This is a genomic window from Streptomyces incanus (assembly GCF_042656345.1).
GTDB lineage: Bacteria > Actinomycetota > Actinomycetes > Streptomycetales > Streptomycetaceae > Streptomyces > Streptomyces incanus.
On the sequence record NZ_JBHSPC010000028.1, the window covers coordinates 1 to 43,248 of the forward strand.

The following is a 43,248-nucleotide window of genomic DNA, read 5'->3' on the forward strand; positions in this document are numbered from 1 at the left end:
CATACCTTCGACACCACCATGGCAACCCACCCCGTACTGACCGGGATGACCCGCCATGATCTCGACCAACTCACCACTGGTGTAAGCAGGTTGATCGACCAGCTCCCCACCGGTCAGCGCCCCAGGCACCGCAAACTCGCCGTGGAAAACATGATCTGGGCCACCCTCCTTGATCAGCGCGGGCTTCCCTGCTCGCTGACCGCCCATCTGTTCCGGGTCGGCGAGAACCAGATCCGCGCCCTGATCAAGCAGGTCCGCCCCCTGCTTCAGCAGCACGGCCACCGCGCAGAACCACTACCCGTCCGGCTCATCGACCCCAGCCAACTCGCCACGTACGTCATGCACGCAACATCAACGCCAGGATGACGCGACACGCCTCATTAATTAATCGACGCCCCCTAAACGCCCTCTCAGAGGGCGTTTAGGGATGGATTGTGGCGCTAAGTCGCTCCTGCGGCCAGCAGTCTTCGGGTTGATTCGCACCTTACGCGCGCCTTCACGGCTTTCCGGGTGCCGGCTTGTGTGCCCGTTTGATCAGCTTATCGGAGCTGGATTCCGTCTGGTTTAGCAATGGGGCGGAAGGTTCTCACCAGTGCGGAACTTCCAGGCATTTCAGGCTGTGCGCGGTGCCGATTAATACGGCAAAGCGGGTCAAAATACCTATCGCGAATCAACATCAAACGCCCTCTCAAGGCAGCAGGCGCTGTCTGTGGCACAGTTGGCCGCCTACGGAGCCGATCAGGCGGCACGTCAACTGTGTCACCGGGCCATGGGCGGGCTGTCAGGGTGTTGGTTGATCCAGGCCAGGCCGGTGGGGTCGAGGTGGTGGCGGGCGCGGGTGACGGCCACGTAAGCCAGGCGGGCTTCAGCTTCGTCGATCGGGCCCGGTACGGGGTGGCCCGAGGCATCGACCTCGTCTGTGTCGGGGGGAGGCGTGAAGTCGGGGGCAATGCGCACGCGGGCCCATTCCCGGCCTTTGGCTTTATGGGCAGTGGAAACGGTGACCTGGGCGTGGGCTTCGGGAGCAAGGCGGTTCACGGCGTGGAGGATGGCGTCGGGGCCATGCTCGTCGACGAGATTGGCGAAGGGTTGCAGGTCGCTTCCGGCTGGGTCGCGCTCGGCGTAGTCGCGCAGGGCCGCCCAGGTGGTGAACAGGACGAGTTCGGGGTGATGGGTGCGGCGGCCCTGGATGAGGTCGCTGGCGGCCTGGGCCAGGGCACGCAGTGCGTCACCGCCACCGGCCAGGGCCGTTTTGGTGCCGGTTTCGAGAAGGGCGAGGATTTCGGTGATGGCCCCGATGTTGGTGCGGCACAGGACCGCGTCCGGATGGCCTGAGTGCGGGCCGATGGTGGTGGGGATGCAGGGTGTTCCGGTGAGTTGGATCGGGGCCTTGCTGAGGGTGAGCCACCGGTTGGCTTCAGCGGCGAGCGCGGGGCCGAAGCGGAAGGAGCGGGTGAGGGTGAGGTGGCGGCCGGTGAAGCGGGTCATCACGTCGCGGGCGCCGCGCCAGCCGTAGATGGCCTGGGCGGAGTCGCCGACCATGACGATCTGGGTCCGCTCTCTTTGGGCCAGGACGATCTGCTCGAGCACGGGGTTGGTGTCCTGCGCCTCATCCAGCAGTAGAAAGTCGCCGTGCAGAACGGGGTCGGTCAAGGCCCACATCTTCAGGTAGTGGTCGTGCTCGAAGCGCACCATACCTGCATGGGGATCCTGCAGGTCAGCCCACGCCTTGCGGGCGTACGGCAGGAGCAGGTCGGCGAGTTCCGTGTGTGCTTCGTCCTCGTCGAGGCGCCGCAGGTGCGGGACGTGATGGTGGGCCAGTTCTGTGTCGGCGGACTGGCAGAAGCGGGTCACCGTCCGCAGTACCGCGTTGGACAGCGTCGCGGGCATGAGGTCGATCTCGCTGATACGTACGGGGGTGTTGATCCCCAGGTCCTGGCCGATTCTCCAGCCGGGCTTGCGGGGGCCGTTGAGGCGGCTGCGGTAGCGGTGACCGAGGGCAGCGTAGGCCAGGGAGTGGGCGGTTCTGCACTGCACGGTGGCGGGAAAGCGGGCGGCTGCATCCAGGGCGATGGCCCGGTTGAAGGCGAGGTAGCGCCCGCGGCGGCCGGGCATCTGCTCGCCGAGGAAGGCAAGCGTGGAGGTTTTACCCGTCCCGGCGCCGGCCTGGATGGCCAGATGGTCGCCGCTTTGGAATGTCTCGAGGGCCGCAGCCTGTTCGTCGGTGGGGATGAAGGGCATCAAGGGACCTCTCCGGAAGCCGTGACGGCCCGCGCGGAACAGCGGGCACACAGAATCGACCTGCCCGTGGCGCAGGTGCCGGAGCCAAACGTGCCAACGGACACGCCCAGCGCCCGTGCACGCGCCGCCCGAACCCTTCGATGTGGTGACAAGAATGAGACGTACACCCGGTTCAAGGGCAGTTATTCGAGACGGGCTTCTCCTTCGGGTGACCTGCGGATGCCTCGCTCAACGCCCGGAACTCGGAGGTTCGTGGCCGGCGCAAAGCGGGTCGAGGAGCTCACCCAGCGGGATGGTGAAGGCATGGGCGAGGGCGTGCCAGGTGGCCAGTGTGCCGATGGTGCGGCCCTGTTCGATCTCGATGAGGGTGCGACGGGACAGGCCGCTGCGGGCGGCGAGTTCGTCGTAGCTCCAGCCGCGGGAGGCGCGCAGGCGGGCGAGGGATTGCCGCAGTGCCGTCGGGTCGGGTTCCGGCGGCAGGGAGATCGTCACCGGTCTATCCGACGGTGCAGACCCCTGCCCTGACAGTGCAGACCTCTGCCCTATTTTGCGGGGTAAGACCCCAAGTCGCCAGGGCAGAGGTCTGCACTACGGTGGCCGCGCCCGGAGCCGCCCCGCGAGGAGGACCGGGGACACTCGCATACCGGCTTGGAGGGACCGATGACCATCACCCAGTCCTCACGCGCCTGGACCGTCACGATCAGCAGTCCGTCCGGGCAGCCCATGCTGAGCTGCAGCGCTTGCCCCTTGCCCACGCTGGCGGCGGGTGTCGTGGTCCGGGAGATCCGCCGACACCTTGCTCGCCATCTCATGGAGTCCCGGTTGCCGCCGCACCTGCGTACCTGCCAGTGCCGCGACAAATCCTGTGCATGGCACCGGCGTCAAGGTCCCTGCGCCGGCCAGCTGCGGCTTCTGCTCATCCGGGCGGACCGAGGGCGGACCTGGCACCTTGCTGACACCTGCGACGCGTGCGCTGCTGCCATCCCTGACGCCGCCACCGTCCCTGAACCCCCAGTGCGGGCCGCTGTCGACTCCGACGCGCAGGCCCCCAGGGGCGGGGACCTTCCAGAGGAGCCCCCAGAGTGGGGCGAAGCTCAGTGGTGAATGCCCACCTCTGTCAGAGTCAAGCTACCGGTGATTTGTTAAACCGGGGAGTAGAGGCTCACGGTGTGCCCGGTGGTGACCGCGTCGATCAGGCTCTGGAGCTCGGTCGGCGGGGGCGCCGTGGACCAGGCCCGCCACCAGCGCTGCAGCGCGACCGCGGGGGTCAGCCAGCCGCGGACGGCGCGGATCGCCTTCGGCCAGCACGGCGGGACCGATATGTTCCCCCCTCTCTCCGGCGTCGGTGTCCGATGCCGGTGCCGACGTTGCCTCAGGTTCCGGGTCGGTGAGCCAGGTCTCCCAGCAGAAGGTGAACGCGCAGTTGACCAGGGTCTGGTGACGACGGATCGCGGCATCGGAGCGGACCTGGAAGTCGGCCCAGCCCAATTCGTCCTTGACCTGCTTGTAGCCCTGCTCGATCCAGGTGCGGATGCCGTAGATCCGTACGATCTCGGCCAGGTCCGCGGGCGGGTGGGGGGACTCGGCGGCGCGGGGCGAGCCGGGCCGGGGCAGGTCGGTGGCCAGGTACCAGGTGGCCTTCTCCGGCAGGGTGGCCGGGTCGGTGGTGGCCACCACCAGCCGCGTCAGGCCGTCCGGTCCCCAGAAGCCCAAGGTGGCATCGGCGGCCCACCAGATGGCGGTGTGCCCGTCGCGGAAGGTGCGCACCACGGGCGTCCAGTCCCCGGGCTCCCCGGGGCCGTCCCAGGCCAGCTCGCGGGCGGCGTCCACCGGGGTGCGGGCCTGGTCACCGTAGGCCCAGATGCCGCGGCGGCGTTTGACTGCCATGACGAACGGCACGCCTACGGCGTGCAGTTCGCAGCGGAAGTCGTCCAGGTCGCCGTAGGCGCCGTCGGCCACCGCCGCCCGGAAGGGGAATCCGGCGGCCCGGGCCCGGCCGGCCAGCTCCGCGGCGATCTTCCACTTGGTGCGGAAGGCCGGGTCGCTGCGGCCCCGTTCGAAGTGGTGGGCCGGGGTGTAGGGCACCGCGTGCAGCGGATAGTACAGGCGCTCGTCCGCCCACAGCGTGGTCACCGTGACCACACCGTTGTCGGTCTTGCCGTACCGGCCCAGCCACTGCCGCCCGACGTGCGCGGTCGTGGTGCCATCCTTGCGGTCCCCGGAGTCGTCGATGACCAGCACCCCATCGGCGTGCGGGACCGTCGCCGGATCGGCCCGCAGCAGCTCCAGCCGCCGCGCGTTGACCCGCTCGGGGTCCCAGCGCGACTCGGAGAGGAAGAACTGCAGCCGCTGCACCCCCGAGTGCTGGGCCCCCACGATCGGCTCCGCTCCGGCCAGGCAGGTCAGCGTCTTGTTCCGATCCCGCGGCAGCAGCAGCCCGGCCAGGTACTCCCGGAACCCACGCCGCTGCGCCAGCGAGGAGAAGAGGTCGTCGAACCGGGTCGCATAGCCCTCCAGCGGTCCCGGCGCCGGCGGGCACGGACGCCTCGCGGTCACCATCGCGACCACCTCCGGCCTGCGGAAATCCCCCACCTACCGGCCTACCGCGGACCCTGCCCCAAGTCAACAAATCACCGGTAGTGGGCCTCGGCATCAGAACGGGCATAGGTCCTGGTGATCATGAAATTGCGACCGTGTGTCGCCTGCGCGGTTCGGCATGCGAGTCAGCCATTCGGCAGTGGAAGCCCGCGGTGAGTAAAGACAATGTCTCTCACGCGTTCCACCGCAGCTGGGGCGAGGCGAGCCAGAACGGGCAAGGCGCAGTGCCAACCGTCGCCCGCGAGCGCGCTGGCCGTGAGCTGCCGCGCATTCCGAGCCATTTCCGTCGTGTCGGGGGGAATCTGCATCTGGGCAAGCGTTCGAAACGTCTCGGTGAAGGCGGTGCTGGTGGACGCCGAGACGGCCCGGATGCCTGCCGGTGTCCGGGTGAGATAGCCGGCCACAGCCGCGAATGCCTCGGCACGGTCGTACGGAACGTTGTGGCGGCTTGCACGATGCCGCGCAGCCTCAAAGTCGCCGAGTGCCGCGTGAGCGATAGCTATGGCCCCTACCGGCAGCCCCCACGGGGCGCTGCCGGTCGACCTCTGCTCCCACGACGTCAGCGTGCTGTGGGCGTCGTCGCGTTCTTCTCGGGCATGCAGGAGGAGCACCGTAAGAAGGTCCTCCGTATCCAGCCAGGTCTCTGATTCCTTGAGTTTTTGCGCCACGTGTTCGGCGGCCTGGTTAAGGCGGTCAGCGCATTCGGCGTCTGCATCGGCGATGGCGGCGAAGAGCTCACTGAGCTCGGCCATACGACCGCTCCAACCACGCGGTGAGGCGTCCGCGGTCAGGAGGCGTTCTCGTTGGCGGTCGATGAGGTCCACGGCGGTGGCCGCGTCATAGGAGCGCAGCCCGGCCGCGACGGCCACGAGCCCGCGATGCCTTCTGTTGTGATCCGCCGGGCCGGTCTCCTCGGCGAGTGCCAAGGCACGGTCACGTTCGCCGACGTGGGCCAGGGCCTGTGCGGCGGCGCCTTTCGCGTCAGCTACCTCCCGGCCCGGAGCACCGTCGAAGAAGGAAAAGTTGCCGGTGCCTTTCAGCGTCTGGGCACGGTCGGCGGCCTCATACGCCAGTCGTCGCGCATCCTCGAGATGCCCGGTCCGTGAGGCTGAGGCGGCTGCCGCGGCAGCAAGCGCCTGCACTTGATCGACCGGGTCCCACAGACTCCGAGCCAACTGCGCGCCGTCACCTTGTCGGCCGATGGCCGAAAGCGCGGCGCACAACGAGATGAGCCAGGTCTCCCGTGGCGGGGTGCGTCGATTTCCTCGGTCTTGGGGAGATCCGAGTGCTTCCAGCGCCTGAGACAAGCGCTGGCTCGCCTCGTTGAACTCGTCGCGGTCCGCGAGCCGGTATGCCTGCTGGGCCAGCGTCTCTGCTGACGGCTCCTCTCCTGGGTCGTCGAGGCCATCGGCGAGCACGGCTCGGGCCCCGGCGAGCATGTCCATCCCCATTAGTCCCGTATGCCTCTCCTCCGGCACACAGGCCACGAGGTCGCGTGCACGGTCCACCGACCCGGTGTCTACCAGGGCCCGTACGACGGTGGTCAGTATGGGAGCGAGGAGCATGGTCAGATCGCCTCCGTCGTCGTCCGGCAAGGCTTCGGGGCCGCTCAGCGCAGCTTCTAGGCGCCGCGCCGCCTGCTCAGCCAGGGTGTTCGCCTGGTCCGGACGGACGGCGGCCAGAGCCGAGGCCGCGGAAGCATCGACGGCGCAGGCGGTCAGACGTGAGGGGAAGGCCCGGGCGTACTGGCTGATCCGTTCGTACATCCAGTCGACTCGCGCGCCTTCGGCAGCCACGGCGATGGCGGCCCATGCCGACACCGGCGCGCTCGGATCGGCCGGAGAGCCAGCGGCCAGCTCGTCGGCATACCGCTCGGCCTGGTCCAGCAATTCTTCCGCTAGAGCGGGGTTGTGGGAACGGGCGGCGAAGGCGGCCCGTGCCACCACGGTGGACCCAGACTCGTCGCCAGCTGCTGCCGACGCCCCGAGCTTTCCAAGCAGTTCGCGGCCTTGGCGCAGCTCACCGACGACCATCAGTGCTACGGCCGCCTCCCCGGTGGCCTCCTCCGCCTCCTGTTCGTCACCGCTGGGCGGCGCGCTCTCCTGTCGGGCCCGGTCGGCCCATCGTGCGGCCTCCGCTGCGGCCTCAGCGGCGAGCTGGTCGCCAACTTCGGCCAGCACACGGGCCACCTTCGCCAGCCGGACAGCCTTCTCTGCCGGATAGGGTGCGACGAGCGCAAGATCCATGGCACGCCGAGCGTGTCTCAGACGGGCGAACGCCATCGGGACACCTGGGGGCAGGGCCCTGGCTCGCTCGGCGAGGATGGCCGAAGACGCCGCGAGTGCCGCCAACTCCACCAAGTCGTCGGGGCATTGGCGTCGGACCGTCTCGGCGGTCAGCTCGATATGGGAGAACGCGGTATCCAGCGAGGCGCGCTCCAGCAGGGCACGTTGACGATGTGGGTCGAGGGCGATCGTGGTCAGCCGCTCCAGATCGCCGACGCTGTGCAGCATGCGCGGGTAGTCGTAGAGCAGGTAGGACGGAGTGTCGGACGGCCATTCCCGGGCGCGATAGCCATCCGCCCACGCGTGCAACTGCCTCTCGAACCCGGTCACATCGCCCAAGGAGGTCAGGGCCTCCTGACGAAGCTCCTCGTGGCCCAGCGCATGAACGTGCAGGGCGGTCGGAGAATCGGGCACACCTACCTGGCCGTGGTTGCCGGGGATGAAACTACGGCCGGTGATTCCCCGCAGGAGCCGGTCAACCCTGAACGGGCGCACCCCGACAAGGGTCGCCAGGTCGGCGGCCGTGAGGCCACCGCGGGCCGCCACCAGCAAACCGAGCAGCGGGACTCCGACCTCCTCGTCGTCCAACAGCCGACGCAGCTCACGCCGTGCGAAGGTGCTGATGCCTGTGGCGTGAGACCACGGAACAAGTGTGCGGATGACGTCCCGGGCGCGTAGGGGGTGGTCGGGGGGAACGTCGTCCGGAACGGGTGGGCTGGGCCGGCCGGTGACCACTACACGCATACCGGCCGGCGGGACCCTCGGCAGCAGGGCGGCAATGCTCAGCCCGCCGGACACCGCTCCCTGGTCCTCGTCCAAGCCGTCCACGATCAGCACCAGGCGCCGACCCCTGCCCTGGCACGCCTCCGCCGCGGCCCGGCACAGACTAGGGAAGTCCTCGGGACGGCTTCCCACGGCTCCAGCGTCCCGCCGGGCGACCAGCGCCAGTTGCCGCATCACCGTCTCGAGGAATGTCTGCCTGTCGTTGCGGCCCAGGCGATCGGTGATGAAGCAGGACACCACCTCCACGCCGTCCGGCCGGTGCCGGACCGCGAAATCAGAAACCAGGGCTGACTTACCTGCCCAGGGAGGCGCCTGCCACCACATGTACGCGGATGCGCCAGGGAGATCCGGTCCGGAACAGAACGCGGTCAGTTCCCGTAGCTCGTCGTCCCTCTCCAGCAACTGCGCCGACAGGATGTGCTCCTCGATCCAGGCGGTGTAGCTCTCGTCCCCACGCTGTCGTGCCCTCGCGGGCGGGAGAGGCGAGCGGGGAGGCTGGGCTCGTTCCAGGAGCGTGCGCCACCAGCCCTCGTGACACGGCTCACCAGCCCATGCGCTCCACTGCCGGACCACGGCGATCAGGTGATCGCTGCTGCTCGGATCTGGGGTCTTCGCCCTGTCCCACTCGGGGTGCAGCCACTCCGCCAGGCGCCGGTCCATCGTCGAATCCCGGCCACCGACCGCACGGGCGAGAGCACGACGCGAATGCCTGTGCCCGGTCTCCCTGCTGTACCCGGCGATGGCTCTGACCTCCAGGGCCCGCAGCGCGTCGTACAACTCACGAGCCTTGGACGACTTCCCCACCCACGCCACCTTCCCCATGTGCCCGCCTGCCCCCGCTGCCCGCATCGGGGCACGACGGGCACGCCGATGACCAGGAGCGTAGAGGCAGTTCTCCCGCCTTGCCCGCTCTTTCGGACACCCACCACCCACACGCGGCACGGTCATCCATGTCCGGCCCCACCGGCCGGCGACCACCGAGGAGAGGAACACATGAACATGACCACGCCCATCGCCCGCAAGCTGGGCCGTGCCGCGCTCTTCAGCCTGGTCCGCGGCGCGTGCTGGGCACTGGGCTCAGCACTCGTTGCGGGCATCCTGTGGTGGGCCCAGCACCAGTAGCCGAACGAAAGGTACGCCTGGGTCCCGACCCCGGCCCAGGCGTATCCGGGGTGAGCGAGTCGGCCACGCTCTCACTCGCCGGTACGTGGTGCGGGGGCCGGGCTGTCGCCATGCCTCGGGGACCAGTCGGCCAGGGCAGCAGCGGCTCGAGTCGTTATTCATGATCCACGGCCGAGTATTCACACCGTCCCGAACGGCTGAATCATCACACCAACTACCATCGACCAGGGCATCCCACCAAGATCCTTTATGAGCTCTAAGGTCGTCCGGAGCCGCTGGGAGACAGAGCACTCCTCGCCGACGCCGTACTCTTCCTGCCTACCAGCGCGCGGCACCCAAGCCAGCCAGGTTCACTTCTAGGCCGCCGCCGGCACGCTGGCGGTGGCCCGGAAGGTGCGGGGCTCTCCTCAGCCCCGGAGGGCGCCACTCAGAGGCCTCACCGAGGCTCTGAACCTTGCCGCTGACGAAGCCACCAGCCTGTTCAACAGGCTCAGGCCGCCGGACACAGAAGCGTCCGGCAGGAATGTCGGGCCGAGTCAGACACTCTCACCTGGAGCCGACGGGACTGAAGAGGCTGAGCAATTCTGAGCCGAGGGCATCCAGGAGCACGACTGGGTTTTCTTCCTTCAACGGTCGATCAGCACACGAAGGAAACCTGGCCGCTTCACCTGCCCGAACAAACCGGACGACAGCGGCCTCCTACAGAGGCAACTGGCGACGAGGGCTCAGCCTGAACACATTGACTTGACAGGGAAGACGACCGCTGCCCTGACCCGGTCGCGGCTCTCCGTCAGGCTCTTGTCCGGCAGCCCCACCAGTGTGAACGCCGCCACTCCCGGTTCCAGGTCGGCCTGGACCTCCACGACCACGCCCTCGACGCCGACCAGCGCCACCGAACACGTACGGGCGAACCCCATCTCAGGCCACCCCCCGGACATGCTCGACCCGGGGCGCGCCCCGCTCCGGCAGCAGGACGCCGACCAGGTCGATGCGGACGCCGCCGGGCGGTGCTCCCCCATGCTCCTGGAGCCAGCGTTGCGCCAGGCCACGCAGGCGGTCCGCCTTGGCGGGGGTGACCGCTTCCATGGGGTGCTGGAAGGACACGGCCCTGCGGGTCTTCACCTCGCAGACGACGAGGACGTCGCCGTCCCTGGCCACGATGTCGATCTCGCCGGTCCTGCCGCAGCGCCAGTTGCGCTCCAGGACCGTCATTCCGGCCTGCGCCAGCCGCCGCGCGGCCAGCGCCTCGCCGTACCTGCCGAGTGCGCTGCGTGCCTGCTGTTGTGGGTTCACGTCGGCACCACCTCCGGCGCCAACCGTCACGCAGCCGGCCATCCGGAGTGGATCTTGGTGGACAACCCGGCGGTTGTGGAAAACTCCGTCATCCGCCGGGGTGCATCATGTCCCCGCCGGGGCCCCCAGGTCACCCGCCCGGGAGCTCCAGGTCGCTCTTGTTGAGCTCCTCGATGTTCACGTCCTTGAATGTCAGGACGCGCACCTGCTTCACGAACCTGGCCGGCCGATACATGTCCCAGACCCAGGCATCCGCCATGGACACCTCGAAGAACACCTCGCCCTGGACCGAGTGCACCTGCATCTCGTAGTCGTTGGTCAGATAGAAGCGGCGCTCGGTCTCGATCACGTATTTGAACAGACCGACGACGTCGCGGTACTCCCGGTAGAGCTTCAGCTCCATCTCGGTCTCGTACTTCTCGAGGTCCTCGGCGCTCATGGCATGTTCCCCTTCACCTGTGCGATCCCACCATTGTGCGCCAGTCCCAGGGGTCGCCGTCCCCGAACCGGGCCGACCCGCCGGACGGCCCCCGGGGCCTGCGGCTAGACGATCTCGGTGTCCAGGGTCACGGGTCCGGCCGGGGGACCCTCGTCGAGCAGGGTGCGCAGCAACTCGGCGAGTCTCGTCGGGTACACCGTCTCACGGGCCCGAGCCAGTTCCGGGCATGTCCACCAGCGTGCTCCGGTGACACTGCGCCGCTCCAGCTCGGTCAGTGCCGTGGCCCCGGTGGCCGTCCTGGTGGTGCGGGCGAGGTAGTACCACTCGTCCTGGTCCCAGCGGCGGCCCGCGAACGGGAAGGAGCACGTCCGCCGCCACAGCACGGGCCCCAGCTCCACCTCCGTGATGCCGGTCTCCTCCGCGAGCTCCCGCAGCGCCGCCTGCTCACGGGTCTCGTCACCCTCCACGCCACCGCCGGGTGTGAACCACCAGTCGTCGGCGGGGTCGTCCGGCTCATGGCCGTGCAGCAGCAGGATGCGGTCCCTCGGGTCCAGCAGGACGACGCGGGCGACCCTGCGCAGCCCGCCCCCGCCCGCGCCCGCGCCCGCGCCCTGACCCTCGTAGGAATCGCCGGTGGCGTGGGACGTCTCAGCGGGCACCGGCCGCCCTCGCTCCCGCGTCCGCACGACGGGCTCGGGAGGCGCCGGCCCGCTGGGCGAGCGGACCGTACGCGGCCCCGCCGAGGATGAGCACGGCACCGCCGATGACCATGGCAGCGACCGTCGGCAGCGGCCCCGGCGCGGAGAGTTCGCCGAGCTTCTCGAAGCCTGTCGGGGCCTCCAGCATGCCGTCCATCGGCCAGATCACCGCATCGACCCGGGCCTCGACCGCCTCGCGGGAGACGGTGCCGTTCGCGGTGTCGGTGAGGTGCGAGGTCGAGTCCAGGGAGCCGCTTCGCTCGTCACCGAGCAGGAACAGCCGGCCCTTCGGCACGGCCACCTCCGGGAAGGCGCCCAGCCCGGTCGCCTCGTCCTCGAAGAGATACGGCTCGTCGATCTCCGTACCGTTGACCTTCAGCGTGCCGTCCTGCCCGGTGGAGACGGTGTCCCCGCCGACGGCGACCACCCGCTTGACGACCGGTACGTTTGCCCAGTTGTCGTCCCTGAAGACCACGACGTCGCCGCGGCGGACGTCGCCGCCGTCGACGCGCTGGGCCAGCACCCGGTCACCGGGATCGATCGTCGGCGCCATCGAGGGGGTGGGCACGGTGTACGGCAGGTACACCAGCGCTCCCCAGACGAACCCGCCGAGGAACAGCACCAGACCCAGCGCCACGGCCAGTGAGGACAGTCGCTGCCCGGTCCGACTGCCCGCCGGGCCCCGGCCCGCACCGGCGCCCCGCGAAGCCGTACGTGTCGTGCTCTGACCAGTCATGGGCGGCACCCTACCCGGCAGTACCGAACCGGGTCAGCCCCTCCTTCGGGCGACCACCTCGGCGGCCGCCCGCGGCGCTCAGGCCTTGGACCCGTCCTCGCGCCGGCCGTCCCACCTGCGCCGCCACAGCACCAGCGGCACCGCACCCACGAGCGCGATCCCCTGGGGTGCCACCGTCAGCGCCCCGGATACCGATGCCTGCGTGCCCAGCGCCGGCTGGTCGAAGGTGCCCGGGACCTCGAGCATGCCCCAGCGGCCGACCGGCCAGGCGATGACGACGGCACGGCCGACGACGTCGCTCACCGGGACCATGCCGTGGTTCTTGTCGGCCTGGTTGTAGCGGGAGTCCCGGGAGTTCTGCCGGTGGTCGCCCATGACCCAGATCTTGCCCTCGGGGACCTCGACCTTGAACTGGCCGCCCTGGTCGTCCTGGCTGCACGGGGTGTTGCCCGGGTAGACGTAGTCCGCCTCGTTCAGGGCGACGCCGTTGACCGTCAGCGGGCCGGTGCCCTTGCACTCGACGACGTCGCCGCCGACCCCGACGACCCGCTTGATCAGGTCCTTCTCCTCCGCGGACGGCATCAGACCGATCCAGCTGAGGACCTTCTGCAGCGGGTTGGCTGCGGGCGTGGGTTCGCCCGCCAGCCATGCGTCCGGGTCGTGGAAGACCACGACCTCGCCGCGCTCGGGCTCGGAGCCGAACCAGGGGGTGAGCTTGTCGACCAGGACACGGTCGCCCTGCTGCAGGGTGTTCTGCATCGAGTCCGAGGGGATGGAGAACGCCTGCAGCAGAAACGTCTTGATCAGCAGCGCCAGGACCAGGGCGATACCGACCAGGATGGGCAGCTCCTTCCAGAAGGAGCGTGGTTTCTTCTGCTCGCGGGGCGGCTCGTCCTGTCCTCGGCCGCCGCTCTCCGACCGGTCGTCCGCCACTCTTCCCTCTCCTGCCGCCGGGGAGTCACTCCCGAAGGTCACGGCGCCGTCCTCGACCGGGACGAAGGGCTCCGCGGGACGCCCGCGGTGCTCCTCGCCGTCGGCTCCGGACCGTGCGCCAACCGCCACATCCCCCACGCCAGCTCCTCACTCTGTGCCGCCGCCTGCCCCATGCGCGGCGCAGGCCCACTACTCCCATAACGAGCGGGAGTTCCGCAGGGCTCGGGAGCTGAATCATTCCGTTCGAATCATCCGGGGCAACCCTATGCGACAGTTGGGCGGCAGCGGTCGACCCTGGCGTCGAGTCCGACACGGACGCGTAGGCCGTCGGTTCGTCCAGCATGTTCCAGTGACCGAACGGCCAGGCGATGACCATGGCCCGGCCCACCACCTCCTCCTCGGAGACGGTGCCCCCGTAGCCGGTGTCCTGGTGGGCGCGGGAGTCGGCGGAGTTGGACCGGTGATCGCCCATCACCCACAGGCGCCCCTGGGGCACGGTGACGTCGAACGGCGTCGTGGACGGGGCGTTTCCCGGGAAGAGGTAGTCACCCTCCTCCAGGGGCACCCCGTTGACGGTGACCCGTCCCTGTGTGTCGCAGCACTGGACCTGGTCGCCGCCGACCCCCACGACCCGCTTGATGAGGTCCTTCTCGTTCTCCGAGGGCAGCAGGCCGATGAAGGTGAGTCCGGCCTTGACCTGCTTGATGCCGACCGGGTCCGCCTTCTGGGGGGTGGGCTGCTCGTCCTGCAGCCAGCCGCCGGGGTCCTTGAACACGACGACGTCCCCACGCTGCGGCTTGGAGCCGAACCACGGGGTCAGCTTGTCCACCAGGACACGGTCGCCGATCCGGATCGTCTGCTCCATGGAGCCGGACGGGATGACGAAGGCCTGGACGAGGAACGTCTTCAGCACCAGCGCTATCAGGACGGCGACCCCGATGAGCAGCGGTATCTCCTTGACCGCGCCGTGCCGACGGCGCCGCTTGACCTTCCGCTGGAGCTTGCGCCGGTCGGCCCGGCTGCGCCCGCTCGACGCGCTCACCGCGCGGCGCGCACCGGTGGGCAGCAGGTTGTCCGCGGCGCTCGCCGGGACGCCGCGGGGTTTGCCGCGGTTACCCATGGGTCCCCTCCCCCGGGTGCGCCGCGTTCGCCCGGTCGGTCGGCACCGGAGCCGGCACGCGCGCGTAGGCGTCGGGGCGGTGCAGCCGAGTGGCGCGGCCGAAGGGCGAGACGATCCAGTCGGCACGGCCGATCACCCTGCTCACCGGGATCATGCCGCCGCCGGGCGAACCGAGATGGTCACGGGAGTCGCTGGAGGAGCCGCGGTGGTCGCCGAGGACGAACAGGCGCTTCTCGGGAACGACGACGTCGAAGGGCACCGTGGAGGCGCTCTCGCCGGGGAACAGGAAACCCGACTCGTCGACCGACCGGCCGTTCACCCGGATCCTCCCGTCCTTGTCGCAGCAGACCACGTGGTCCCCGCCCACACCGACAACGCGCTTGATGTAGTCGGCGTCCCCGAAATACCCGGTGCCGTCGAACACAACCATGTCGCCGCGCTGCGGTCCGGCACCGAAACGGTATGCCAACTTGAGTACGAGAACACGGTCCCCGGCCCTCAACGCGGGCTCCATCGATCCGCTGGGAATCTGGAACGGCCGGGCCACGAAGGTGCTGAACGCCAGCAGGAGCAGCAGCACGAGGAGCAGGGCCGCGGTGCTCCGTCCCCCGGGGAGCCATCCCACGAGATGCCCTGCCAACGCGGAACGCGACCGTCCCTCCGGGCCCGGGGCCCCCGAGGTGTCCTCGGGTCCGGCCGGGTGGGGGGAGCGGTCGCGCTCCGTCGACTGTGCTTCGCTGTCCATCGAGGCCAGATGTTATCCGGCCTCGGGAAACGCTCAGTTCTCGCGCTTCTCCTTGATCTTCGCCGCCTTGCCGCGCAGCTCACGCAGGTAGTACAGCTTGGCGCGGCGGACGTCGCCCTTGGTGACGAGCTCGATCTTCTCGACGATCGGGGTGTGCACCGGGAAGGTGCGCTCGACGCCGACGGAGAAGGAGACCTTGCGGACCGTGAAGGTCTCGCGCACACCGGCACCCTGGCGGCGGATCACCACGCCCTTGAACTGCTGCACACGGGAGCGGGTGCCCTCGATGACGCGCACGTGGACGTTGACGGTGTCACCGGGACGGAAGTTCGGGAGGTCGCTGCGCAGCGACGCGGAGTCGACGGAGTCGAGCAGGTGAGACATTTCGTCTGCTTTCTTCGCTGATGCCGCAGGTCATCAACGGCAATTGGGGTTCGGATCGGGGTATGCGGTTCGAGGCGGGCGTCGTGTCCCCCTGCGGCAGGGGCGCACGCCGGACAACGCACAACAGCGGCTTATTCTTCCACGTCGCCGGTCCTGCGCCAAAATCGGCCGTACGGCTCCCCGGCCGGGTCCGGCTCCCAGCCCAGGATGGAGAGCATCTCGCGGTCCTTCTTGTCGAAGGCCTTGGGCTCACAGCGCTCGATGAGGTCGGGCCGGTTGGCCGTGGTGCGCCTCAGCGCCTCGTCGCGCCGCCAGCGGGCGATCTTCCCATGGTGGCCGCTGAGCAGCACCTCGGGAATCCCCCGGCTGCGCCAGACGGGCGGCTTGGTGTGTACGGGGCCTTCCAGGAGGCCGGCCATGGCGCCCGGGGCGAAGGAGTCGTCCCGGTGGGACTCGGCGTTGCCCAGAACACCGGGCAGCAGCCGGGCCACGGCCTCGGTGACGACGAGGACGGCCGCCTCGCCGCCGGCCAGGACGTAGTCGCCGATGGACACCTCGTACACCGGCATGCGGGTCGCGTACTCGTCGACGACGCGCCGGTCGATGCCCTCGTAGCGGGCCGGGGTGAAGATCAGCCAGGGACGCTCGGAGAGGTGGACGGCGAGTTCCTGGGTGAAGGGGCGGCCGCTGGGGGTGGGGACGATCAGGGCGGGCGTGTGCACGCCGGCCTCATAGCCGTCCGCCAGGATCTCGTCGAGCGCCTCTCCCCACGGCTCGGTCTTCATGACCATGCCGGGGCCGCCGCCGTACGGGGTGTCGTCGACGGTGTTGTGCCGGTCGTGGGTCCAGGAGCGGAGGTCGTGCACCTGGAGGTTCAGCTGTCCACGCGCGCGCGCCTTGCCGACGAGGGAGACGTTCAGCGGTTCGAGGTACTCGGGGAAGATGGTGACGACGTCGAGCCGCATCACGCCTCGTCCCGCGAAGCAGCGTTCTCGTCCCGCGCTGAGGCGCCGTGTTCATCGGCGACTTCGTCGCGGGCGGACCGGTCGTCGATGAGGCCCGGCGGCGGGTCGATGACCGCGCGCTGTTCCTCGAGGTCGATCTCGGTGACGATCTGCTCCACGAACGGCACGAGCACCTCGCTGCCGTCGGGGCGCTCCACCACGAAGAGGTCCTGCGTCGGCAGGTGGGCGATCTCGGCGATCCGGCCCACCGGCTGCCCGTCCCGGGTGACGACGTCGAGGTCCATCAGCTGGTGGTCGTAGTACTCGTCCTCGTCCTCGGGCTGCTCGTCCGGGTCGATCTCGGCGATGAGGAGGGTGTTGCGCAGCGCCTCGGCGCCGGTGCGGTCACGGACGCCCTCGAAGCGCAGCAGGAGGCGTCCGCTGTGCACCCGGCCGGTCTCGATGGTGAGCGGTCCGGCGGAGGCGGGATCGGTGGCCAGGACGGCACCGGGCCCGAGTCTCAGCTCCGGCTCGTCGGTGCGGACCTCCACGGTGACCTCGCCCTTGATGCCGTGGGCACGGCCGATGCGAGCGACTACCAGCTGCACTGTGCTTGATCTCCTGTCGTACGACGACGGGCCGGGGACGGCCCTGAGGCCCTCCCCGGCCCGAGCCGGTTGCGCTGAGCGTCAGCGGACGTGGTCCACGTCGACGAGGTCGACACGGACACCGCGGCCGCCGATGGCGCCCACGACGGTGCGCAGGGCGCGTGCGGTGCGGCCGTTGCGGCCGATCACCTTGCCGAGGTCGTCCGGGTGGACCCGGACCTCGAGCACACGCCCGCGGCGCAGGTCGCGCGAGGCGACCTGCACCTCGTCAGGATGGTCGACGATGCCCTTCACGAGGTGCTCGAGAGCCTCCTCGAGCATGCTCAGGCCTCGGTCGACGTGGACTCGGCCGGGGCCTCGTCCTTCTTCTCGGTCTTCTTCTTCTGGGTGATGGCCTCACCCTTGCCCTCGTCCTCGCCGCCGAGCGCCTCGAACGACGGGCGGCCGGTCTTCTCGGCCTGCTGGAGCAGCGGAGCCGGGGCGGGCTCGCCCTTGTACTTCTGCCAGTCGCCGGTCTTCTTCAGGATGGCGAGCACGGGCTCGGTCGGCTGGGCGCCGACGCCGAGCCAGTACGCCACACGCTCACCGTCGACCTCGATCACCGACGGGTTGTACGTCGGGTGGTACTTGCCGATCTCCTCGATGGCCCGGCCGTCACGGCGGGTACGGGAGTCGGCGACGACGATGCGGTAGTGAGGCGAACGGATCTTGCCCAGACGCTTCAGCTTGATCTTGACTGCCACGGGAGTGGGTTCTCCTGGATTTTGACGTGGTTGGGCACGGCGAGACGGCCGCGTGGGGTTGCGGTACCCGAGTGCCCGATGGACGCGTCAGCCGGAGGAGAGAGGGTTCCTGTTCGGCCGTCGAGTACAGCTGACCATTCTGCCACACCCTGCGGGACGCCGGGGACCGCGGGTGCGGCAGGCCTCCCCGGGCACGCCTCGCCGGCACCCGGCGTGACGGAGACCGTGCCGCCGCGCCGGGTGCCGGCGAGGCGGCCCGACTGCCGCGGATGCGCGGGCGTGGACGGCATCCGCGCATCCGATGTGCGTCCGGCACCCACGAGATGCCGGATTGCTGTCAGCTCGCGGCCGCGGCCACCCCCTCGGGGATCCGGAACGGCTTGCCGCAGCCGCCGCAGACGATGGGGGCCTGCGCCAGGACCGACGGGACGACCCGCACATTGCGACCGCAGTCGCAGACGGCCTTGACGCGCACACCACCGCCGGACGAGCCATGTCGCGCCGCCGGACCGCGGAAGCTGCGGGCGGTGTCGCCCGCGGTCGCGGCGGAGTGTGCCTTCAGGGCGCGTTGGAGGCGCTCGGTCGTCGGACGGTAGCGGCGCTTCGCCTCCGGGGTGAGGGAGACCAGCGAGAAGCCGCTGCTGGGATGCGGCTCGTCGGGGTGGTCCAGGCCCAGTTCCTCGGCGATCGCGAGGAATCTGCGGTTGTGGTAGCGGCCGGCGCGGGAAGTGTCGCGTACGCCGCGTGCGGCGGCGATGCCATGGACTGCCTCGTGCAGCAGTCGCTCGAAGGAGAGCTCGTGACCGCACGCGGACGACGACTCCCCGATCAGGGACTCGGGCGCGGCAAGATCGGGCAGCTCGGGGTGGTACCGCTGAATATCGGCCCACGCCTGCGCCAGTTCTGCGGCGAGTACAGGTGGTGTCTGTGTCGTGCTCACGTAATGACAACGAGCCGGGGTGCCTCTGTGTTCCGATTCCGGGGCATCCCAAATAATTTGCCCTTACCCGTCAGTATGCGCTCATGCGTCCCGACGAGGGCGGGTGCGCTGATCTGCGGAGAAGCCTCACAGCTCACCTCAAGGTGGTGCGTAGGCTGACGTACACGGCCCCTCGGCCCGGGGCGTACGCGGCGTCCGCGCGCCGGTGCTCCCGTGACCCACGGATGCGCAAGGGGCGTTTCGGCCGCTCTCGCGACGGAGCGACCTCGGACCGGCTCCGGCCCCGCGGGCGCGTGCCACGGCCACGACGTTACCCCGCCCGCCGCCGACACCCGACACCGGCCCGTTCACCGCTCCCGCCGCCCGTCCCGGGCCCGTCCGCGATCACCGGTTTGTGGACCTTGGCCGAAACCATCCGGTCTCCCCCTGATTACCGGAATGTGAGTTCTTGCCACTGGCACGAGCGACTCCCAAGCCACCGCCCCGCTCCACTGGACGCCGGGTCGAGGGCGGAGTTTCCTGGCATGACGGGGGTAGTGCGAGCGCGCCGCGCGGGGGCGAGGCAATGGGCGGCGCGGCAACTCTCGGCTGATTGGGGCGCTTACCTATGACACCTACGCTCGTGCGGCAGCACCTTCCTCGCACAGGCCACGGCCCTCGCGTGGACCGGCAGGCACGCGCGCGTGACTGGTCCGAGATACAGGAGAGGATGCTCGTACCGCTCTACGAGGCCGTCTACGAGCGATTGGACGTGGGGTCCGGGACACGGCTGCTCGGCCTCGGCTGCGGTTCGGGACTCGCCCTGCTGAGGGCGGCCTCCCGGGGCGCCGAGGTCACCGGTGTCGACACCTCGTCGGGCCTGCTGGCCCTCGCGCGCGAGCGGCTGCTGCCCGCCGGGCGGGACGCACGCGCGCGTGCGAACGTCCGGATCGTGGACGGCTCCCTTGGGGGCATGGTCCGCGGGGGCACGGCGGACACGGCGGCTTCCGGCACGGACACGGCCGACGAGGACAGCCCCGCGTACACCGTGGTGACCGCCTTCGAACCCATCGGATGCCTCACGGGGGACGCGGACGGGCTGAGCGAACAGCTCGCCGAGGCGGTTCCGCTCGCCGGTCACGGAGCGGCCGTGGTGCTCACCGGCTGGGGCCCGCCGGAGCGCTGCGCCACAGCGTCCGTGCTCCGGGTGGCCACCAGGCTGGCGGAGCCGCTGCGCGGCACGGGAACCTGGCGCCCCGCGCACCGCGACGACCTGGAAAACGTCGCCCGGCGGGCCGGCCTCATGCCGGACGGTTCGGGACGGGTGGCCTGCCCCTTCGGATACGCCGACGCGGACAGCGCCGTACGGGGTCTGCTGTCGACGGGGCTGTTCGATCCGGCGATCGCGGCGACGGACCGGATACAGGTGGACAAGGAAATCGCCGAGGCGCTGCATCCGTACGAGCGACGGGACGGGACCGTGTGGATGCCGAACGTGTTCCGGTACCTGATCGCGCGGACACTCTGACACCGTCGCAGGCACTGCGTACCTACGTCACGGGGGGCACCCCTCGCCGAAGGGGTGCCCCCCGTGACGCGGGAAGGGCCGTTGGCGCCGGAGCGGTCAGCCCATGAACTTCTTGAACTCGTCCGGCAGTTCGAAGTCCTGGCTGCCCTGCTGCGGCAGCCCGAAGGCGTTGCCCCCCTCGGCCGCGGCGGCGCGGCGCTGGGCGGCCTCCTCCTCCTGCTGCTTGCGCTTCATCGGGTTGCCGGAGCGCTGCTTGCCCTTGGCCTGCTTCTGCTTCTTCTTCGCCCGGCCGGGACCGCCGCCCATGCCCGGCACCCCGGGCATCCCCGGCATGCCGCCGCCCTGGGCCATGCGGGACATCATCTTGCGGGCCTCGAAGAACCGCTCGACGAGATTCTTGACCGCGCTGACCTCGACACCGGAACCCTTGGCGATACGGGCGCGGCGCGAGCCGTTGATGATCGTCGCGTCCTGGCGCTCGGCCGGGGTCATCGACTTGATGATCGCGGCCGTGCGGTCGACGTCACGCTCGTCGAGGTTGTTGATCTGGTCCTTGATCTGGCCCATGCCCGGGAGCATGCCGAGCAACTTGGAGATCGATCCCATCTTCCGGACCTGCTCCATCTGGGCCAGGAAGTCGTCCAGGGTGAAGTCCTGGCCCTTCTTGGACGCCAGCTTGGAGGCCATCTTCTCGGCCTCGTCCTGGCTGAACGTCTTCTCCGCCTGCTCGATCAGGGTGAGCAGGTCACCCATGTCGAGGATGCGGGAGGCCATCCGGTCCGGGTGGAAGGCGTCGAACTCGTCGAGCTTCTCGCCGTTCGACGCGAACATGATCGGCTTGCCGGTCACCGAGGCGATCGACAGGGCCGCACCACCGCGGGCGTCACCGTCGAGCTTGGAGAGCACCACGCCGTCGAAGCCGACGCCGTCGCGGAAGGCCTCGGCGGTGTTGACGGCGTCCTGGCCGATCATCGCGTCGACGACGAAGAGGATCTCGTCCGGCGAGACGGCGTCGCGGATGTCCGCGGCCTGCCGCATCATCTCCTGGTCGATGCCCAGGCGGCCGGCGGTGTCCACGACGACGATGTCGTGGACCTTGGACTTGGCGAACTCGATCGAGTCCTTGGCGACCTTGACCGGGTCGCCCACGCCGTTGCCCGGCTCGGGCGCGTAGACGGCGACGCCGGCGCGCTCGGCGACGACGCTGAGCTGGTTGACGGCGTTGGGGCGCTGGAGGTCACAGGCGACCAGGAGCGGCGAGTGGCCCTGCTCCTTGAGCCAGTGGCCGAGCTTGCCCGCGAGGGTGGTCTTACCGGCACCCTGCAGACCGGCCAGCATGATCACGGTGGGCGGCTGCTTGGCGAAGCGCAGTCGGCGGGTCTCGCCACCGAGAATGGAGGTCAGTTCGTCATTGACGATCTTGACGAACTGCTGTGCGGGGTTGAGGGCCTTGGAGACCTCGGCGCCGAGCGCCCTCTCCTTGACGCTCTTGATGAACGCCCGGACGACCGGCAGAGCCACGTCCGCTTCGAGGAGGGCGATACGGATGTCGCGCGCCGTGGCGTCGATGTCCGCTTCGCTCAGCCGGCCTTTTCCGCGGAGGTTTTTGAAGGTCGCGCTGAGGCGGTCGGAGAGAGTATCGAACACGGCGGCGTCGGTCCTCGAGGTCGGGGGCGGAACTGGGCTGTCCTCCAGGGTATCCGGCCCGGCAAGCAAATCGCCCCGCCCGCTGCAGAGAGCGGGCAAGGACGGAAGCCCCGCGTCAGCGGGGAGCAGAGAATCCCGAGCAGCTTGCTGATGCCGCCCATCGGGCCATCCCCGCGCAGGCGAGGAACACATCCGATCAACGCACAGCCTGACCAGAAGGTCACGCCCGCAACGTCTCCTCCAGTTTCCGGGCCACCGCCACCGCCTCCTCGCCGGGAAGGGGCGTGCCCTCCAGGCAGGTCACGTAGAAGGCATCCACCGCGTTCGCCCCCAGCGTGCTCACATGCGCACTCCGCACCCTCACCCCCGCGTCCTCCAGGGCCCGCCCGATGCGGAACAGCAGCCCGGGGGCGTCCTGCGCGCGGACCTCGATCACCGTGGCGTGCCGGGAGGCGGCCGGGGCGACCGTCACGCGCGACGGTGGTGCGACCACGCCCCGGCGCGGGTGGGCGGCGTCGCGTTCGGCGAGGCGGCCGGCGATGTTCAGGGTGCCGTCCAGAGCGCGGACGAGGTCGGCGCGCAGGCGGGCGGCCTGGGGCAGCGAGCCGTACTCGGCGGCGACCCGCCAGTCGAGCAGCAGGACGGATCCTTCGACGCCCTCCGGCAGTTCGAGGGTGCGCAGTTCGGCGGTGCGTACGGTCAGGCGGTGCAGGGCCAGCACGCCGGCGACCGCGGGGAGCACACCCGCCTGGTCGGGTACGGCGATCAGCAGCTCCACGCCGAGGGGCTCCGGTTCGCCGGTCGGCTGCGGGGTGTCCGCCTGCCCGGCCGGGGACTCGGCGGGCGGCTCGGTCCGGGCGCGCAGGGACAGCACCGGGCCGCCGGTGGCGACCGCCTCGAGGGCGAGCCGTTCCTGTTCGGCGGTGGGCGCGGCGGCCTCGGGCTCCTCCGGCGGGTCCTCGGCCGGCACCGTCGAGACGCGTGTGACCAGGTCGGCGACGAGTGAGGCGCGCCAGGCCGACCAGGCAGCCGGTCCGGTGGCCAGTGCGTCCGCCTCGGTCAGGGCGTGCAGCAGCTCCAGGGTGCCCTGGGTGCCGACGGCGTCGGCGACCGCGCGCACCGTGGCCGGGTCGTCGAGGTCGCGGCGGGTGGCCGTCTCGACGAGCAGCAGGTGGTGGCGGACGAGGGTGGCGAGGACGCCCGCGTCGGCACGGTCGAAGCCGATCCGCGCGGCCATGTCCCGGACGATGGTCTCGCCTGCCACCGAGTGGTCGCCGGGCCATCCCTTGCCGATGTCGTGCAGCAGCGCGGCGACCAGCAGCAGGTCGGGCCGGTGCACGCGCCGGGTGAACGCGGAGGCGCGGACGGCGGTCTCGATGAGGTGCCGGTCGACGGTCCACAGGTGCACGGCGTTGCGCTGCGGACGGCAGCGGACCCGCTCCCAGTCCGGCAGCAGCCGCGTGATCAGGCCTTCCGCCTCCAGTGCTTCCCAGACGTCGACGGTGGGGCGGCCGGAGCCCAGCAGGGTCACCAGTTGTTCGCGGGCTTCGGCGGGCCAGGGTGTGGGCAGCGGGCGCACGGTGGCGGCGAGGCGCCGGACGGCGTGGAGGGACAGCGGGAGTCCCGCCTGCGCGGCGGCGGCGGCGGCACGCAGCGGGAGCACGGGGTCGTGTTCGGGGCGGGCGGCGCGGGCGAGTACCGCCTCGCCGTCCTGCTCGACGACGCCCTCGGCCAGCGGCGAGCGCTCGGCGCTCCGCTTTCCGCCGCCGATGAGGGCGCGCAGCCGCGGCCGCACGGCCCGGGAGCGCAGCACGCGGCCGACTTCGCGCCAGGTGACGTCGCCGGCGTACGCGATGCCGCGGGCGGCTTCGTACACCTGGCGCAGCAGGGTGTCGGCGTCGAGCAGGCCGAGTCCGGCGGCGACCTGGTCCTGTTCCTGGAGCGCGAGCCGGTCGGTGGCGCGGCCGGTCGTCAGGTGCAGCGCGTCCCGTACGTCGAGGAGCCGGCGGCGGGCGTCGGCGAGTCCCTCGCGCGGGGCGTCGGCGAGCCAGGAGGCGGCGACGGCGCGCAGCACGGTGGCGTCGCGCAGCCCGCCGCGGGCCTCCTTGAGGTCGGGTTCCAGGAGGTACTGCAGTTCGCCCTGCCGTTCGGCGCGTTCGGCGCAGAGTTCCTGGAGTTCGGGGAGGCGTTTCGGTGCCTGGTTGCGCCAGTCGGCCAGGACGGCGGTGCGCAGGGCGGCGGTGAGCCCGAGGTCTCCGGCGATGTGCCGGGCGTCCAGGAGGCCCAGTTGGACCTTGAGGTCCTCGCCGGCGGTGCGGCGGGCCTCGACCGGGGTGCGTACGGAGTGATCGAGGGCGATGCCCAGGTCCCAGACGGGGTACCAGAGCCGGTCGGCGAGGGTGGTGACGGCCCCGGGGTCGCTGCCGTCGTGCAGCAGGAGCAGGTCGAGGTCGCTGCGCGGGGACAGTTCGCCGCGTCCGTAGCCGCCGATCGCGATCAGGGAAGCCCCGCGCAGTTGTAGGGAAGCCCCGCGCAGTTGTTCGGCGCCCGCGGTGAACAGCCCGGTGAGCCAGTCGTCCGTGAGCCGGGCGAGGGCGGCACGGCGCGGCGGCCCGGACCGCCCCTCCTCGGTGAGGAGGCGCAGCCGGGCCGCCGCGTAGCCGCTGGGTCCCGAGCCCTGTGTCTCGTCGTGCGTGTCGGTGCTCGTCACCCGGCGACTCCTGTTCCGTCGGTCTGTCTCAGAGCGCTTCCGGGCCGCGCTCGCCGGTTCGGACCCGTACGGCCGTGTCGACCGGGATCGACCAGACCTTGCCGTCACCGATCTTGCCGGTGCGGGCCGCCTTGACGACGACATCGATCAGCTGCTCGGCGTCGGCGTCCTCGACCAGCACCTCGATGCGGATCTTGGGGACCAGGTCGACGGTGTACTCGGCACCGCGGTAGACCTCGGTGTGGCCGCGCTGGCGGCCGTAGCCGCCGGCCTCGGTGACCGTCAGGCCGTGCACCCCGAAGGCCTGCAGGGCCTCCTTGATCTCGTCGAGCCGGTGCGGCTTGACGACGGCGGTGATGAGCTTCATGCGTCCACCTTCCTGCTCTCGGCCTGGGCTGCGGGCGCCGTGGCGGTGCCGCGGGCGGCGCCGCCACCGGCACCGCTGTAGTCGTATGCGGTCTCGGCGTGCTCGGCCTGGTCGATGCCGGCCACCTCGTCGTCCTCGGAGACCCGCATGCCGATCGTCTTGTCCAGGAGGTAGGCGAGGATCGCGGAGACGCCCAGGGAGTAGGCGAGGACACCGAAGACACCGGCGCACTGCTTCCAGAACTGGTCGAGGCCGCCGCCGTAGAAGAGGCCCTCGACGTCGGACTGGCCCTTGCCGCTGGCGAAGAAGCCGATGAGGAGGGAGCCGGTGATGCCGCCGACGAGGTGGACGCCGACGACGTCCAGGGAGTCGTCGTAGCCGAACCTGTACTTCAGGCCGACGGCCATGGCGCACAGCACACCGGCGATGGCGCCGACGGCGATCGCGCCGAGCGGGGTGACCGCGCCGCCGGCCGGGGTGATGGCGACCAGGCCCGCGACCGCGCCGGAGGCGGCGCCGAGCGTGGTGAGCGTGCCGTGGCGGATCTTCTCGTAGGCGAGCCAGCCGAGGACGGCGGAGGCGGCGGCGATCTGGGTGTTGACGAACATCAGCGCGCCGACGCCGTCGCCGTTGCCGAGCCAGGAACCGGCGTTGAAGCCGAACCAGCCGAACCACAGCAGCGCGGCGCCGAGCATGACCAGCGGCAGGCTGTGCGGGCGCATCGGGTCCTTCTTGAAGCCGACCCGCTTGCCGATCACCAGGATGACGCCGAGCGCGGCGGCCCCCGCGTTGATGTGGACGGCCGTACCGCCCGCGAAGTCGATGACGCCCAGTTCGAAGGCCCAGCCGCCGGAGCCCCAGACCCAGTGCGCGACCGGGAAGTAGACGACGGTGGCCCACAGCGCGATGAACAGCGCCCACGCGGTGAACTTCACGCGGTCCGCGAGCGCGCCGCTGATCAGCGCGGGTGTGAGAACGGCGAACATCAGCTGGAAGACCAGGAAGACCAGGACCGGGATGGTGGAGCCGTCCCACAGTTCGGTCAGGCCGATGTTGCTGAGGCCGGCCCAGTCGGAGTTCCAGCCGACGACGCCGCCGGAGTCGGTGCCGAACGCCGTGGAGAAGCCGTACAGCACCCACAGAATGGTGACGATTCCCAGGCTGATGAAGCTCATCAGCAGCATGTTCAGGGTGCTCTTGACCCGGACCATGCCCCCGTAGAAGAAGGCCAGGCCTGGCGTCATGAGCATCACCAGCGCGGTACAGATGAGCATGAACCCTGTGTTGGCGGCAGAGAGCGCGGGCGCTTCTGCGGCAAGGGTGACGGCTGGTGCCATCGGCGTCTCCTCGTCGTGGGTACGGCCCCGTGCGGGCGAAGCCTGAGCGGGTCGTGAGGGGGTGGGCCGGTTCCGCGTCAAGAGATTCGCGCAGCGCCGTTTCGGTGGAAGCCCCTCGCTGTTTCGCCGCCGTGACGAAGGCACCCGGCGTGTTACGCGTCGATGAACTGCCGGATGCGGGAAGTGCCGATCGTTGTCCTGGCGCAATCTCCACCGCACGGCACCCCATGGCACCGCACGGCACCGCATGGCACCGCATGGCACCGCAACCATTGATTGAGCAACCACGACGGCGAGCAACCAGGTCCGCGAGAGCGGCGCCGGCTTGGGCGCAAAAAGGAAGCCGGCCGCGGCGGGCCTTCCGATGACCTGGCATGGGGGAGCCGAGTCGGGCAGTTCGGGAGGACCGGCCGCGGCCGGGGCTCTGGGTTTTCCCGGAGCCCCGGGATTCCTGAGGATCTCCGAGGTTCTTCCGGGGACTTTCCGGGTGCTTTCCGGGCGTCAGACCGCTTCGGCGGTCTCCGGCAGTTCGATGGCGAGCCGCTCGGTGAGGTCGACGACCTCGGCCCGGTCGCCGAAGTCGCGGACGGCCGTGTCGACCGTCTTTCGGATACGAGTGTTGACGCGCTCGGAGCGGACCTTCTTGGCCGCCTTGATGGCGTCGGTGGCGAGAACCGCTCCCTGCTCGGGCTCGCGCTGGAGCAGATGCACGGTGGCCATGCCGATCAGGTTGAGGGCGTACGACCGCTGGTGCCGGTCCGCCTCCGCGGCGAACAGCTCCACGGCCCGCTGCATCAACGGCTCGGCGAGCGAGGCGTAGGTGGGGCTGCGGCCCGCCACGTAGGCGAGGTCGCGGAAGGAGTGGGAGTTCTCGCCGTACAGCTCGGCCTCGGAGAAGAACCGGATCCAGTCGGGGTCCGGCTCGTCCCACTCGTCGGCCTCGGCGAAGGTGTCCTCGGCCATCCTGACCGCGCGCTTGCACCGGCCGGGCTGGCCCATGTTGGCGTAGGCGCGGGCCTCCATCGCATACAGCATCGACTGGGTGCGAGGGCTCGCGCAGTCACGGCTGCCGTACTGCGCGAGATGAATGAGCTCCAGGGCGTCCTCGGGCCGGCCGAGATGGATCATCTGCCGGCTCAGATTCGACAGGATGTACGAACCGAGCGGCCGGTCCCCGGCCTCCTTCGCCGCGTGCAGGGCGAGGACGTGGTACTTCTGCGCGGTGGGCTGCAGTCCGACGTCGTACGACATCCAGCCGGCCAGTTCGGCGAGCTCGGCGGCGACCTTGAACAGGCGCCGCCGGATCGGGTCGGGCTGAGGATCCTGGAGCAGGTCCGTCACCTCGTGCAGCTGCCCGACGACCGCCTTGCGGCGCAGGCCGCCGCCGCACTGGGCGTCCCACTGCCGGAACATCACGGTGGTGGTCTCCAGCAGGTCCAGCTCCGGCTGGGACAGCCGGCCGCGCGCGCGGCCGACGGAGGCCGGCTCGGGCTCCGGGCGGGACTGCGCCGCGGACGGCGAGGGGACGAGCCAGCGCTGCATGGGCTCGATGAGGGACGGGCCCGCGGAGAGGGCCAGCGAGCTCCCGAGGAAGCCGCGCCGCGCGAGCATCAGGTCACTGCGCGAGAACTCGCTGAGTAGGGCCACGGTCTGCGGGCCCGTCCAGGGCAGGTCGACGCCGGTCACGGAGGGTGAGGGCCGGGTGGCGCGCAGGCCCAGGTCCTCGACGGACACGACGACGCCGAAGCGCTCGGAGAACAGCTCGGAGAGGATCCGGGGGATGGGCTCGCGCGGATTCTCGCCGTCCAGCCAGCGGCGCACCCGCGAGGTGTCGGTGGAGATGTGGCCGGCGCCCAGCCGGCGGGCCCTGCGGTTGACCTGGCGGGCGAGCTCACCCTTGGACCAGCCGCTGCGGACGAACCACGAGGCGAGCAGCTCGTTCGGACGCTTTTGAGTACTCGCAGCGTTCGTCCCGCCACCGCCGTTGCCGCTCACTGGAACGCCCCCATTCCCTGAAAACCGCTTGCCGCTGAGTGCGCCAAGCCCTATCAGAATGCCGGTTGTCGGGACCGCCGTCCGGCGGTTCCCACCCTTCGAACGGAAAGCCGGGTTGCCTCCGGCATACCCGATCGGCGCATGTGCCCCGAGAAACCGTGCACACACCGTAGTCCCACGATCACCCGTCCAGCCATGGCGAACCCGTAATCGCCACCATTCGCCACCCCATCGGATGAACTCACCGTGGTCGTCCCACGCTTCACTTGACGCGGGACAGTCAAGAGTGGGTGCGGTGACGCACGCGGGGGCGCGCAGCACCGTGCGCACCACCCACGGTGCTTCGAAGCGCCGACTGAGCAGGGCCGCACGGGGAAGTCGAGAACAGAGAGTCACGCGTCGCGCCCACTGCGTAACCGCCGGTGCGTCGGACCCGTTGGAGGGGGCATGGGCTTCACGATCGGTATCAGCCGGGGCATCCGTGACCTCCGGTCCGGCTCGCGCCGCCGGGGCCGCGGGTCGGCGGGCACCGCCGTGGCGGAGTACACCGGGCTGTGGGGCTGGGATGTGGTGCCGGGCGCCCGCGCCGCCGCCGGTACCTGCTCCTGCGGCCGGGCGGGATGCCGGGCACCGGGCGCGCATCCGCTGGATTTCGCGCCGGAGATCCCCGCCGGATCCCCGCTGGACGACGTGTCGGAGATCTGGGCCGAGTATCCGGGCGCCTCGATGATGCTGCCGGTCGGGCGGACGTTCGACGTGATCGAGGTGGCCGAGCCCGCCGGGTGCCGCGCGCTGGCCCGGCTCGAGCGCATGGGACTGCCCGTCGGCCCCGTCGCCGCCACTCCTGACGGCCGCGCCCAGTTCTTCGTCGCCCCCGGGGCCGCCGCCGCACTGCCCGAGTTGCTCTACCGCATGGGCTGGGACGACCCGGCCGCCCTCGACCTGCACGGCCTGGGCCCCGGTACGCACATCACGGCTCCGTCGTCCGACCGGGGCGGTCGCGGCCCGGTGCGCTGGCTGCGCTCCCCCGCCCTCGACTCGGTGCCCCGGCCGCCGGAGGCCCGCCTGGTGCTGGGCACCCTGGCGTATGTGGTGCACCGGTCGCAGGCATAGGCGCCGCAGGGGCACCGGCGTACCGGCCGGCTCCGGCAGCGGTGACCGGGCTCTGTGGTGGTGAACGGCGAAGCGCCCGTTTCCGGGGTCCGGAAGCGGGCGCTTCTTCGCATTTCCGTGGCGGTTCGGTCCGGCCGGCCGCCCCGGGGTCTCACTCCCCGATGAGCGCGTCCACGAACGCATCCGGCTCGAACGGCGCCAGGTCGTCCGCGCCCTCACCGAGACCGATCAGCTTGACCGGGACCCCCAGTTCGCGCTGGACGGCGACCACGATGCCGCCCTTGGCCGTGCCGTCGAGCTTGGTGAGCACGATGCCGGTGATGTTGACGACCTCGGCGAAGACCCGGGCCTGGACCAGGCCGTTCTGGCCGGTGGTGGCGTCGAGGACGAGCAGCACCTCGTCCAGCGGGGCGTGCTTCTCCACGACCCGCTTGACCTTGCCGAGCTCGTCCATGAGGCCGGTCTTGGTGTGCAGCCGGCCGGCGGTGTCGATGAGCACGACGTCCGCGGCCATCTCCTTGCCCTCCTTGACCGCGTCGAACGCGACGGAGGCCGGGTCACCGGCCTCCGGGCCGCGCACGGTGTGGGCGCCGACCCGCTCGCCCCAGGTCTCGAGCTGGTCGGCGGCGGCGGCTCGGAAGGTGTCGGCGGCACCGAGGACAACGGTGTTGCCGTCCGCGACCAGCACCCGGGCGAGCTTGCCGGTGGTGGTGGTCTTGCCGGTGCCGTTGACCCCGACGACCATCACGATGCCCGGGCCGCCGTTCTCGTTCCCGGTACGCACGGTGCGGTCCATGCTGGGGTCGACCAGGGCGACCAGTTCCTCGCGAAGCAGTCCGCGCAGCTCCGTGGGGGTACGCGTGCCGAGTACCTTCACGCGCTCGCGCAGCCGCTCGACCAGCTCCTGGGTGGGCTGCACACCGATGTCGGAGATGAGCAGCGTGTCCTCGATCTCCTCCCAGGTGTCCTCGTCGAGGTGCTCGCGGGACAGCAGCGTGAGCAGGCCCTTGCCGAGCGCGTTCTGCGAGCGGGAGAGACGGGTGCGCAGCCGGACGAGCCGGCCGGCGGTGGGCTCCGGGATCTCGATCGCGGGCGCCTCGATGGGCGGCTCCTCGACGACGACCGGGGCGGAGCCGTCCGGAAGATCAACCTCCTCTACGGTGCGCCGCGGTTCCTCCCGCGGCGTCTCGGCCTCGTCGCCGACGTGCGGCTCGGCCGGGGGGGCGGTGATGTCGGGGGCGGCGGGCGGCGGCGGGGGCAGCTGCTTCTTGCGGCGGCTACCGACGATGAGCCCGCCGAGCGCACCGACCACGACCACGGCGATGACTACAGCAAGGATGACGATGTCCATAACAGCCCCAGTATCAGCCATGGGCACCCCGGTCGCGCTGATGGCGGCCCGCTCGACGCGGTCCGTGCCACCCGGCGCCGACGCTCCGCCGGCTGCCGTCCGCCCCACAGCCGCCCGGTGCACGGTGAAGGAGACGAGGTCATGCCCGTCGCGGTCGTACGTGCGGATCCGGTGGGGGAACATCTCGCCGAGCATGACCCAGACGACCACACCCCACGACAGGACGAAGAAGAGGGCGAAGAAGAGGACGAACACGTGGGCGGCCACCAGCGCGACCCAGCCCTGGGTGGCGGGGAGTTTGCCGTCGACGAGGTCGGATTCGATCCGGTCGCTCCGGACGCCTCCCCCGCCGAGCTCAGCGACCGCTGCCGGGCGGCCCTGGAGATGGCCGCGTACGCCGACGACCGTGGGCTCACCACCGTCCGGACGGAGGAGCACCACGGGGCGGTCGGCAACCGACTGCCGTCACCGTTCGTCTTCGCGGGCCCCGCCTTCGCGGGCCCCGTCCTCAGCGCGACCCGCCGGATCGCGGTCACCGTCTCGGTGATGATCGGCCCGCTGTACGACCCGCTGCGGCCGGCCGGGGAGACCGCCGTGCTGGACCTGCTCGGCGGCCGTGCTGGACCCGCTCGGCGGCGGCCGGCTGGTCACCGTCGCCCGGATCGGGTACCGGCCCGAGGAGTACGACCGGTTCAAGGTGGGCTTCGCGCGGCGCGGCGCGCTCCGGGACGAGCTGCCGGAGACGCTGCTGAGGGCGTGGACCGGTGAGGAGTCCACCCACCGCGGCCGCACGGTACGGCTCACCCCGCGCCCGTACATCGATCCGCATCCGCCGCTGCCGGTCGGCGGGCCACCCGACTCGGACCGCCGTTCCGCCCCGGCGCGCGTCTGCCGGAGCCGGAGGCGTACCACGAGGAGGCGTACCACAAGGAACAACTCACCGAGTACGGCACCAAGGGCTGGACGAGGATGCCGGCCCCACAGGCCCCGCTACTGCACGTGACCGAAGACCCGGACCGCGCGTGGGCACTCCACGGGCGGCACTTCCTGCACGAGGCGCGCACCTACGCGCCCTGCCGGCCGGCCGGGATCCGCTCGGCGGCGCGGTCGGCGGCCATGCCGTGGAGGAGCTGCACGCGGAGGGCGTGTACCGGATCCTCACGCCCGAGGAGGGTGCGGAGCTGGGGCACGACACGTATGTGCCGCATCCGCCGGTCGGCGGGATGCCGGTGGGCGGAGGATGGCGCAGTCCGCGTCTGTTCGCGGAACAGGTGCTGCCCCGGCAGGCGGACGGGGCCGCCCCGCTCCGGACCCGTCCGGCCCGGGAGTGCAGGCGGTGTGCAGGCGGTGTGTGGACGGCACACCGCCGCCCCGGCCCGGACGGGTCCGGAGCGGGGCGGCGGGGGTACGAGGAGAGGGGCAGCGGGGACTTGAACCCTTCTCCTCGGTTCATGGGACGGGCCGGCCCTGAGGGGGCCCGTCGGCACCGGCCTTGCGGCCGCGGTCAGCCCATTTCCTCCAGGGCCTTGCCCTTCGTCTCCTTGACGAATTTCAGGACGAACGGGATGGAGAGCGCGGCGAACACGGTGTAGATCACGTAGGTCACCGACAGGTTCCAGTCGGCCAGCGACGGGAAGCTCGCGGTGATCATCCAGTTGGCGATCCACTGCGCGGCGGCGGCCACGCCCAGGGCGGCGGCGCGGATCCGGTTGGGGAACATCTCGCCGAGCATGACCCAGACGACCACACCCCACGACAGGGCGAAGAAGAGGACGAACATGTGGGCGGCCACCAGCGCGACCCAGCCCTGGGTGGCGGGGAGTTTGCCGTCGACGAGGTCGAAGGAGAACGCCCAGGCCTCCAGCGCGAGGCCGACCACCATACCGACGGAACCGATGATCGCGAGCGGCCTGCGGCCGATGCGGTCGACGAAGAGCATCGCGATCACGGTGCCGACGATGTTGATGATCGACGTGGTGAAGGAGTAGAGGAACGAGTCCGTCGGGTCGACGCCGACCGACTGCCACAGCGTCGCGGAGTAGTAGAACGCGACGTTGATGCCGACGAACTGCTGGAAGACCGACAGGCCGATACCGACCCAGACGATCGGCTTGAAGAAGAAGCTGCCGCCGAGCAGGTCCTTGAAGCGGGACTTCTCCTCGCTGTGCATCGCCGACTCGATCTCGGTGACGCGGGCGTCCAGGTCGATGTCCTTGCCCTCGACCTCACCGAGGATCTTCCGGGCGTGCTCGTGCTTGCCGACGGAGATCAGGTAGCGCGGGGACTCGGGGATGGTGAAGGAGAGCAGTCCGTAGAGCACGGCGGGGACGACCATGACCCCGAGCATGACCTGCCAGGCCTCCAGGCCCAGCAGTTCGCCGCGCTGGTCACCGCCGGCGGCGTTCAGGATGCCCCAGTTGGCCAGCTGCGACACGGCGATGCCGAGGACGATCGCGGCCTGCTGGAAGGAGCCGAGCCGGCCGCGGTAGGCGGGCGGGGCGACCTCGGCGATGTAGGCCGGCCCGATGACGGAGGCCATACCGATGGCTATGCCGCCGACGACCCTCCAGAAGGCGAGGTCGTAGAGGGAGAAGGGGACGGCGGAGCCGATGGCGCTGACGGTGAACAGGACCGCGGCGATCCGCATGCACCGGATGCGGCCGATGCGGTCGGCCACGCGGCCGGCGGTGGCGGCACCGATGGCACAGCCGATCAGCGCGATCGCGATGACCTGTGCGAGAGCGGCCGAACCGATGTCGTAGCGGTCGCGGATGGCCTCGACGGCGCCGTTGATCACGGAACTGTCGTAGCCGAAGAGGAAACCGCCCATGGCGGCCGACGCCGCGATGAAGACGACGCGCCCGAGATGCTCGGGGTGAGCCGTACCGGCTCCTGACTTCTGTGCCTGCGCTGAGCTGGTCACGTGTAACTCCTCGGGCCACCGGCACCGTCGCCGGGTGGGGGATCAGCCCTTCCAGGTCCACCTGAAGGTACCTGAAGGTAAAGACAATGCCATTGAGACTATGTCTTCAAGTTTTGAAGTCAAAAGAGGGGGTGGATCGCGAAATGGTCACGGATCTGCGGGGTGTCCCCAAAATCATGCGAGCTTGGATTCATGACATGAAGTCAAAGCTGAAGGTGACCAGGGCTCGTCAAGTCGCCTGGCGGAGGCGCTGGCTGATGACCTTGGAGACACCGTCGCCCTGCATGGAGACGCCGTAGAGCGCGTCGGCGACCTCCATGGTGCGCTTCTGGTGCGTGATCACGATCAGCTGCGAGGCCTCCTGCAGTTCCTGCATGAGCCGGATGAGCCGCTGGAGGTTGGTGTCGTCGAGAGCGGCCTCGACCTCGTCCATGACGTAGAACGGACTCGGCCGCGCCTTGAAGATCGACACCAGCAGCGCCACGGCGGTCAGCGACCGCTCGCCGCCCGAGAGCAGCGACAGCCGCTTGACCTTCTTGCCCGGCGGACGCGCCTCGACGTCCACGCCCGTGGTGAGCATGTTGTCGGGGTCGGTCAGCACCAGCCGTCCCTCGCCGCCGGGGAACAGCCGGGAGAAGACTCCCTCGAACTCCCTGGCCGTGTCCCAGTAGGCCTCGCTGAAGACCTGTTCGACGCGCTCGTCGACCTCCTTGACGACCTGGAGCAGATCCGCGCGGGTCTTCTTCAGGTCCTCCAGCTGCTCGCCGAGGAACTGGTGGCGTTCCTCCAGCGCGGCGAACTCCTCCAGGGCGAGCGGGTTCACCTTGCCGAGCTGGTGGTACGCGCGCTCGGCGGTCTTCAGGCGCTTCTCCTGCTCGGCCCGCACGAAGGGGCGGGGCCTGTTGCGCGGGTGCGGCCCCGCGGCGGAGCCGCTGTCGGACTCGGCGTCCTGCGGCTGCTCGCCCTCGGCGGAAGGCGAGGGCGGCACCAGCCGGTGCGGGCCGTACTCCGCCACCAGTCCCCCCGGTTCGACACCCAGTTCCTCCAGCGCCTTGGCCTCCAGCTGCTCCATCCGCAGCCGCTTCTCGGCGCCGAGTACCTCGCCCCGGTGAACTGAATCCGTCAACTTGTCGAGTTCCGCCTTGAGATCGCGTCCCTCGGTCCGCGCGCGGGCGAGTTCCTGCTCGCGGTGGGCCTTCGCGGCCTCGGCGGCGGTGCGCTCCTCGTCGGCACGTGCGAGGGACACCTCGACGTGTGCGAGCAGTTGCCGGGCGCCGGCGGCGACGGCCGCGGCGACGGCCGCCTCGTGCCGCAGCCGGGCCCGCCGCTGCTCGGCACGCGCGCGTGCCTCGCGTTCCGTGCGGGCGGCCCGGTCCAGGGAGTCGGCCCGCCCGGCGAGCCCTTTGACGCGCTCCTCGTGCGTCCGCACCTGGAGGCGGGCCTCCATCTCGGTCTGTCGGGCGTTGGCCCCGTCGGCGGCGAGCCGGTCGCGCACGGAGGTGTCGGGCTCCTCGTCGAACGGCAGTTCCTCGGCGACGGCGAGCCGTTCGGCGAGTTCCTCCACGTCGCCGAGCGCCCTGTCGAGGGCTTCCTGCGACCGGGCCGCGGCGGCGGCGGACCGCTCGGCCTCCCCGGCGGCCCCGCGGGCCTGCCCGGCGAGCCGGCCGAGCTGCTGGGCGACGGAGGACTTCTCCCGGTCGGCCACCCGGCGCCGCTCCCCCAGTTCCTCGACGAGGGCGGCGCACCGGCCTCGGTCCTCGGTCGCCGTGTGCTGTGCCCGGGTCAGCTCCTCGCATCGCACGGCAAGCTCCTCCAGCTCGGCGGCGGCCTCGTCCACGGAGGCCTGCACCTCCAGCAGGCTCGGGGCACCCGCCGAGCCGCCGTGCGCGAAGTGCGCGCCCAGCAGGTCGCCCTCGGCGGTCACGGCGGTCAGCTCGGGCCGCGCGTACAGCAACTCCTCGGCGTCCTCCAGGGTGCCGACGACGACGATCCCGCGCAGCAGCCGGCGCACGGCGGGCAGCAGCTCGGCGGGCCCGCGCACCAGATCGGCGGCGTACTGCGGGCCGTCGGGTACGTCGGTGAGCGGCTCGTGTGCCCCGTGCGGCCCGTACGAACCGTCGGCTCGCTGCTCGTGCGGGCCGTCGTGCACCCCGGCATGCGAGGGGTCCGGGGCGGTGGCGAGGAGCAGGGCGGCCCGGCCCGCGTCCTGTTTGCGCAGCAGGCGGATCGCCTCGGCGGCGGCGGAGGGGCTGGTCACGGCGAGGGCGTCGGCGGCGGCCCCGAAGGCGGCGGCGAGGGCGGCCTCGTGGCCGGGGGTGACGGTGAGCAGTTCGGCGGCGGGGCCGAGCAGTCCGGTGAGCCGGTCCTGGGCCGCGAGCAGCGCGCCGGTGCCGTCCTTGCGGCGCAGGCCCAGGGCGAGGGCCTCGTGACGGGCCCGGGTCGCCGCGCGTTCGCGTTCGGCGGCGGTGGCCGCCTCGCGGGCGGCGGTGAGGGCGGCCTCGGCCTCCGTGAGCCGCTGCCTGGCCCCGTCGTGCTGTCCGGCGAGTTCCGCGTCGCCGACGTCGAGGCCGTCGACCTCGGCCCGCAGGGTCTCGTACTCCTCCTGGGTGGCGGCGGCCCGTTCCCGGGCCTCGTCGCGGGCGGCCGCCAGGCGCTCGATCTCGGCCTGGGCCGCCGCGGCGCGCGAGCGGGCGGCGCCGACCTTACCGGTGAGGCGGGCGAGTTCCTCCCGCCGGTCGGCGATGGCACGCGCGGCGTCCTTCAAGCGCCTTTCTTCCTGGGCGAGTTCGCGTTCCAGCTCGGCGCGGTGGGCGACCGTGTCCTCCAGGGCACGTTCGGCGGCCTCGAGGGCGGCCTCCAGCTCGGCCTCCTGTTCGCGGACGCGGGCGGCCTCGCGCTCCAGGTCCTCGGGGTCGCGTCCGCGGCGCTCCTCGGGGGGTGCGGAGGTGACGCTCTTCACGCGCGCGTCGGCGAGCGAAATGGTGCCGCGGACCCGCTCGGCGAGCTGGGACAGCTCGTACCAGGTCTGCTGGGCGTTCCGCAGACGCGGGGTGAGGCGGCGGACCTCGTCCTCGAGGACCGCCTCGCGCTGGAGGGCCTTGCGCAGTTCCCGCTCGGCGGTGTCCTTGCGCTCCTTGAGGGCGGCCTCGTCGGCGATCTCCGCCGTGAGGGCCTCGCGCAGGCGCACGAGGTCGTCGGCGAGGAGGCGCAGGCGGACGTCGCGCAGGTCGGCCTGGATGACGGCGGCCCTCCGGGCGACCGCCGCCTGGCGGCCGAGGGGCTTGAGCTGGCGCCGCAGTTCGTCGGTGAGGTCCTGCACGCGCGCGAGGTTGGCCTGCATCGCGTCCAGCTTGCGCAGCGCCTTCTCCTTGCGCTTGCGGTGCTTGAGGACGCCCGCGGCCTCCTCGATGAAGGCGCGGCGGCCCATCGGGTCGGCGTGCAGGACGGAGTCCAGCTGGCCCTGGCCGACGATGACGTGCATTTCACGGCCGATGCCGGAGTCGGAGAGCAGTTCCTGGATGTCGAGGAGGCGGCAGGTGTCGCCGTTGATCTGGTACTCGCTGCCGCCGTTGCGGAACATGATCCGCGTGATGGTGACCTCGGCGTACTCGATGGGCAGGACCCCGTCGGCGTTGTCGATGGTCAGGGACACCTCGGCCCGGCCGAGCGGCGGGCGGCCGGTGGTGCCGGCGAAGATGACGTCCTCCATCTTGCCACCGCGCAGTGACTTGGCGCCCTGCTCGCCCATGACCCAGCTGAGCGCGTCCACGACATTGGACTTGCCCGAGCCGTTCGGACCGACGACGCACGTGATCCCCGGTTCGAACCGGAGCGTGGTCGCCGACGCGAACGACTTGAAGCCGCGGAGGGTCAGGGCCTTGAGATGCACGCCGCCGGACTTTACCCGTCCGGGATGTCCCATTCCATGAACCGTCGGTTTCGCGGATGAACGCGCAGGGCAGACCACACGTTAAAGACGCTGAAAGGATGCGCGGAGCAAGGAATTTGGGGATCCGGGCGGCGCGGGGGCGCGGAGGAAGGAAAGAAGGGACGCCGGGGCGTCCCTTGCACTTCTGACAACGTGGCGGTGGTGACGGGCGGACCGACCACTGCTGCGCCGTGGTGGAGCTGTGCCGTGGTGGAGCGGTGCAGTGATCAGGTCAGCGCGGGCTCCGCCTGGTGTGCGTCAACGCTCTCCATGATCCTGTCGTGAGAAGCGGCAGCCGCAAGCTCGTCGTTCTCCGCCTGGATCCGTACGAGTTCGGATTCCAGGTCTTGGACGCGCTGCTGGAGCCGTCGCATCTCGGCGAGGAGTCGCGGGTCGGAGCCGCCGACGTAACCGAGAAGCGCCTTTGCCATGATGGATGGTCCTCCACAATGCGTGACCGACCTGTGCGGTGTGGGTCGTGAGGGATGAGCACCCGCGATGCTTGGCAGACCTGGAGTTGTACTGCCGCTCAGCCATGCCAAACAGCTAAGGTGCGCGGGGACTTTCAGCGTCTCACCAAAAAGTTTGACGGTCAACACGATCACACGCCGTATCGGCCGACGACCCGGTGTACGCGGCCGCCGGGCGGCTGCGCCGCGATTCCCGCGGGTGCTCCCGGCGTGACGGCCGTCGGTGCGGGGGAGCCTCCCACGACCTCGCGGGTCTTGGCAATCACCAGGACTTTTCCGCTTCGGAGCGCCGGCCACCCGGCATCCCGGAGGCCCTCCGGGGGCGGCGGGCTCAGCGGATGACGAAGCCGTCGTATCCGCCGCGGGGTGTGTCCCAGATCTCGGTGACGCCGTCCACGCGTCCGGGCGTGTCGCCGTCCTGGAGCCAGTCGAGCAGTCCGTCGCAGCGCGCGCGGGAACCCTCCGCGACCACCTGGACGCGTCCGTCCGCCAAATTGAGAGCAAAGCCACTCAGGCCGCCGATCTCCAGCGCCTTGGCCCGCGTGAACCAGCGGAAACCCACACCTTGGACGCGTCCTCGCACCCAGGCAACCAGTCGCACATCCTCGCTCATGACTGCAACCTAACCGGACAATGTCACTTGGGGCACTCCCTTCCCTGGCGGCATGCGGTACCGTCCCGATCGAATGAATCTCATATGAAACTCACTCGATGGTGTGAGTTTCGTGTTGAACGCGAGGACGAGTCGACCGACCGCAAGAACGAGGAAGGCCAGACATGGGACGCCACCGACGCTCCGCCGCCGGCCGCGCCGCCACGGGCCGCGCCGCCACGGGGGTCACTCAGCACGACGACCTGTACGACGGAGGCCGCGGCCCGCTGGGTGCTCACGCCGAAGACGCTCCGACGATGGGCATCGCCCCCTATCTGAACCCGGAGGCGTACGCCGAGACGTCCCTGCGGAGCGAGGCCTACCTCTTCGCGACGGAGAGCGCTCCCGGGGATGGCTACGCGGGGAACTTCACGCAGGGCGGCTTCTCCGGAGGCGCCCACCCGGAGAACGGTCACCAGGGGGACGGTTACCAGGGGGACGGCCACCAGGGCGGCGGCTTCGACGCGGGCCCGGGCCGCTCCGGGACCGCCGACACGGCCGTGTTCGCGAGTGACGGCCTCCGGCGCGAGGACTTCCCGCAGGGCGGTTCCCCGGACAACGGCTTCACGCCCGGCGAGAGCGACCGGCACGCGGGCGGACGACGCCGGAAGAAGAAGGCCGCGACCCCGGTCCGCACCGGCCTGCTCGGGGTGTCCGCCGCGGTGGCCCTCGGCACGGTCGCGGTGGCCACGGGCGCGGTGCCCGGTCTCGAGAACTACAAGCTGGGCGGCGGCAGTGCCCCCGGCGACAGCGTCGAGGCCGCGGGCACCCCGACCAACATACCCGGCGAGTTCGGCGGCACCTCGGGCAGCCTCGAGAGCCCGAGCCGCGACGCCGGCAACCCCGCGAGCCGCGACGCCGAACGCGCTGCCTCCCCCAAGCCCTCACCCTCGGACTCGTCCGAGAAGAAGGCGACGAAGACGCCGGAGAAGAAGGCACCCGCGGAGGCCGAAACGGCGGAGGAGAAGCCGTCGGCGACACCGAGCGAGGAGGTCTCGGAGAAGACGACGGCTCCGGAGCGCAGGACCGCCCCGCAACCGGAGAAGGAGACGCCCAGCAGCCCGGTGGCCGTGTCCGAGGAGGCCGTCGCCGGAGCCCAGGTGCTCCAACTGGTCAACCAGGAGCGGGCCAAGGTGGGCTGCAGCCCGGTGGCCGCGAACAGCTCGCTGACCGGTCTGGCCACGGCGTTCAGCAGGGACATGGCCGACCGCGACTTCTTCGACCACACCGACCCCGACGGCGACACGCCATGGGACCGGGCGTCGGCGGCCGGGATATCCGACCTCGGCGGGGAGAACATCGCCCGCGGCCAGGCCACCGCCGCGGCCGTGATGGAGGCCTGGATGGACAGCCCCGGCCACAAGGCGAATATCCTGAACTGCGACTTCAAGACCCTGGGCGTGGGCGTGCACTTCGGCTCCGGCGGCCCGTGGTGGACCCAGAACTTCGGCTACTGAGATAACCGCAGGTCACAGACCTAGGCCGGGCCCTGGGCCGTCTCCGGGCCGTCTTCCGTAGAGGGATCGTCCTGGAAGACGCTGTCAACGGCGGCCCGGGTCCGGGCCTCGCTGGACGGCATCAGGTGCGTGTACGTGCGCAGCGTGAAGCCGGGGTCATGGTGGCCCAGGTACTCGCTGAGAGCCTTGATGCTCTCCCCCGCGTCCAGGAGCACCGAGGCGTAAAAATGCCTCAGCGCGTGCATGCCGTTGTCCCGCCCGATCTCCACGCCCGCAGTCCGAAGGGCTGGCCGCCAGACGCGATCGTTGAAGCGGCTCCGATCAAGCCCCGGCTGCGCTCCGCTCCGCCGGGCGCGCTTCCCGGCTCCGCTCCGGGCGCCGCTCCTGCCTTCGGCCCGCTCCGCCCACGCTGCGCCGACGCGCGCCCACAGGTGGACAGGGCCGGAGGCCATGAGTCGATCACCGCACAGAGCGGCCCACGGTCAAAGACGATGCCTCCGGCGGGGGATCGGCCGGCACCGGGATGGAGGGGGCACCGTCGCCGACTGCGAGCCCGTAGGGGCGTGCGCGGGGTGCTCCCATCCCGTCCACCGTCGACCCAGGCAGAGCCGAGCAGACGCGGCCCAGGGGCGTCAAGGTCGTTTCGTACAGTGGCGCGCTCCACCTGGACGCCCCTGAACCACGCCCGCTCCACGGTGTGTGGGTCGACGGCGGACGGGATGGGAGCTGGGGAGAGTGCTGGGTTGAGGTCAGCCCAGCTGTCAGGCGTCTCGCCCTGTCACAGGATGAAGGCAGACTGCGTGCATGAGTGACAGCGACAACACCAATCGCGACAGGCTCGACCTGACATGGGTGGAGTCCATGGGCGGCCCGCTGATCGTCGTTCCTGTGTCCGTGCTGCACCAGTGGAGCGGTTGCACCGAGGACGGCATCATCGTCGGTGGCACCGACCAGCCGGACGATTACGACCGGGCCTGCGCCGTCGAGGGGTCCGCCGAAGTGATCAGCCTGGGTGACGCCGAGAGCACGTCCGCGCTGGTGCTGGGAGACGAACCAGCCACGACCTGCTACCTACCCGAACAAAGGGTCTTCGTGCGGTGGCTCGGCGCCACCTCCGAAGCCGAGCTGGTCGCCGCAGCCGGTGCCGTCCTGAGCGATGAGGCCACGCCATGGGAGGACTGTGGGGTCTGGGAGACCGACGGCCCGGCAGTTCTGATGGACTCAGTCGAGGCCGGCGAAGACCTTGGCGTGCCCTACCCGGATGGCAAGGGACAGCCGGACGAAGCCCCGGTGCCCGTGCCCGCAGGACGATGGAGAGTCCGCGCGTTCTACAAGACCAGCGGGTCCCCTTCGGTCGGTGTGGTCCAACTCCTGCCAACGACCGGTCCTTGATACCCAGGTAGCGTCCGGGCAGCGCAGGCGCGACCCGCGTACGGGCCTTCCGAACTGGTGGTTCAGGCCGGAGAGAAGAGCCGCACTTGTCAAGACCGCGTGCGGTGGCTGACACCAGTAGCTGACACCAACAAGCGCGAACAGCAGCGGGTGGCGCCGGACCTTAGTGGACGATCGACCGCGGCGTAAGGCCCGTTGGCCGACGTTGACGGACCCCGGTAATCGACCTGATAAGGATGAGGCCAGCCGGCAAATTAACAAGACGACCTCGGGGCACCGAACTCGACGACCGGTGTACGACGCTCGCCACCGATGCAAGATCCAACAGCGAGAACCCGTATCAGCATTGACTTACCGCACGAAGGTGAGGAGGAGCATATGCTTGTGGCCAGGCATCACCCTGCGATGACACAGGGCCATCATGGCAGTTGAACCACGGCCCGATGTGCGTCGGCTGCGTGTGCGTCTGCGCGGGTACCTCCTCGCCGTGCTGGTCTCCGCCGGGTGGGCGGTCATAGGTCACCGGTGGATGTCCGAACCGTGGTCAGCGACCATAGAGTTACTGCTCTTCACGCTTGCGGCATGCGTGCTCTACAGCGAGATCCGCGCCTGGCGACTCCGTCGCATCCACCGTATGCCCGATTGAGCGGAAGACGACGGGCAGCAACAGTGAGTGCCCAAGTGCGTGACAACGCCGACGAACAGCGGCGGACGTCCACGCACACCTGTGGACCGTCGCCGCAGGTGAGGAGCACGCCAACCCGAGATCAAGCGCCCGCCCAAGGTGCTTCGGGACGAAGAGCGGCCGTGCCACATCCGTGCCAGAACGGGCGGGGTCCCACGGGGGATCAGGGTGCGCAAGGGCACATGCCGCCGGACCCCGCCCAGGGCAAGGAGCCCCAGGTCAGGCCCGGGACCGCCCCACCTCGCTCCTAAAGCGGTGCGCGGCGACATCTAGGCCCGCACTTCGCGGGTCACCCGTTAGTGAAGGCTCAGCGCATGATCACCGACCGGTTCCCGCCGCGATCGGTTGCCCGATGACAATCACGCCGCCGGGCCGACCGCCCGTGGACCGATCCCGATCACTTGATCTTCACGATCGAGGGACCCGCGAAGTACGGGTCTAGGTAGCGAAGGGCGCGATCCGCCGTATGCCAGCACGCCGGCCGCGCTGTCGCCATGGCCGTCCGCCCAGCCGACCAGGCCGAGGAACTCCCACCACGCTTGTAGGCAATCGGACCGGACACACGCCGAGGGCCTGACCACCGTGGTCAGGCCCTCTGTGCGGTACAGCAGCGACCTGTCAGTGCTTGAGGGAGCCTTTGGACCGTTCTTTCGCGCCGCGCATCATGCCCCGTGCTTCGAGAGCGGCGCCTTTTGCTTCGAGGGTTCCTTTGTGCACAGCGTGGGCCGCCTTCCGCACAGTCTTTCCGACCACCTGTTCGGCCTTCGCCTTGGCCCGTTCTCCGGCACTCATCTCAGTACCTCCGCGGAGTCTCACTGGCCGTGTGCCCTTGAAGCAGGCGGCAAAACTAGTCTGGGGGAGGTGCCGGTCGTGGACGGCCGAGTGCACCCCCGCTCGGGCCGTCTCTGGGCCGTGCGGGGGTGCTCAACGACGACCAACGCTGACAACCACCGACGGCTAAGTCGCAGGTCGCAGCGTTGACCGAATGCACGACCGCAGGTCAGAGACCCGGCCCGTCACTTCTTCGGCTACTAGAGGTTCCCGTACCAGAGGTTCACAGCAGTACGCGCATGGAAACGGACGGCGGCCCGGGATGTCCCGG

32 protein-coding genes and 5 pseudogenes are annotated in these 43,248 nt (G+C 70.4%); 7 read left to right on the forward strand and 30 right to left on the reverse strand.

Features of this window, described 5'->3' with window-relative positions; all coding sequences use genetic code 11:
• Positions 1-366: pseudogene (locus ACFP2V_RS10810) on the forward strand (hypothetical protein); the annotation flags it as partial.
• A 393-nt stretch (positions 367-759) separates the two neighbouring features.
• On the opposite strand, the gene ACFP2V_RS10815 reads toward ACFP2V_RS10810, so the two are convergent.
• The 4 genes from ACFP2V_RS10815 to ACFP2V_RS10830 all read right to left on the reverse strand — a co-directional run bounded on the left by ACFP2V_RS10815 (position 760) and on the right by ACFP2V_RS10830 (position 8,684).
• Positions 760-2,241, reverse strand: a complete 1,482-nt coding sequence (locus ACFP2V_RS10815) for a UvrD-helicase domain-containing protein (RefSeq protein WP_381209134.1) — start codon at positions 2,239-2,241, stop codon at positions 760-762.
• A gap of 228 nt (positions 2,242-2,469) precedes the next feature.
• Positions 2,470-2,733, reverse strand: coding sequence for a helix-turn-helix transcriptional regulator (locus ACFP2V_RS10820; protein WP_381209137.1), 264 nt, complete (start codon positions 2,731-2,733; stop codon positions 2,470-2,472).
• Between the two features lie 636 nt (positions 2,734-3,369).
• A complete protein-coding gene (locus ACFP2V_RS10825; RefSeq protein WP_417801228.1) occupies positions 3,370-4,797 on the reverse strand; it encodes an IS701 family transposase in 1,428 nt (475 codons plus the stop codon).
• Positions 4,798-4,964: 167 nt separating this feature from the next.
• Positions 4,965-8,684, reverse strand: a complete 3,720-nt coding sequence (locus ACFP2V_RS10830) for a hypothetical protein (RefSeq protein WP_381209143.1) — start codon at positions 8,682-8,684, stop codon at positions 4,965-4,967.
• Between the two features lie 216 nt (positions 8,685-8,900).
• On the opposite strand from ACFP2V_RS10830, the gene ACFP2V_RS10835 reads away from it, so the two are divergent.
• Positions 8,901-9,029, forward strand: a complete 129-nt coding sequence (locus ACFP2V_RS10835; RefSeq protein ID WP_381209146.1) for a hypothetical protein — start codon at positions 8,901-8,903, stop codon at positions 9,027-9,029.
• Between the two features lie 755 nt (positions 9,030-9,784).
• Here ACFP2V_RS10835 and ACFP2V_RS10840 read toward each other — a convergent pair.
• The 14 genes and pseudogenes from ACFP2V_RS10840 to ACFP2V_RS10905 all read right to left on the reverse strand — a co-directional run.
• Positions 9,785-9,946 (reverse strand): annotated as a pseudogene (locus tag ACFP2V_RS10840) (magnesium chelatase domain-containing protein); the annotation flags it as partial.
• A gap of 1 nt (position 9,947) precedes the next feature.
• A complete protein-coding gene (locus ACFP2V_RS10845) occupies positions 9,948-10,352 on the reverse strand; it encodes a YraN family protein (protein WP_381209149.1) in 405 nt (134 codons plus the stop codon).
• Positions 10,353-10,452: 100 nt separating this feature from the next.
• Positions 10,453-10,761 carry a DUF2469 domain-containing protein gene (locus ACFP2V_RS10850; RefSeq protein WP_003965949.1) on the reverse strand — a complete coding sequence of 103 codons (309 nt, stop codon included), beginning with the start codon at positions 10,759-10,761 and terminating at the stop codon, positions 10,453-10,455.
• Between the two features lie 104 nt (positions 10,762-10,865).
• The gene (locus ACFP2V_RS10855; RefSeq protein WP_381209152.1) at positions 10,866-11,420 is read right to left on the reverse strand and encodes an NUDIX hydrolase; all 555 of its coding nucleotides are present in this window, start codon (positions 11,418-11,420) and stop codon (positions 10,866-10,868) included.
• On the reverse strand, positions 11,410-12,195 hold the full coding sequence (gene lepB / locus ACFP2V_RS10860) for a signal peptidase I (RefSeq protein ID WP_381209155.1): 786 nt from the start codon (positions 12,193-12,195) through the stop codon (positions 11,410-11,412). Before lepB (ACFP2V_RS10860) ends, ACFP2V_RS10855 begins: the two co-directional genes overlap by 11 nt.
• Positions 12,196-12,273: 78 nt before the next feature.
• Positions 12,274-13,266, reverse strand: a complete 993-nt coding sequence (lepB, locus tag ACFP2V_RS10865; protein WP_381209158.1) for a signal peptidase I — start codon at positions 13,264-13,266, stop codon at positions 12,274-12,276.
• Positions 13,154-14,248, reverse strand: coding sequence for a signal peptidase I (gene lepB, locus ACFP2V_RS10870; RefSeq protein ID WP_381209161.1), 1,095 nt, complete (start codon positions 14,246-14,248; stop codon positions 13,154-13,156). Before lepB (ACFP2V_RS10870) ends, lepB (ACFP2V_RS10865) begins: the two co-directional genes overlap by 113 nt.
• Complete coding sequence (gene lepB, locus ACFP2V_RS10875) at positions 14,241-14,993, reverse strand: signal peptidase I (RefSeq protein ID WP_381209164.1); 753 nt, start codon at positions 14,991-14,993, stop codon at positions 14,241-14,243. The genes lepB (ACFP2V_RS10870) and lepB (ACFP2V_RS10875) overlap by 8 nt, the downstream gene beginning before the upstream one ends.
• Positions 14,994-15,026: 33 nt before the next feature.
• The gene (rplS, locus tag ACFP2V_RS10880) at positions 15,027-15,377 is read right to left on the reverse strand and encodes a 50S ribosomal protein L19 (RefSeq protein ID WP_381209167.1); all 351 of its coding nucleotides are present in this window, start codon (positions 15,375-15,377) and stop codon (positions 15,027-15,029) included.
• Between the two features lie 131 nt (positions 15,378-15,508).
• Complete coding sequence (gene trmD, locus ACFP2V_RS10885) at positions 15,509-16,342, reverse strand: tRNA (guanosine(37)-N1)-methyltransferase TrmD (protein ID WP_381209170.1); 834 nt, start codon at positions 16,340-16,342, stop codon at positions 15,509-15,511.
• Positions 16,342-16,929 (reverse strand): ribosome maturation factor RimM, encoded by a 588-nt coding sequence (gene rimM / locus ACFP2V_RS10890; RefSeq protein ID WP_381209173.1) that lies wholly within the window; start codon positions 16,927-16,929, stop codon positions 16,342-16,344. The genes trmD and rimM overlap by 1 nt, the downstream gene beginning before the upstream one ends.
• 81 nt (positions 16,930-17,010) lie before the next feature.
• Positions 17,011-17,250, reverse strand: a complete 240-nt coding sequence (locus ACFP2V_RS10895) for an RNA-binding protein (RefSeq protein WP_381209176.1) — start codon at positions 17,248-17,250, stop codon at positions 17,011-17,013.
• A gap of 2 nt (positions 17,251-17,252) precedes the next feature.
• A complete protein-coding gene (gene rpsP / locus ACFP2V_RS10900; RefSeq protein ID WP_381209179.1) occupies positions 17,253-17,672 on the reverse strand; it encodes a 30S ribosomal protein S16 in 420 nt (139 codons plus the stop codon).
• 337 nt (positions 17,673-18,009) lie between these two features.
• On the reverse strand, positions 18,010-18,612 hold the full coding sequence (locus tag ACFP2V_RS10905) for a hypothetical protein (protein WP_381209182.1): 603 nt from the start codon (positions 18,610-18,612) through the stop codon (positions 18,010-18,012).
• Positions 18,613-19,219: 607 nt separating this feature from the next.
• Between ACFP2V_RS10905 and ACFP2V_RS10910 the strand changes: the two genes are divergently transcribed.
• Positions 19,220-20,119, forward strand: a complete 900-nt coding sequence (locus tag ACFP2V_RS10910) for a methyltransferase domain-containing protein (protein ID WP_381209185.1) — start codon at positions 19,220-19,222, stop codon at positions 20,117-20,119.
• A gap of 96 nt (positions 20,120-20,215) precedes the next feature.
• On the opposite strand, the gene ffh is transcribed toward ACFP2V_RS10910, so the two are convergent.
• From ffh to nsdA, 5 genes are all read right to left on the reverse strand, one after another.
• Positions 20,216-21,766 (reverse strand): signal recognition particle protein, encoded by a 1,551-nt coding sequence (gene ffh, locus ACFP2V_RS10915; RefSeq protein ID WP_381209188.1) that lies wholly within the window; start codon positions 21,764-21,766, stop codon positions 20,216-20,218.
• A gap of 220 nt (positions 21,767-21,986) precedes the next feature.
• Positions 21,987-24,476: a [protein-PII] uridylyltransferase gene (locus tag ACFP2V_RS10920; protein ID WP_381209191.1), complete on the reverse strand. Its 2,490-nt coding sequence runs from the start codon at positions 24,474-24,476 to the stop codon at positions 21,987-21,989.
• A 28-nt stretch (positions 24,477-24,504) separates the two neighbouring features.
• Positions 24,505-24,843: a P-II family nitrogen regulator gene (locus tag ACFP2V_RS10925; protein ID WP_381209194.1), complete on the reverse strand. Its 339-nt coding sequence runs from the start codon at positions 24,841-24,843 to the stop codon at positions 24,505-24,507.
• Positions 24,840-26,180 carry an ammonium transporter gene (locus tag ACFP2V_RS10930; protein WP_381209197.1) on the reverse strand — a complete coding sequence of 447 codons (1,341 nt, stop codon included), beginning with the start codon at positions 26,178-26,180 and terminating at the stop codon, positions 24,840-24,842. The genes ACFP2V_RS10925 and ACFP2V_RS10930 overlap by 4 nt, the downstream gene beginning before the upstream one ends.
• A gap of 501 nt (positions 26,181-26,681) precedes the next feature.
• Entirely contained in the window at positions 26,682-28,175 is a 1,494-nt protein-coding gene (gene nsdA / locus ACFP2V_RS10935; protein WP_381209199.1) for a transcriptional repressor NsdA, read from the reverse strand.
• 447 nt (positions 28,176-28,622) lie between these two features.
• Between nsdA and ACFP2V_RS10940 the strand changes: the two genes are divergently transcribed.
• Positions 28,623-29,288, forward strand: coding sequence for a bifunctional DNA primase/polymerase (locus ACFP2V_RS10940; protein ID WP_381209202.1), 666 nt, complete (start codon positions 28,623-28,625; stop codon positions 29,286-29,288).
• A gap of 151 nt (positions 29,289-29,439) precedes the next feature.
• Here ACFP2V_RS10940 and ftsY read toward each other — a convergent pair whose 3' ends face one another.
• A complete protein-coding gene (gene ftsY / locus ACFP2V_RS10945; RefSeq protein ID WP_381209314.1) occupies positions 29,440-30,639 on the reverse strand; it encodes a signal recognition particle-docking protein FtsY in 1,200 nt (399 codons plus the stop codon).
• Positions 30,640-30,810: 171 nt separating this feature from the next.
• Positions 30,811-30,906: pseudogene (locus ACFP2V_RS10950) on the reverse strand (hypothetical protein); the annotation flags it as partial.
• Between the two features lie 15 nt (positions 30,907-30,921).
• Here ACFP2V_RS10950 and ACFP2V_RS10955 point away from each other — a divergent pair.
• Positions 30,922-31,922, forward strand: a pseudogene (locus ACFP2V_RS10955) (LLM class flavin-dependent oxidoreductase); the annotation flags it as partial.
• Between the two features lie 221 nt (positions 31,923-32,143).
• On the opposite strand, the gene ACFP2V_RS10960 reads toward ACFP2V_RS10955, so the two are convergent.
• From ACFP2V_RS10960 to ACFP2V_RS10975, 4 genes are all read right to left on the reverse strand, one after another.
• The gene (locus ACFP2V_RS10960; protein ID WP_381209205.1) at positions 32,144-33,562 is read right to left on the reverse strand and encodes a sugar porter family MFS transporter; all 1,419 of its coding nucleotides are present in this window, start codon (positions 33,560-33,562) and stop codon (positions 32,144-32,146) included.
• A 229-nt stretch (positions 33,563-33,791) separates the two neighbouring features.
• The gene (gene smc / locus ACFP2V_RS10965) at positions 33,792-37,451 is read right to left on the reverse strand and encodes a chromosome segregation protein SMC (RefSeq protein WP_381209208.1); all 3,660 of its coding nucleotides are present in this window, start codon (positions 37,449-37,451) and stop codon (positions 33,792-33,794) included.
• A gap of 266 nt (positions 37,452-37,717) precedes the next feature.
• Positions 37,718-37,921, reverse strand: a complete 204-nt coding sequence (locus tag ACFP2V_RS10970; RefSeq protein WP_004924871.1) for a hypothetical protein — start codon at positions 37,919-37,921, stop codon at positions 37,718-37,720.
• Positions 37,922-38,291: 370 nt separating this feature from the next.
• A complete protein-coding gene (locus ACFP2V_RS10975; protein ID WP_381209212.1) occupies positions 38,292-38,573 on the reverse strand; it encodes an acylphosphatase in 282 nt (93 codons plus the stop codon).
• Between the two features lie 164 nt (positions 38,574-38,737).
• Here ACFP2V_RS10975 and ACFP2V_RS10980 point away from each other — a divergent pair, with 164 nt between their 5' ends.
• The gene (locus ACFP2V_RS10980; protein ID WP_381209215.1) at positions 38,738-40,069 is read left to right on the forward strand and encodes a CAP domain-containing protein; all 1,332 of its coding nucleotides are present in this window, start codon (positions 38,738-38,740) and stop codon (positions 40,067-40,069) included.
• A gap of 20 nt (positions 40,070-40,089) precedes the next feature.
• Here the strand turns inward: ACFP2V_RS10980 and ACFP2V_RS10985 are convergent.
• Positions 40,090-40,389: pseudogene (locus ACFP2V_RS10985) on the reverse strand (tyrosine-type recombinase/integrase); the annotation flags it as partial.
• Positions 40,390-40,873: 484 nt separating this feature from the next.
• Here ACFP2V_RS10985 and ACFP2V_RS10990 point away from each other — a divergent pair.
• Positions 40,874-41,461 (forward strand): Imm21 family immunity protein, encoded by a 588-nt coding sequence (locus ACFP2V_RS10990; protein WP_381209218.1) that lies wholly within the window; start codon positions 40,874-40,876, stop codon positions 41,459-41,461.
• Positions 41,462-43,248 lie beyond the last annotated feature (1,787 nt).

Excerpts from the sequence above, each read along its gene's own strand:
- ACFP2V_RS10835 (WP_381209146.1), top strand. The coding sequence starts at position 8,901 with ATGAACATGACCACGCCCATCGCCCGCAAGCTGGGCCGTGCCGCGCTC.
- lepB (WP_381209155.1), bottom strand. The coding sequence starts at position 12,195 with ATGACTGGTCAGAGCACGACACGTACGGCTTCGCGGGGCGCCGGTGCG.
- trmD (WP_381209170.1), bottom strand. The coding sequence starts at position 16,342 with ATGCGGCTCGACGTCGTCACCATCTTCCCCGAGTACCTCGAACCGCTG.
- ACFP2V_RS10895 (WP_381209176.1), bottom strand. The coding sequence starts at position 17,250 with ATGCTCGAGGAGGCTCTCGAGCACCTCGTGAAGGGCATCGTCGACCAT.
- ACFP2V_RS10980 (WP_381209215.1), top strand. The coding sequence starts at position 38,738 with ATGGGACGCCACCGACGCTCCGCCGCCGGCCGCGCCGCCACGGGCCGC.
- lepB (WP_381209164.1), bottom strand. The coding sequence starts at position 14,993 with ATGGACAGCGAAGCACAGTCGACGGAGCGCGACCGCTCCCCCCACCCG.
- rplS (WP_381209167.1), bottom strand. The coding sequence starts at position 15,377 with ATGTCTCACCTGCTCGACTCCGTCGACTCCGCGTCGCTGCGCAGCGAC.
- ACFP2V_RS10975 (WP_381209212.1), bottom strand. The coding sequence starts at position 38,573 with ATGAGCGAGGATGTGCGACTGGTTGCCTGGGTGCGAGGACGCGTCCAA.
- ACFP2V_RS10850 (WP_003965949.1), bottom strand. The coding sequence starts at position 10,761 with ATGAGCGCCGAGGACCTCGAGAAGTACGAGACCGAGATGGAGCTGAAG.
- ACFP2V_RS10815 (WP_381209134.1), bottom strand. The coding sequence starts at position 2,241 with ATGCCCTTCATCCCCACCGACGAACAGGCTGCGGCCCTCGAGACATTC.
- ftsY (WP_381209314.1), bottom strand. The coding sequence starts at position 30,639 with ATGGACATCGTCATCCTTGCTGTAGTCATCGCCGTGGTCGTGGTCGGT.
- lepB (WP_381209161.1), bottom strand. The coding sequence starts at position 14,248 with ATGGGTAACCGCGGCAAACCCCGCGGCGTCCCGGCGAGCGCCGCGGAC.
- ACFP2V_RS10990 (WP_381209218.1), top strand. The coding sequence starts at position 40,874 with ATGAGTGACAGCGACAACACCAATCGCGACAGGCTCGACCTGACATGG.
- ACFP2V_RS10930 (WP_381209197.1), bottom strand. The coding sequence starts at position 26,180 with ATGGCACCAGCCGTCACCCTTGCCGCAGAAGCGCCCGCGCTCTCTGCC.
- ACFP2V_RS10925 (WP_381209194.1), bottom strand. The coding sequence starts at position 24,843 with ATGAAGCTCATCACCGCCGTCGTCAAGCCGCACCGGCTCGACGAGATC.
- ACFP2V_RS10970 (WP_004924871.1), bottom strand. The coding sequence starts at position 37,921 with ATGGCAAAGGCGCTTCTCGGTTACGTCGGCGGCTCCGACCCGCGACTC.
- ACFP2V_RS10940 (WP_381209202.1), top strand. The coding sequence starts at position 28,623 with ATGGGCTTCACGATCGGTATCAGCCGGGGCATCCGTGACCTCCGGTCC.
- ACFP2V_RS10910 (WP_381209185.1), top strand. The coding sequence starts at position 19,220 with ATGACACCTACGCTCGTGCGGCAGCACCTTCCTCGCACAGGCCACGGC.